Here is a 44,814-nt window from a genome sequence, read left to right as displayed (position 1 = left end):
GGACAATCAACACCTTTCGAGACCGTTTGTTAAAAATCGGGGGACGTGTCACTAAGCACGCCCGCAAGGTGATCTTGACGTTAGATAGCCGCATCCAAGAACAATTCGATGGTCTGTTCTGGCGAGCTTGGGAACGACTAAATGCTTTGTGGCAATAAAACAACGAAGTAGATTTTCAAAAAAATAGCAAAATCTGGCTGGTTTTAGTGTGCCCATTTTTCTCAAAAAACGCTCAATCGAAAAAAACACCCTGAAACCGTGCCAAGGTACTGGCAGTTTCAAGGTGATTTATCGTATTTTACTGATTTAGCTGTGGTTAAAAATTTAGTGCATGAATAATCCGGGTAATAAATTGCGAAAACAGGCACATCAGTTGCCTTTCCTGCTTGGATTGCTCCATCAGGGGTACGAGCATACTCACCTGACTTTCCAGTCAAGTTCGTTTGATCTTCTGGAGAAACAGTAGCTGGCAAAGTCGTACGCACATATGTCCAAGCACCAGCATCGTACGCTCCAGCTGAAGACTACTGATTGAACATTTCTTGTGAAACAAATGCTAGCGCTTGACCAGTAATATAGCCACGTGCAAACAAATCCCAACCAATACTCTTGATATCAATTGTATCGCCAGCAATCTTATTTAAATTGTCGCCTTGCAATGTGTACTTAAAACTCGTCAAACCATTGTAATTAAATGATGTAATATTACCGTTTTGGTCTGGTACCTTCAACAATATCGTTGAACCTTGTGCTGGATCCGCCACAATAGTCGCTACGCCATTCGTAACACTAGAAACTTTTCCATGGATTGTCATCATCGTGCCCCAGGGATCAACACCCCCGGCCAAACTATACGCAACGATGGCACCATTTTGCCCAAAATTACCATAGCTGGTAATCAATGCTGTGTGCGCATTTCCAAAGCCAATTGGATTTACTTCAACACCCGTTTTCGCATTGTACGTATTATCGATTCCATTAGCATTAGCTACATCTTGAACACCGACAAACTTGCCATTGGCGTCAAAAACATTCGTGTAGTCAGTTGGCAACATGATGAATGAGTACGCAACTGTTTGACCAGTCAAGTAAATATTTTCTGTTTGTGTCACCGCATCATCCGCGTCAAAAGTGAATGATAGCGATGGTTGTGTAACACCAGAATCCACCATGTACTTTTTAGCCAAGTTGGCAGGCAAAGTCGCATTTTTCAAGTAATTGCCAATAACACTAGTTAAGTCAATCTTTTCATTAGTCGTTCCAGTAACAATAATGTCTGGTTGCAATGCAGATTCAACGTCGTATGTTCCAAGCAATCGGTGCGTTGTGTCTGTTGTATACAAGTTATTTTTAAACTTAAACACCAGCTTTTGAGCATCTGCCGTGAAATTCATCTGAATGCCATTGGCCGTTCCATCAAAATTTTGCACGGCATTTAACGCATCTGCTTGAGACACATACGTCACGCCGTTAATCACAGCTGATTCGAACGTGTAACCAGCCTTCTTGTAGTTAATTACCTTGGCAAAATCAGTACCATCCTTAATGGCAGTACCGGTCTTACCCGTAACTTCCTTAGGTGCGTCTGAACCAATTTCGCCTGCACCATTCGTGTGGTTCGTCACATTAAATGTAACTGGTGCCTTTTGTGTATCAGCTGTGTAGTAGAACGTCACCGTGTTGTTGCCGGCAATTGCGCTATAGCTACCATCAGCAAGAACGTTAACATTTCCAGTCAAAGCATCCTTAGTTACCAACGTGTAACCAGGGATTGCCGTGTTCTTAATAGCGTTCAAAATCTTAGTTGACAAAGCGCCATCAGTCTTCAATTGGTTATCAGAAACCGTTGCTTGCAATGCCGTCTTCGTGCCATCCAGGTAGTAGTTAACCGTGACCGTTGCAGGATCAGCAACATACGTGATGTGGTGCATTTGGATAGTTGAATCAACAGTTCCCGTTTCAGTTGCAGGAATCTTGTTTCCCAATGCATCAAGAATGAAGTTGCCGTCAGCATCCGTTTGGTAAACCTGGTTACCCTTATCATCCAACAATGGACGGTAAGCATTATCGGTTGTATCAGTTGATTCGGCATCAAGTACTGATTGCTTCACACCGTCAACGTACATCGTGTAACCCTTCTTGGCATACTTAGCCAAGTCGGCTTGCTTGAAGTCAGTTCCGGTACGTGATGTTTGCGTGATGATGACATCAGTTGAATCACCAATCGTGATACCTTGTTGCTGCAAATCTGGCGTGTACTCAACATAAACCGTTTGTGGCTTATCGTCAGTTGCACCGGTCCAAGTATTTGAGTCAAAGTAGGCATCTGTTCCGTCGATGATTTGACCATCAACGTCTACGTCAACGACTGTCCAACCTGGTACCTTGTGGTCGATGTTAATGTGTGAGTTAGATGCACCCGTTTGCGTCGTTGGCTTATCAATGACATTGTCACGGTTGCCCTTCTCAACATAGTTGATCGTTGCCGTTTGGTCGTTCGCCGTGAAGTAGTACATGATGTAGTTCGTACCAGGACGAAGCGTGTAATTACCCGCTGTTCCAGCCAAACCTGACAAGTTCGTGTAGGCACTTGCCAACGTATAACCGGCAAATGAAGGTCCTGACGTCGTCAACGTAACCTTCTCATCCGTCTTACCTGTGATTGAGCTACCAGCCGTAGCATCGTCAATTTCACCTTCGACAGCTTGCGTCTTTGGTGCCATAAATTGTGCCTTACGGTCAGTCAACAAGTATGAGTTATCAGGGTTTTCCGGATCTAATACGTAGTAACGCACAATCAAAGTAGCTGGGTCAGCCGTATAAAGGATGTACAAATCATTTGATGAACCGTTGAAGACACTATCAGGCGTAATCAAGTTAGCGTCGGCACCAAGGCCATCCTTCATCTCGTCCTTTTGCAACGTGTAACCCGGCACCTTCTTACCAGCTGTATCATTCACGTAGTTGTAAACGTTAGACTCGTACATTGCAGCATCAGAGTACTTAGAACCCGTCGCACCGGTCAAAGTCGTGATTGGCAAGCCGTTAATTTCTTGACCATTTTCATCAACATAGTGCACACGAGCCGTTTGTTGAATAGCCTTGAAAATAACCGTAACCGTTTGATTAACTGACTTATCGTTGTCGAAGTTCGTGTCAACAGCCGCATAACCGTCGCCAGTCTTTGCACCACTTACAGATACGAACGTGTATCCAGCTGGGGCCTTCGTCATGTCAGATGTAATCTTTGAAGCCAAGGCCGTATTACTGTAACCAGATACTGTCGTTGCTGTCTTTCCCAAAACGTCATTACCGTTTTGGTCCTTGAAGACAACGTTGGCAGTTTGCGTGTCAGCCGTGTACGTTACCGTAATGATTGAGCTGTTTGACGCACCAAACGTACCTGCATTGTTAACCAAAACAGAATGTGGCACATCGTAACCCAACTTATCATCGTGAACCTTACCAGCCGTTTGAGCCGTATCAGTCACAACTGGGTTGTTATAACCAGCCAAACCAGGCGTAATCTTCGGATACTTAGCATCGCCAGTCAAAGAAGCGTTACCACCGTTCAAAATGGTACCGTCGTCCAACTTACCTAGTCCGTAATCTTGTCCCGTAACACCTGTTACCGTCGTTGGCATCTTGATTGTCTTACCGTTTGCGTCAACAAAATTTGTAATCAAGTTACCGTCTTGGTCAACGTAACGAATCGTTGCCGTTTGTAGCAATGCACGGTAAAGCACGAACACGTTGTTCTTGGTACTATCAGCACTCAACGTTTCCGTTGAAGCCAAGCCCTTTGCCAACAAGTCCGTTCCGTCTGACAACATGACGTCAGTAATAATGTCTTCTTGGTTTGCAACGTGCGTGTAAGCTTCCGTCAACTCGTAGCCAGGCACTTGTGGGTACAATTGAGCGAACTTTGCTGGGTCAGTTGGCATCTTTGTGTTGGCGTAACCCTTATAAATGAAGGTATTAGCTGTTCCAACTCCCAAAGGTGCGAAACGCACTGGCTTACCATCCCCACGGTCAACATAGTAGTAAAGTGTGGCGATAACTTCATTTTCAGTAAAGTTCAACGTAATTGATGATGAACCGTCAGCAGCAAATGTCGTCGCCGTTGGCACCTTGTTATCCCAAGTGAATCCACCTGAAACAGCTTCGTAAGGTGCTGGATCAATCAATGAATCCGTTGCCCCGTTAATTAGAACGTACGTACCCTTACTGTCAGTGTAAACTTGGTGGCCGTTAACACGCTCAAGTCCAACCGCATCCTTATCGATTGGCTTTACCAAACCAGTATCCATATCAAGGTACGTGAAATAAACCTTAGCTGTCGTATCCGTACGGGCCGTATACGTATACGTGTACGTCTTTCCCGTCGTTGGTACGATCAAATCGCTAAAGTTCTTAACAACATTGCCGGCTTCATCCGTTACAACCAAATCGTAACCTGGTACTTATACCTTAGCTGCATCGGTAATGCTGTACTTGCTGTCAGTTTCGTAAGTATTTGATGTCGTCAACGTTGACTTAGTTGTTGCGTACTTTGCCAAATCAGGTAAACCAGTCACTTGTGTCTTAACAGTTTGCTTGTTTGCTTGGAACACAACCGTAATCGTGTTGACACTGGCATCAAAATTCTTTGGCAACGTGTACGTTGAAGTACCGTTAACAATGTAGTACGTCGTGTAACCTGGCACTGACAAAGTGATGTCAGAATAATCGATTGCATCTGCATTAAAACCAGTCTTATCAGTGTTCTTCAATGAAACACCTTGCAATGTCTGACCATTCAAATCAGAGTATGAGCCACTAGCGTACTTTTGGTACTTAATCGTTGTCGTCTCTTGTGCTTGGAAATATAGGTTCAAAACGTTCTTTGATGAATCACCTGACACTGTTAGGCTATCAGCCGAAACAAGCTTGTACGTCTTGCCATCAGTTTCAACATAGATGTTGCCAGTTTGATTGATGTCTGATGCTAAGTGAGTTGGGGCACCCAAAATGTTTGATGCCTTGGCCAAAGCCTTAGCGTCAGTCAAGCCATCGATACCAACCGTGTCACCGACGTTAGCCTTAATACCAGTCGTAGCAGTCAAAACTGGCTTATTTGTCACCTTATCGATGTAGTTAACCGTCATCGTTTGTTGTTGCAAAGAACCGGCAAAGTGTGTGTCACCGGCTAAATTAGCCCCATTGACCTTAACATCGTCTGCCGTTTGTTGTCCGACAACAGTCCCCTTGCTATTCAAAACTGGGTTTTGTTGTGTCACCTTAACAGAGGCTTGCATGATTGTTCCGTTACCACCGGTAACACCCAACAAACCTAGTGAAAAGGCTGAGTTCCACAAGTTAGATGGCAAAACGAATGACCAAGAGTTGTAAGCTGAAGCAGATGATTCTTGACCAGTTGTAGTTCCTGGCTTCATCAAATAAGCCGTCAACGTGTGTGTCTTGGCAGTGTAAATCAAGTAGTATGGCGTACCTGAATCTGAGCTGATTCCGGCAGGTGGCGTTGCTACTGTGGCATACGTCGTACCCTTTGACGTGTTTGTGGCGTATTGCGTTTGTTCACTTGCTACCGCGTTAACCAAATTACCCGATTCGTCAGTTGAACGGAATCCAACAACTGGATAGTCTTGCTTCAAATACGTTGAGTTGGTGTTGTTGCTCATCGCAGCATCACCCTTGTCTGAGTTATAGAAGAAGTCGATACCCCATGAAATAGAGTTCGCCAAACCACCGATACCCATGTCTCCGTTGGTTCCACCAATGGTTCCAGGTTCTTCCGGCGTCAAGAACAAACCAAGGAAGTCTCCGGCTGGTGTAGATGATCCACCCCAGAATGCATCTGGCGCCTTCTTGTTAGAAGGCTTTGACATGTAAAAACGACCAGTGATTGAGAAATCCTGGTTAGCTTGCAATTGGTACTTGTACGTTGCAGCTCCGGCAACGGCATACGTTGGATCAACTTGGCCGTTCACCAAAGAACCCGTCAAATCGAACTTAACTTCGTCATTGTCGGAATCTTTTTTATCAGCCAATTGGGTTGCATCGCCTGCTTGTGCAGGTGGCGTATCAACACGTGCCGTAAAGTCCGTGCTAGTTGTTTGCGTAATAACTGATGACGTACCACCAGTAGCCGTCTTATAAGGCTTACTTGCTGAACCACTCAACGTAAACTCGTTATAAACTTGCTCATCATTGTGCGCCAAAGTTGACCACAAAGCACTCGTGTCAATACTCTTCCCAGCGTATGAGTTAACGGCATCTTTGGGGTCGACAACCGTTCGGAACTCATCGTAAAGACCCGTAGCTTGTAGCGCAGCAACGACCTTGGCATATTGTTGCACTTGCGTTGTGACAATCAAATCACCGTATGCTGAAAGCGCAAAGGTTGCATTGTACAAAGAACCATCCAATGTTGCATAGGCAGTTTGAGCACGGCGTAACGTCTTTTCATCAACACCACGTTGATCGGCTGCCATCATTTGAACGGCTTGTTGCAATTCAAACGTCATGTTGTTCAATGCATTGTATGACAAAAGCATCAATGCGTTCGCAACTTCAACGTCCTTTGCATCATGTGCTTCATTAGCAGCCTTCAAATTGTTAGCCACGCGATTAGCTTCAGCAACAACATTTGTCACAACCGCTTCCATCGCCGTGTTACGCACAACGTTATCCGTCGTTGAGGCAGCAATTGCAGCTGAGTCTGCAGCCGCAACGCTGTGCATTTCAGCAACAATTGACGTCACAACAGTTGCCACTGACTTAGCTGAATCAACTGAATATGAAGCTCCCGCAGTTGAGCTTGCAACAGATGACACTGCTGTTGATGACGCAGTTGAAGAAGCCGCTGAGCTGGCTTGACTTGCAGATGATGTGACTGATGACGCAACTGATGACGTTGCACTGCTATCTGACGCAACTGAACGCGTTTGTGACGTGCGTGCACTGCTTGATTGCGTTGCTTCTGACTGCGCACTCAAAGAAGCTGACGTTTCACCCTTCACGTCAACTGAACTAGTTTGTGCACTAGATGATGCATCTGATGCTGATGAAGCAACGCTGTCTGATGGCGCTTCACTTGTTGCAGGCGCAGCTGAGAGAACAACCACGTTCTCTGAATTTGGTGCGTTACCCTGCTCAGATGTATCAACCGTTTGTGAGTGATCGACGTCTTGATCGTCGGCGTGAGCGGTCCCACCTGCCATAAATGCGCCAATCAAAGAAAGGGTCGCCATGCTAGCGAAGACCCACTTCTTCCCATCCTTATACATCTTGTACCGCAGTCGACGGTCAAACATGTTTTTCTGTAGGTTCATTTTCATAAAACTAATACCCCAATTCTCCGTAGCAAACCTCACTACGTAAACAAAGCCTCTAACTCCTACGAGCCTTCTCTCTTTTTCGAAAACTTAAAAAACTTTATATAATTTCGACAATACTAACAATTATAAAGTGTTTTTCAGCCTTCTGCTTACTTCTAGTCACCTTTTTTGTTCCGTATTCGCAACATTTTTTAAAAATCTAAAATTTTCTAATTGACAGCTTAATAAAAATGCACCGACCATGAATTTTCCTATCCATAGTCGGTGCATGACGCTTATTCATTTTTATGCATATTAATCCAAATTTTTCTCGTATGCCTTTATCCACTTATCCACAAGTGATAAATCGTAGCCTTTGCGGAACAGCGCTGCTTTTAGTCGCTTTTTGAATTCCCAGCCCTCATATTGGCGGTAACGATTGGCAGCTGAAGTCGCATCACGGTCAAGATTATCCCACTCTTGGTCGTCGTCCGCTTCATTATCAACCTCAAAGCGTTTTACTGCTGCATTAACCAACTTGCTGTCATACCCCAGTTGGGCCAACTTTTGCTTTGTTTTTTGAACGGCCATAAAGTGCGATTGCCTTGCGTACTTCGTCATCAATCGTTCAACCTTATCGTCCAACTGATCCACCTGGTCTTCTTCAGAGTATTCAGCCAAGGCATCTTCGATTAAGTACTTATCTACGCCCAACTGTTGCAATTTCGTGCGAACACCGTGCGGACCCAACTTACCTGAATGAATCGCCGAACGGACATACTCTTCAGCAAAACGCGCATCATCAATAACGTTCGCTGCTTCAAGTCGATCAATCACATGCGCAATTACCAGCCCTGGAAACTCATTTTCCTTCAACTTGATAATGACTTGCATCTTAGAACGCATGCGACCAGTCGCATAGACCAACGCCTTCGTATAGGCTTTTTGTTCAAACTCTGCAGCTTCAATTTCTTTCAGTGCGTCATCTTCCAGCTCAGTCCCTTTGAACAAATCATACTTAATCAATATTTTCTCATCAACCGCTAGGGCAAATTCATCATCAAGATAAACGTTATAACGTCCCGGCTTGCGTTGTCGTGTGACTTTCGTAACCTTCTTCATGTCATCCACCCCCATCGTTTCTTTTATTAAGTTTAACCTAAATACAAAAAATCGTACAGTCCATTATCGAACTGTACGATTTCGTTATTCAATCTACTACTTGTCTTCGCTGTAGAACCAGCCGATGGCAAGTCCCGCTGAAATTGATAGCAACAGCAAGACAGCAATCGTCATGACAAAGTCACGCTCTGCTCCCGTTTCGGGCAGCATCACATTTTGTGACTTGATGTCATCGGTCACAACCGACTTGGCCACAACCGTTGCCGACGTCGTTGTTGCAACAGGTTGCACTGTCGCCACCTTGGTCACGCCTGACTCAGGTTGTGGTGCTGGTTCTGGTGTTACGAGTGGTGCCTTAGCCTTTGGCACATAACGAACAATGACATCAGCCATCTCTGGCGTCGTCAAAACATCCCCACGCACAACCAATTGATCGGCTGTGTAATCTGGCACGAACGGTGAAACCACGCCGGCAACACTAACTGGCTGCCAAACAATTTCACCCGTCACCAGATCCCGGTCACCAGTCATTGTGACCGTCTGCGTCACCATTTCAGGCGCTGGTACACCAGTCGCCGTCTCATAATGCACATGACGCGTCACTTCTTGCGTCACCTGTTCATGACGGTGCGCCAGCACAACTTGATACGTTGGCATTTCAGTCGTGAACGCTGCCTTAACCGGTGTTGTATCTTGAACCAAGTCATAACCAGCAGCTAAATAACTATCCGTCATTGACTGAGTACGACTAAAGTCAACATCGCCATCCGTCACACCAGTAATCGCCACATTGCGCAACTCATGTCCTGTCGTTTGATCAACAAACACGACGTGGACTTGCTGTGGTGCAGGCGTGTACGTCACATCGACCACCCAATCTGGTGTCGGCTCAGCCAAATTAGCGTCTGGTACAGACTTGATATCAACTTGATAACCAGCCTTGACCGGCGTTGATACGGCTGGCATCTTTTGCTCAGACCACTTGATGTGACCCGTCACCAAATCCATCAAGCCATGCAACACAACTGTTTGGGTTTGCGCTGCTGGCACTGACGTCTCATCGGTTGCCCAATAATGAATTTGACGCGTCACGTAATTATCAACCGGTGCCATATCGTGTTGCAAGTGAACCGTAATCGTTTGGTCGACCTGAGTGGCCTTATCAAATGTCATAGCACCCGTTTGGTCAACGTGCGTCATGACATAGTTCGGAACATATGACGGTGCGAAAGCGACCGCATCACCCGTCAAACCAGTCAAATCATCACCCGTCATTACAACGCGACCCGCCTGATCATCATCGACGTACACAACGTGAACACGTTGCGTATCGCGTTCATACTTCACAACTGATACACCATCCATCGTTGGCGTTGCATGGCCAACGACTGACAAACGCTTGGCATGATAACCAGCAACCATTGGTGTTTGTACCGTCACAAACGTAACGTCACCCGTCTTCGCATCCACGGTCACACCAGGCGCCGTGGTTGTAAACGTTGCGCTACCAGCTAGTTCGTCGCCAGTTACTGCATCAACCTTAACAACGCGACTCACTGGGACTGATACTTCAACGCGCTTCGGCGTGTCATCCCCAGCGCCGACGTAAATCACGGTTTGTGATTCCGTCAATTGTTGCGTGGCCGACTTCACACCATGGCGCAAATGAACAGTGAAGTGTTGGTCGCTGTTCGTTTGCGCATCAAACGTTGGTTGATCCGGCAAATCTTGCGCAACAAATTCATAACCAGCCGCCTCATATTGACGTAACGTTTCCGCTGAAACTGCCGTATCGATTTCATCACCAGTCTGACCCGTGAGCGTCAAATCCGTCAGCGTCTTACCAGTCGTGTCATCAACAAAGTGGACCACCGCGTGTTGCTCATCAGCCGTGTACGTCACCGTATCTTGTGCTGTTTGACCAACTCGTGCATCAGCCGTCACCACGGTTTGGTCAGCCGTATAACCGGCAACTTCAGGCGTATCAATTGGCTTAAACGTCACAACACCGGTAGCGCTTACCGTTCCTGGTTGCGCATCAGCCACCGCATATTGCGTTTGACCAATTTGCTGACCAGTCACTGTATCCAACGTCTTGGTTGTCACAACCATCACTGTTTGCGTCACCGTCTTTGGCATTTGGTCACCCGCTCCACGGAAGTATACCGTGTGCTTAGTTGGTACAAGTGCCTTCTCAGTCGTTTGGCCGTGGCGCAGCGTCACAACAAAGTGCTGCGTCGCGTTAACATCACGGTCGTACGTTGCGTCGGTCGGCACATCAGTCACCACTTCATAACCGTTAGCAACCAACTTCGCAACCTCATCATGAATCGTCTTGAAGTCAATCGCACTATCCGTCGCACCACGCAACTCATATTGACCAACTGTTCCACCAGTTGTCTCATCGGTAATCGTTACATCAGCTATTTGTACAGCTGGCGTGTAGTGAACGGTTGTTGTCGGCTTTAGCACGTCGACTGTCGTCGTTGCTGTTACAGCTACTTGATCAGGTACATAACCAGCCATCTCCGGTGACATCACCGGCTGATAGCTAACCGCACCCGTTTCAGCATTAACCACCACATCAGCATCTGATGATGTGTAAGTTGGCGCCGTGGTTTCAGCACCCGTCACCTCATCCACCATCACCGTGCGTGAGACATTAACCGTTCGCGTCACATCAGGCACTACCATTGGTGCCCCAACATAGTGAACTGTTGTTTGCATTGGCACATCAGTCACCACTTCATGGGTTTGGTGCGTCAAATGCACGGTATAGCTTGGCGTTGCAACAGCAAAGCGATCCGCGTTAGCTGCCGGCACGTCCGTCTTAACCAACGCATACTCGCGACCGAGCCACTTCGTTTGTGCCGTCATCACTGGCGTCGTATCAATTGCATCATCCACATGACCATCCAATTGCACCGTCGCCAACGTTTCGCCCGTCACATCATCAACAATCGTTGCTGTGGCCGTCGCTGGATTTGGTGAGTACCAAACCGTTCGGTCAGTGTTCGGCACAAGCAACGTTGCACGACCGGTGAACTTCGTCTTATCTGGCGTTTATCCAGCCTTCACCGGCACACCATCAACTGTTGGGAAAATTGCCACTTGTTGCGTTTCATCATAGGTTGCCCCTGATGCCGTCCAAGTTGGCGCCTGATAATCACTGCCATATTTCGCTGCGTCGGCTGAGGCAATTTCACTGTTCGTCACCAAATCAACATCATAGTGACGCGTCACAACCGCCGATTGCACCAATTCCGGTGCAACGACCACGCTATCATCAGTGCGGTAATGCGTTGTCGTTGTTAGCGTAACGTCGCTCGTTGCCATTGACGTCGCGTGCTTAAACGTCAACGTGAAACTTTGGTCAGCTGAACTATCACGATCGTAAGTCGTTGCTTCCAAGTTCGACGTCGTGAGGATAAAGTGCTTGCCTTCATAATTTGTCACCGCTTGTGAAGCAGCGGCAAAATCAATTGGTGCATCTGTTTGACCAACCAAATGCAACGTCGCCATCGTTTGTCCAGTCGTCTCATCAACCAGCGTTACCGTGGCTGTTTGCTTGGCTGGCGCATACGTCACTGTTTCGATAGCCGTTGGTACAGCATAGGTCGCGTGACCGGTTGTTGTTGTCACGTCCGGCGTGTAACCCGCAACCGTTGGCGTCGCAACTGGTGCAAACGTCACCGCACCTGTCGTTTCATTGACCGTTGCCGGCTGCGTCCCCTCTGCTAAGGCGTAGTTAATCTTAACTTGCCCCGTGACAGCATCGGTCGTTGTTAAACGCGTCACCGTGGCTGTTTGCACAGCATCACTTGGCGTTTGGCCACCGGCCCCCACGAAGTGAACCGTATTCGTGACCACTTCACTGTCAGTGACGTGATTCAAATGATGACGCAACGTCACAATGTACGTTTGGTTGACGTCATCAGCATTATCATAAGTTGCTTGGCTTGGTTCACCATCAGTAACCACCTCATAACCGACTGCAAGCAACGACTCCTTCACGTGCGTTGCCGTCGTGAAATCCATCGTCGCATCAGTCACGCCAGCCATGCTTGTCTGCGCAACCACTGCGTTGTCAGCATCGACATCCTTAAAGACAACCGCTGCTTGTTGGACATCCGCCGTGTAGTGCACCGTTGTTGTGAATGTTGGATGCATCACCGTTGCTGTTGGCGTTACCACTGCCTCATCAGCCGTGTAGCCCTTAACAGTCGGTGTCTGAACAGACTTAAACGTCACATTTCCAGTACCGTCGACCGTCACGTTTGCGGTCTTAGCAACATAGGTTGGTGCCACAAAAGCACTACCGTATGACGCTGCATCAGCGGCCGTAATCACTTGTGATGTGACAGCGTCAACCGACTCAGTCATCGTCACAACCGCTGAATCTGTTTGGGTTGCTGGTGTTTTAGCACCAGCGCCCATGTACGTTACGGTCATTGAAACCGGTACATCATGTGATTGTGCAACAACCTTGTGTTCTAGGTGAACAAAGAACAGTTGCGTATCCTTTTCATCCGTCGTGTAATTCTGTGCCGACGCAATCAAATATGAATCTGCTGGCTTTGCAACCAATTGATAACCAGCATCCAGGTATTGTTGCAACACATCTTGCGCATCCGCAAAATCAATTTGTTGACCGGTATAGCCACCCAAATCAGCACGCGTCAACGTACCGCCACCCATCGTGTCGTCCTTAAAGATAACACGGGCCAACTGTTGCACTGCGTGATACATCACGTTCGTTACCGCACCCGGTTGATCGAACGTGGCATGCCCGGTCACTTCAGTTGGAATACGGGTATAACCCGCAAGTGGTGGCGTCGCAACCGTTGCGAACGTAATGTGTCCAGTGTCATCAACCTTCGCCAACGCCTTGCCCGACGTCACCTCATAGGTCGGCACATGGTAATTCGTGTACGCACTACCAACTTCTTCTGACACATCCGAACCAGTCACCATATCGACCATGTGCGTCTGTGCCACCACAACCTGCCCCGTGTAATCTGGTTGCGTTGTATCCGCGCCAAGGTAGTGAATCGTATTCGTCGCCATGACCGATTCTGTCACCATGCTGCCCCGGTGTTTCAACGTAATTACCCAAGATTGACTTGGCACCAAACCATCTTGTTGGTCATCAAAGTATGACGTGCCTTGAATTGGATTATCAACGACTTCATAGCCAAGCGCTGACAAACTCGTCAGCATCGACGTCACGTATTCAAAATCAATAGTTTGGCTCGTCTTACCCTTCAAATAGGTCGTCCCAATCGTTGCATAGCTACCACTATCCGTTAACTTCATGGTGTCTTCGAGTTCAACCAACGCACGTTGATCATATGGTGAGTATTGCACCACTTCTTGGACATTTAAGTTTTCAAACGTAGCCAACGCTGCAATCTCATCTGGCTTCACTGAATAACCTGGCAAAGTTGGACTTGGCACGACATGGAACATGATAGTGCCCTTGTTGGCATCAACCGTTGCAATTGCTGAATCAGCTACGTTCACTAACGCAAATTGATCTGCTTGATACGCAGAACCATAGGCACTTGCATCAGTCGCAGCAATCGATTCACCGGTTACGGCATCGACTGCGTAGCGACGGCTCACTGCAACACTTTGGTGAACTGTGCCAGGATTGTTTTCCGCCCCGACGTACGTCACCGTGTTGGTTACGACCTTACTCTCAGTCGCATACGACACACCGTGCTAGGTGAATCGTGTAATTTTGATCCACCTTTGCATCGCTATCAAAGACGCCTGAACTTGGGACAGTTGTTGAAACTAGCACATATCCCTTAGCCAACATACTTTGCAGCGTTGTTTCTGCAACCGTCGTATTCATCGACTCCTGCGTTGCACCAGTTAGCACGAAATCATGCAGAACATCATGATTTGCATCGGCCATATCATCAATAATCTTGATGTCAGCATGCTGTTCTTCCGGCACGTAAGTCACCACTGTAGTCACAGTTGGTGTTTGCCAAGTCGTGGTTTGGTTCACGACAGCATTTGAATCAGTAATTGTGTAACCAGCCAAAACTGGGCTCGAAACTGATGCAAAGATCGTATCCCCAGTTGTCGCATCAACTGTCGCAGCATCCCCTGACGTAACGGCATACGTTGGCGCCTTGTAATCCGCACCGTAAGCTGATGCATCAGCAGAATCAATCACGTGACCTGTCACCTCATCAACCGACTGCATTTCAGTGACCGTTACTTGGCGAACCACTGAAGCTGGCGTTAGCACGCCTGCCCCAGTAACCACATAACTAATCGTCGCTGTCATTTGAACGCTTGATGAAACTGCTGCCACGTGGTGCTTCAGCGTGACCACATATGACTGACTAATTACTGAACCATCAGCAACTGTGTCGTAAAGCGCACTCGTTGGCACAGTCGTTTGAATTAACTCATAGCCTGATGCTAAATAGTTCTTTTGCATTTGGGCAATGCGACTAAAGTCGATTGCTTGTGACGTCACGCCATTTAGCGCGACATCAGACAACGTTTCACCAGTCGTTTGATCCGTAAACGTTACTTGTGCACGTTGAATATCCGGCGTGTAAGTCACCGTGGCAATCGTGGTTGGTGCAGCCGGTGTTGCTGTTAATTGCACACTGTTTTTATCCGGCGTGTAACCCGCAATCTTTGGCGTTGCCAGTGGCGCAAACGTCACTGCTCCCGTTGTTTCGTCAACCGTCGCATTCTTGGCTGTTGTGGTATAAATTGGCGCGTTGTAATCATCACCATAGCCAGCAGCATCTGCGCTCGCAATCACACTATCTGTCACCATATCAACAGATTCATGATGCGTCACAACCGCTGAAGCCGTGACCGACGCAGGCGTCTGTTGGTCTGCACCGCGGTACAACACTGTTTCAGTAACCGTCTGGTCCGTCGCCTTCATTGACGTTTGGTGCTTCAAAATCACACCAAACGTTTGGTTTTGGTCATCATTGTGGTCAAAAGTTGCACCAGATGTACGACCATCAGTCACGACAACATAATGCTTTGCCAAGTAACTCGTTAACTGATCTTGCGTGATAGCAAAATCAATCTTGCCATCCGTACGACCATTAATATTCATTGACGTTAGCACGGTGTTGCCAGTGGTCTGATCGATAAAGCGGACTACTGCCAATTGTGGATCAGCCGTGTAAGTCACTGTATCCGTCGTCGTTGGGTTCGCAAATGTCGCGTGGCCGGTAACTGCAGTTGGGTTCGCAATGTAACCCGAAACTAGCGGGCTAGTCACCTCATTAAAGGTAATTGCACCCGTCGCAGCATCAACTATCAACGTCTTCGCACTTGTTGCATAACTTGGTGCAAAATAATCGCTACCAAACGCCTTGGCATCAGCTGACGTGATGGTTGACTTTGTCACCGCATCAACGGCAACTGTTTGCGTCACGACACCAGATAGAACAGCTGATGACAACTTGGTCGCACCCGCATCACCGTACAAGACCGTCTCTTGCGCCATGACTGACGTTGTTGCCGCTGTGACACCATGACGCAGAATGACCGTAAACGTTTGATTCACGGCATCGTCATTGTCGTATGCACCACTCGTTGGCAAACCGTTCGATACCACCACGTAACCCTTAGCCGTCAAACTAGCTAAAACTTGTTGTCCGAGGGTCGTGTCAATTGCACCACCTGTTTGCCCAGTGACCGTCACACTCATCACTTGGTGGTTGTCGCGCATTTGGTCAATAAAGACAAAACTAGCTGATTGTGCATCTGGTGTATAAGTCACCTCAGTTTGCACGGTTGGTTGCAACCAAGTTGTCGTGTTTGAAACTGCAGTCACATTCGGTGTGTAACCCGCGACGCTTGGTGTGTCAATCGTCTTAAACGTCACCACACCAGCCTTCACGTCAACTGTACCAGCACCCGATCCCGTAAAGCTTGGCGCTGTCAAACTCGTCGCATAGCTTGCCGTTGTGTCTGCCTTAATTTCTTGATTCGTAACCGCATCCTTTAGATAGTTGCGCGTTACAGCAACAACTTCTGAACTTGGCGTTGGCGTCGCAACCCCAGTCCCGGTATAGGTCACATTATTCGTAAATATCTTTGTTTCTGATGCCGCGAGTGTTTTGTGGACCAAAGTAATCGTATACGTTTGATCACCCTCAGCATCAAACGTATCCGTCGTTTGGCGAGTATCTGACTCCAAGGCATAGCCGTGGTCTAAATAGCTCGTCAACGTTTCGTCAACAACAGTCGCACCATCCCCTTGTGCCACCAGCTGACCCGTGCGACCAGCAATGGTGACTTGGGCAAGTTGTGACCCGATCGTTTCATCAACCAGCGTGACAACTGCGCTTTGTGGGTTTGCGGTGTAGACGACCGTTGTTGTCGCCGTCGGCTTAGCAAATGTGACTGCCTTATCGACTTGGGTTTGCTTGGCTGTATAACCAGCCAAACTTGGACTAGGCACTGACGCGAACGTAATCGTTCCGTCGGTGCTTACACTAGCGACATCTGTCCCATCAACCACTTCATAGGTTGAAGCAATTGGCGTTGTCTTATCACGGTGCAAATCAACCGTGTAGTTGTGCACGATAGTTGCTGTTTGTGAGATTGTTGTCGGCGTCTTGGCACCAGCACCACTATAGATGATGGTATTAGTGGCCTTAACTGATTCGCTGACCTCGCTCGTCACGTGATAGAAGCCGATTGTCAAAATCTGATCTTTGGCATCATCGTTATCGAACATTTGTCCAGCCAAAATAGTTGTCGCCGCACTATCAAGCGTCAACGTCTTATCAGCCAATTGATCAGCGACTTCCGCTTGGACTGTCGCCAAATCCATCGCTTGACCCGTCAAACCAGTCAACGGTACGCGGTCAATTTCAGTACCATCCGTCATATCTTTCAAGATGATAGTTGCTTTTTGTTCAGTTGCTTGATAATTAACCGTCGTCGTTGACAACTTGTTGCCGTCAACGCTGTTGTGACCAGTTACCGATGTTGTGTCAGCTGAATAACCTGATACAACCGGTGTTACGACCGTATCAAATGTCATCTTGCCACTGGCATCAATCTTGCCGGCGCCACTACCAGCATAGGTAGGCGCCACATAATCACTGCCATACGCGCTTGCATCACCAGCAGATAGCAGCTTCCCAGTTACTTGGTCATACGCTGCGGCCGTTGTCACCACAAGTTGTTGCGTGACAGCACTTGGCGTATCGTCACCAGCACCTGTGTAACGCACCGTATTTGTGTACGTTGCACTTGTTGCAGACAAAGCCACCTGATGCTTCAAAACAACCGCAAAACTTTGGGTTGCAACATCGTTATTATCAAAAATGCTTCCAGCTTGCGTGGCGTTTGTAACCACAACATAGTGCGCCTTCACGTAATTTGAAATCACCGCTGCGACGGCATCGAAGTTAATTGCAACATCCGTCTTACCATCGATAGCAATGCCTGACTGCAAGTACGATTGTGTCGTTTGATCAAAAATCGTGACTACCGCACGTTGATCATTCGGCGTGTATGTCACCACAAAACTAGCCGTCGCACCTGCTGTGCCTGAAACCGCTTGTTCTGCATCTTGCAAAGTCGCATATGTCTTCCCGCCGGCCATCACCGTATAGCTGTATCCTGAATTCGCAAGTGTCGCGTCTGTATTGGCAAAACTTGTTGCAACACCTGATTTAACGGCAACCTTTTCAGATTGTTGACTACCTGGACGTGCCACAGTTGTTAACGTTGCATGGCCCCAGGCCGCGTCCGCCTTCGCGACGTTCGCTTCCAAGCCGGCTTGTGTCACTTGATTCGTGACATCTTGCATCGTGTCCATCAAATTTCCAATTGGCTCAGTGTCGATAACCGCATCATCTGACGCCAGTTGTTGACTGATTTTTACCAACGCGGCTGATTGCTTTTGCGCATCCGCATAATCATTTGCCAAACTACTGTTAGCTGGATATTGCGCCGTCAAAGAACGTAATTGACTCAAAGCGACGTTCACAATTGCAACTTGTGACGCCACACTCGTTTGAGCCGTTGCAACTTGATTGTGAGCAGCTCCGTGCAACACATAGATTGCCTCTGAACCAGCTGAACTACCAATCGTTGAGTCGTTGACGGCTTGTGACAAAATGTCACCCGCTACGGCAGACTCACTCGCCGTATTGACCATCAAAGAACCGATCGTTTTAGCCGTAACGCCAGACGCCATAACAGCTGCTGAATCACTAGCAAATGCTGAGGCAACTGATTGCAAATGGGCGTATTGTGATGTCGCATTCGCCAATGCTGATTTAACCGCCGCGTAGTCGGCTGACGCACTTGAAGCAACCGGTGCCAACAAGCTAGCCATGTTTGCTAGGTCGTTAACGACAGCTGACGCACTTGCGAGAGCGCTATCCATCGCCGTTGCTTGTCCATAAAGCGTCACCGCTGCCGATTGTTGCAAGAAACCAGTGTCCATCACCGCTCCCGCCCCACTAGCAGCACTCATCACCTTTTGGAACATACTTGCTGTCGCTGAGGCAACTGATTGCGTAGCAACCGCTGCACTTGATAGCGCTGTTTGATCCTTAGCGTTCGCCACCGCAGCTTGCGCACTACTTAGCATTTGAGCTTCACTGGCCAATGAGGATGCAATCGCACCAACCGAACCAGCAGCCGCCGTCGCACTCCCAAAGGCAACCAAACTATCCCAACTCAAGTGCGTCAAAGCACCCCAAAGATTGTTAATAGCTGCTGATCCCAACGCTGATTGGGTGGTCGAAGCTGCCACTGAGGCATTATTAACGTTCTGCGTAGCCGTCATGTTGTTGTTCAGCAGCGCCAACTTATTCATCACCAAAGCAACTGATGAACTCAACGCCACTTCTGATGCGTACGCTGAAGCATAGGCTGAATGGTTTGCCGCTGACAAAGCTGAATTAGCCAACGCAATTGCGCCAGTCAAAGCTGATTGGGCGGCACTCATTTGCACCATAATCGAACCAGCTTGTGACAGTGTGGCGCTCAAAACTGGTTGGCCAGTTGCTGCGCTAGAAATCTTTTTATAGTATGACGATGCTGTTTGTGCATCAAAATTAACTTGTTGTGCCAAGCTGGCCGTTGATGCATCTGAACTAGCCGGCGTTGTCGCCAAGACTTGTGTCACGGTGACGACTGTCCCAGCTGATTGGGCTGAGCTCGACAAGCTTGCCAATGTTTCATCCGTTAATGATGAACCTGGTGCGACCGAAATCGTCACCGTTTCACTCGTTGCTGAAACACTTGAGGTACTGGCGCTGATGCTTGAACTAGCACTCACCGGTACGCTACTCGTCACACTAGCACTAACCATGCTGTCAGCAACGCTTGTATTCATACTTGATGAGGGCGCGCTAACCAAGCTGCTACTCATACTCGTATTATTTAAACTACTCAAAACAGATGCACCAGCTACACTTGTGCTTGCATCCGTCGCTGCCATTGGCGTAACACCCGCGGCGGACGAAGCCAAGTTAACCGTAGCTTGTTTCATCTGCGTCATCATTTCAATTTGTTGATCAGTCAACACGGTTGTGTCGGCTGAAGCTGTGATGGCATGAACGCCCATCATCGCTAGCCAAACGCTTCCAGCAATCACCCAGCTCTTTCCCGCTTTATACAACTTTTTGCGGTTGAACTTCTTGGTGACTGCCATTTTTGGCATAACCTGTCTCTTCATATCCCTATTTCCCCACTTCTCTTCACTTACATTTTACCAGTGTTTAGAAGCGGTGGCCGTTACGGCTGTCACCTTGGTGTCCCAAATATGACACACCTTTCATGAAAGTCTGTCATTTTTGAAAAAGCCTGTGATAACGCGGGTTTCCGGAGCCCATTCGACGAATTGTCCCGTTTTTGATACACGTTTTCAAAACCCCCGTGCTCGCTTACATTAAAAAAGCTTAAACTGGATATTGCTTACTTTTGTTTATTACATTAGGTAAGCAAAGAGAAGTTAGGGGTTGTTATACATAATGAGTACATCAAAGACGTCACGTCGTTTGTTGCTAAGCGCCGTCGTACTAAGTGCGATGACCTTAACATCACCAATCGTTGTTTCGGCTGCCGACGGATTTTCCGTTTCTACGCCAGTTTCAACGGTTGATGTTGCAAACGGCTTTTTAACATTTGATAAGCAGACATCTGCCGACCAAAAGTGGTTGGTACCAAGTGGAAACTGGTATTTTTCAGTTAACACGGCCGACATCAATGCCGGCTTGAAAAATCCAGAAGTCCATGCGACATACGTGAGTGCGTACGGAACAAAGACGCAATTGACCTTCAACGGTGATGGGACGCAAACTTTGCGTGGCGACCGCGGCGTCAACTATCAAGTCCAAGTGAAGAATGGTGAAGTGGTTCTTTACAATGGCGGTTCAAACGCCTCAATGGACATTCCGGTTCGCACGACGCAAACAACATATTTCAAGGACACGAACGGTCATGACATTTTGGCCAGCGTTGTGCAAAACAACGCCATCATCGGCCAACACTACACGACAACGGCCAAGAAGATTCCTGGTTACACGTTGGTTGACATGCCAATCAATGCATCAGGTACGGTTTCAAATCAAAAGACGACCTACGTTGTTGGCACGACTACCAAAGAGCCACTTTACGATGACTACGGTAACCAATGGGCAATTTCAACTAAGACCATCACCGACGAAGCTGGTTCTGTAACTGAGACGCTACAAATCACTGATGAAGATGGTGATCCCGTTAGCCCTGTTTTGCGTCCTAGCGAAAACGGTCCAATTGCACCTGGTGCGTATGGTACGTTTGCCAACATCAGTCGTTATGGTGCGCCATATGCGACGTTGTATCTAACGAACCACAACATCGAGCCAGACACGGTGACGTACACGTATAAGAAGAACCAAGAGAGTGCGAAGATTGTCTTCCGCACGCCAGATGGTTCACCAATTGGTAGTGATCAAACGATTACTGGAAATTACGGTGACACACCTTCTTACACGCCACCTACTATCCCTGGTTACAAGGTGACGAAGGTGCCAACATTTAAGCCATTCGACGATAACGATACACCAACGTACACATTCGTCTACACACCACTTACTGAAAAGGTAACGGTTAAGGCGCAAGTCATTGACGAAAAAGGCAACCCAATTGCAGATCAGTATTTGAAGATTGATAAGTCTGAGTTCACTGGTGACTACAACACGGCGTTTAAAATTGGTGTCCCAACGTTGACCGATACCAATGAAGCTGCAAAGTATGAATACGCTGGTGCAGCCACAAACACTGATCCAGATAAGGCATACTATGACGCGACAAACAAGGTCGTTAACGGTACGTACAAGGCTGAAGACAGCGTTGTGACATTCTACTTCCGTGAGAAGCCACAGCCGGTTGTTCCAGCTGAACCGGCAACACCAACGGAGCCTGAGAAGCCAACAACGCCTTCAGAGCCTACGACACCAGCTCAACCTGAAACGCCGGCAGCGCCTACGCCTACGCCTGCTGAGCCTGAGCAACCAACGAAGAACCCTGATTTGACGCCGGCTACTAAGCAGTCAACGGTCACGGTCGACTACGTAACTAACGGTCACACGTTGGAAAACCCACCTGCACGCTCAGAAACTGGCGAGCCTGGTGGCGACTTTACGTTCGAGGTGCCTAACAAGCCTGGTTACACACCACGCATCAACGGCAAGACGACCACAACAGGAACGCACACAGTGACATTCCCTGATGGTGGCGATGTCACAAACATTGTGGTTGATTACGTGCCTACTGAGCAAACCATCACCGTGCACCACGTTGATGAAAAGGGTAACCCAATTGCGCCTGATGTTAAGATGACTGGTTTGACCGGGGATGCCATGACGGCTGAAGCCTACACACAAATCAAGGGTTACACTGTTAAGGGTAACGATACGCAAACCGGTACTTTTGGTACTGATACGGATTTGACTTTCGTTTACGCCAAGAAGACCATGACGGTCACGATTCACCCATACACGCGTGATAAGAACGGTAACCGCGTTGAAATTCCTGGTCAATCACACGACGTTGAAGTTCCTTGGACGGATGGTCAAACTGATGTGCCAGTCAGCGATTTGCCAAACATTCCTTACTACACGCGCAATAAGGATGGTGTTGATGGTGGTTATGTCACAACAGATGGTAACAATATTCGCGTCGACATGACGGTTAACCCACTAGCAATTTGGGTTGAATACACGCCTGATACAGACATGCCAATTGTCGGTGAAGATGTCAGCAAGAAGACTGACACTACAGGGACAATCGTACCGGTTGATCCTGATGGTAATCCTTTGAAGACAACTACAGACAACACTTACACCGATAAGCCTGGTACAGAACTACCAACACCAACTATCCCTGGTTACACAACCAAGGTAACAAAGGTAACTGTTCCTGATGGTGGCGGTGATATCACGGTCGTTTACACGAAGGTACCAGATACACCAGTTGTGCCAGCACCCGCTGAGCCAACAACACCACTTGCGCCAAAGCAAGATGCACCAGTTATCACAACGAACAAGTCAGACAACACGCCTGCTGCTACGCCAGTTCTTACCCCAGCAAATGATGGTAAATTAATGCTACCTAAGACAGGTGTTTCTGCTCGTTCAAGTTTGTCAGTTATCGGTTTGTTGGTAGCTGGATTGATGGCCATGCTCGCCATGTTCTTCCGACCAACGCGCCGTCACAAGACCAACAAGTAAATATTAGATGCAAAAAGCACACCGCAGAATTACTTCCGCGGTGTGCTTTTATTGTCTATTCAAATTAGATAAATGATGACATACCTGGGTTCAATTCAACAATCTTACCCGTACGCTTGTAGATAATCCACTCAGCGATGTCCGTCACGTAATCTGACGTACGCTTCAAGTAACCAGCAACAACCAAGTAATCAGTTGAAGCAGTGACCAATTCTGGATCTGACTTCATGGCATCGATGGCCATCTCACGGATTTCACCCGTAACATCTGATACTGACATAGCAACTTGTGCAATGGCTTCAGCTGAAACAGCATCGTCATTCACGTAGTAATCCAACACATCAGAAACCATCTTTGCAACTGTTGAACCGGTCATACCGACCTTTTCTTCAATTGCAGCCACACGCTTGTTACCCTTCACGTGAATCGTTGAAAGCGCAATATTACGTGCGTTGTCACCGATTCGCTCCAAAACTGAAACGGCCTTCAAAACCGTCACAATTTCACGCAAATCAGTCGTCACTGGTTGGTACAAAGCAATCATTTCGAAAGTCTTCTTTTCCAAAGCGATTTCGCGTTGGTTGATTGCCTTGTCGCCATCAATAATCTCTTGTGCAGCTTGGCGGTTGTGATCCAAGAATGCTTGTACAGCGTTTTCTAGCGTCTCAGAAACGAGCAAGCCCATCTCCTTAAATGACGTGTCCAAGTCTGCAAGTTCTTCATCAAAATATTGACGCATGCCCTATCTCCCCGTTTTTCTGTTAATTCGTTAATTCAGTATATCACAAGACTATCCGAAGCGACCTGAGATGTAGTCTTGCGTTTCCTTCTTAGCTGGATCCAAGAACATCTTCTTTGTATCGTCAGCTTCAATCAAGTCACCATTCATAAAGAACGCCGTGCGGTCTGAGATACGTGATGCTTGTGCCATTGAGTGCGTCACGATAATCATCGTCAACTTATCACGCAATTGCATCAATGTGTTCTCAACCGCGTGGGCTGAAACTGGGTCCAAAGCGGCCGTTGGTTCATCCAACAACAAGATTTCTGGTGACGTTGCCAAAGCACGGGCAATTGACACACGTTGTTGTTGTCCACCTGATAGTGACAACGCTGACTTGTGCAAGTCATCCTTCACTTCATTCCAGATAGCGGCTTGCTTCAATGATGTTTCCACCATCTCATCCAAAACAGCCTTGTTCTTTTCACCTGAAATACGCAACCCAAAGGCGACATTATCATAAATTGAGAATTGGAATGGGTTTGGTTGTTGGAACACCATGCCGATGTCCTTACGCAATTCAACTGTGTCAGTTGTTGGGGCGTAAATATCTTGGCCCTTAAACAAGAACGTGCCGTTAACCGTCACGTTGTCCGTCAAATCGTGCATACGATTCAAGGCACGCAAGTACGTTGACTTTCCTGAACCAGAAGGTCCAATCAATGCCGTAATCCCGTACTTATCGTAATCCAAGTTAATGCCGTGCAAGGCTTCCTTTTCACCGTAATAGAGACGCACGTTTTCAGTTGTCAAAATTTTTTCTGCCATTTGAGTTATGCCTCTCTTAACCAAAGTTTCCGTTCACGTAGTCAATTGTCAATTGGACCTTTGGACGCGTGAAAATCTTACGAGTCAAATCGTATTCAACAACCTTTCCCATGTTGAAGAAGGCTGTGTAATCTGAAATACGAGCTGCTTGTTGCATGTTGTGCGTCACGATAATAATCGTGTACTTTTCCTTCAACTGCATCAACGTATCTTCAATCTTCGCTGATGAAATTGGATCCAACGCTGATGATGGTTCGTCCATCAACAAGATATCTGGGTTCATCGCAATCGCACGTGCAATAACCAAACGTTGTTGTTGTCCACCTGATAGTGACAAAGCTGACTTATTCAAATCATCCTTCACTTCATCCCACAAAGCAGCTTGCTTCAATGACGTCTCAACAATTTCATCAAGTTGCGTCTTGTCGCGCATGCCGTGTTGCTTCAAAGCAAACGTGATGTTGTCATAAATTGACTTAGCAAATGGGTTAGGACGTTGGAACACCATGCCGATGTGCTTACGCATTTCATAAACGTCGACATCCTTTGAGTTGATATCAACATCGCGGTACATGATGTTTCCCTTAACCGTCGCCACGTCATCGTTCATACGATTTAGTGAACGCAAGAACGTTGACTTACCTGAACCAGATGCACCAATCAATGATGTAATCTTGTAGCGTTCAAACTTCAAATCGGCATCTTGCAAGGCCAACTTATCACCGTAGAAGACTTGCAAGTCCTTCGTTGAGAGGGCGACCTCGTGCTTGTCTTCGTCCATGTCGTAGACGTAGCGCTCTGGTTGCTCCTCATCAAAAATCAAATGTTGCTCTTCAGCCATGACAATGTCCTCTTTCTTACTTCGTAGCCGTCAAACGCTTGTACAACACACCACTCAAGTAACGAGCAAAGAAGTTGAATAACAAGACAGCAATGATCAAAACAGCTGATGCACCAGCAGAAACGGCAGCCGCATCTGGCATGATACCTTCTGAATTAACCTTCCAAATGTGAACAGCCAACGTTTCGGCTGGACGCATAATGTTCAATGGACTTGAAACATTGAATGGGTTCCAGTCCGTAAAGTCCAACGCTGGAGCTGATTGTCCGGCCGTGTAAATCAAAGCGGCAGCTTCACCGAACACACGTCCAGCTGACAAAACAACACCGGTCACGATTGATGGCAACGCAGCTGGCAAAATAACGTGACCAACTGTCTCCCAACGTGACAATCCCAACGCAGCACCCGCCTCACGTTGCAAATCGGGAATCGTACGCAATGACTCTTCAACCGAACGTGTTAGCAATGGCAAGTTGAAGAACGTCAATGAAATCGCACCTGACAAAATTGAGAAGCCAAGCTTGAATTGCACAACGAACAACAAGAAACCAAACAAACCAACCACAACTGATGGCAATGATGACAAAATTTCAATGGCCGTGCGAATCAAAGACGTCACACGACTCTTCTTGTTAGCATACTCGTTCAAGTAAATTCCCGCTCCCAAAGCAATTGGGAATGAGATAATCATCGTAATAATCAACAAGTACAATGAGTTAAATAGTTGAATACCGATTCCACCACCGGCGGTAAAGGCCGTCGCTGGCGACGTCAAAAAGTGCCATGACAAGTGTGGGACACCTTGATACAAGATGTAACCCAACAAGGCAGCCAAAATCAAAATAACGAAGCCGGCAATTGCATAAAGCACAGCACTGGCAATCTTATTCGCTTGCTTAGCGTTCATATTACATGGCTCCCTTCTTAGCAATAGCACGGATAACTGAGTTGAAGACCAATGACATCAACAATAGAATCAATGCCAAACTCCACAAAGCGTTGTTTTCAAGTGATCCCATAACCGTGTTTCCGATACCTTGCGTCAAAACAGACGTCAACGTTGCGGCTGGCGATGTCAAGTTTTGTGGCATCAAAGCGGCGTTACCAACAACCATTTGTACGGCCAAGGCTTCACCGAAGGCACGTGCCATTCCGAAGACAACGGCTGTCAAAATACCTGGCGTCGCCGCACGCAAGATGACCTTATAAATCATTTGCCAGCGCGTCGCACCCAAAGCCAATGATGACTCGCGGTAGTAACGTGGCACTGACTTCAATGTATCAACCGTCATTGACGTTACCGTTGGCAAAATCATGACAAACAGCACCATCGCACCGGCTAGAATTCCAAATCCTGAACCACCAAATAGGTGACGCATCACTGGCACGATTACTGACAATCCAATAAATCCATAAACAACAGATGGGATACCTACCAACAATTCGGTAACTGGTCCCAAAATCTTAGCCCCACGCTTTGGTGAGATTTCAGTCATAAAGACGGCCGTTCCAATGGCAAATGGCGTTGCAATCAAAGCTGAAATCAACGTTACCAAGAATGACCCAACGATCATTGGGGCAGCCCCAACGTATGGGTGACCATTCGCATCGGTTTGACCTGGCGCCCACTTGGTACCGGTCAAGAAGTCCCAAATATTTACTTTGTTAGCGAAGAACGTTGCCAAACCCTTTGAGGCAACGAACCAGAAAATTGATAGCACAACAACGACAATCAGCAACAAAGCGCCGAGTGACAAGTAACGACCAAAACGGTCCTTACGAGTTGCTGCTGATTGCTTTAATAGTGATTCACGGATGTCATCCATGTTCCCACACTCCTTAACTTACAGCTGTAATCTTTCCGTCCATCGAACGAGAGATCTTCATATCGTGAATTGAAATGTATCCCAATTGGGGAACCAACGTCTTTTGGATGTGCTCAGAATTAATGTAATTCAAGAATGATTGCACTTCCTTATTTGGCTTACCCTTCGTGTAGATGTGTTCGTATGACCAAATTGGCCACTTACCAGTCTTCACTGTCGTGTCATTGGCAGCAACACCATCCAACGTTGGCACTGAAACAGTGTCGTCCAAGTAGGCAAAGGCTGCATATGAAACTGCACCCGGTGTTGTTGAAACAATTGAACGCACCATACCTGAAGAATCTTGTTCTTGGGCATCTGCTGATTCAGCACCCTTCAAGCCCCACTTTTCAAACGTGGCACGCGTTCCAGATCCCGCAACACGGTTAACCAGAACAATCGGCAAGTCAGCACCGCCAACTTGCTTCCAATTCGTGACCTTCTTTGTGAAGATGTCGATCAATTGATTTTGTGTCAAATTCGTAATGTTTGCTTCTTTATTAATCATTGGGGCAATACCAACAACGGCAACCTTGTGGTCAACCAGCTTGTCAGCATCGATACCATTCTTCTCTTCCGCGAACATGTCAGAGTTTCCAAGGTCAACGGCGCCTTGTTGAACTTGCGCCAATCCGGTACCAGTTCCACCACCTTGCACGTTAACGAAAACTCCCATGTTCTTGCCGGCGTAATCTTCTCCGGCGGCTTCAACAAGTGGTTGCAATGCGGTTGATCCAACAGCCGTGATATTCACGCCACTGTTTGTTTCGCGCGATGCGTATCCCCAAGTCAATAGGCCTCCCGCAACCAATACGATTGCGGCACTTATCAACCAACTGCGTTTCATAACGAACGCCTCCTAATATCTTCTGCTACTAGAATTATTATCCCTAATCTATGTAAATGTCGCACCACATTTTTGTAAAGGTTTCCTTTACATAAATATATATATACTCAATTCTACGCTTCGAATACTTATTCTACTACTTATAAGCTTTTCCAAATAGTCGTGTATTTTTGGCGCCGGCATACAATTTCATATGTGTTTGTCTTAACAGTCATTGTACGCGTCGGCCTTACTCGCATTTTACCAGCTGCCACTTCAAAATCTAAACGATGACCCTCCGCGTCGACTAACGAAAAACACCATTGTTCCAGAATGGGTTTAGCGGGTACACCTTGCAAAACAAACTGGCCGTTGCTTAGGTAACCACCAGACAACCATTTCAGTAATCCACTAATGCGATGTGGGCCATCCCCATCCGGAACCGACTGATAAAAATCGCCCGTCATATCTGTCGGTGCCCCGTGTAACAGTCGTGAGAAAGCCTCCTCAGATAACGTTTGGCGACAACGATATAATGTCCAGCGGGCATTTCTTAACCACCCAAATTCCTTCGTCGCATTAAGCTGAAATTGTTCCCAAAATTCACGCCAACGTATCTGATTTTGACTCGCCAACACATCAAAACGACACCGCGGGCCCTCCAAAAAAATTGGACGACCGATAATGGACGTCCATTGATAGGTTTATGCGTAATCACCCCATGGTCATGAGTTGTATGCACTAACCCATTTGTCTCGATGTAATCAATATCGGTTACTGGCACCTGTAATTGCATCGTAGCAGTGCCAGCGATGGTTAAACGACGAGCGATCGGCCGGCCAGTCTCAAACTCACGCAAGACACACATGCTGACCGATAACCAATCACCGTTGGTCAATTGATGTTCATAACTCGTCAAATGACAGCCTCACCTCATATCCTCGACTGCCAACCAGATTTCACCTGGCGCTGGCTTAATCAAGAGGCGTTCTTGACCAACCGACAATTCCCAGCCACACGCCAGGTCAGGACCATCTGCAATGGAAATGGCATTGCCTGTTCGGCGCGTCCAAACCGCGTCTTCTAGCAAATCCTTTTGCAACTGGCCAGCGATTGCCACCGATAAGTTCAGTCGCACCATCCAGGCATGTGGCCACACTTCAGTGACCAGTCGCCAAATAACCCGGTTCTGTTCCTTCAAACCTTCATTGACGATAATGACTTGTTCAATCTCCGCTTCATGGCACAACCATTCAGTCACCGCTAGATAAGTTGCTTGTAGCGATTGGGTTTGCCACGAAAATACTTTTTGGCGGCCAGCTTTAATTTCAGTTGGCGTCATTTTAAAACGGATGGTTTTCATGACTTGCCCACCTCAACAAAGCGACAGACATCGCCCACATAAATGTTTTTCTGAACTTGAATAATCTCCGAACAACGATCAAACAAAACCGCTTGCTGAATAAACACCGCCGAACCAGGCGCGATTTTCAATACCTTGGCCTGCGCATCCGTCGCAACTCCTAAGACAATATGTCGCACTGCATGACTAGTTTGAATCCCAAAGCGAAGATAAAAGCGTTCAATAGCTGTCGCAGTCACTAAATCATTCAACTTCGGCGCATATTTCGGCATCACAAAATGTTCTTCTAACGCCACTGGTTGACCGTTAAGCAACTTTAAAACACCGACGTGAATCGTCGGTAGGCTCACGCGTTCTAACTTTAACAAGGTGATGATATCAAGCGGCATCTCGCACTCATCAATTAAACAAAGCTCGGCTGTCAGCGACGCATTATGCGTGATTTGCCATTCCGATAATTGCTTCAATTCGCTAACTGGCACCGCGAAAACCGGCTGCTCAGCAACCTGCGCAACTCGCCCCTTTCGCCGAATAATCAAGCCGTCCATTTCCAACAATCGCATCGCCCGCCGAATCGTCTCACGCCCACATTCATAGTGCATCCCCAAATCCGATTCACTCGGCAATGGCATGCCACTTTGATACGTCCCATTTCGTATCTGCATTTGTAGCTCTTTATAAATCTCTTCGAACACATACTTTCCCATAGTAAAAAGTCCCCCACACCGCAGATTATACGGTAATGGGGGACTATGTTCTAGACAAGGTGCTAACTGTTAACACCCGCTCTATGATTGATTAATACTTAGCCAAAGAGTCCAAAATCAACGCTACAAACTTATCGTTATCAAGGGTTGTCATCAACTCAGCATTGGCTGGCTTACCTGTCATGTTGTGTTGGTCAACTACCAAACGACCACGCGTCAATTGACCTTGTGTTTCCACATCAACATAGTATGCCTTACCAGCAAACATTGATGGATCAATCAAGTACGCAATCACTTCGGGGTCATTCAAAACAACCGGTACATCTGGATTGCTGAAGTCACCGTAGTTTTCCATCAAATCAGCCGCAGCTTGGGCCACTGGGTTTTCAATCGCACGCATCTTTGCAACTGTCTCAGATGAAATCACACCTTGCTCAGTCAAATCACGCGTAATCATTACCACCGGCACACCGCTGTTCACGATAATCTTAGCCGCGTCTGGATCGATTGAGAAGTTGTATTCAACGCCTGGGTAACGGTTGCCCGTGTTAATTGCCCCACCCATCAACACAATCTTTTCAATCTTGCTGTGCAATTCTGGGTGTGCCGCCAACAACAAGGCCACGTTCGTCACAGGACCACTGATACCAATAACCATTGGCTCGTCGGCCTCACGCAACGTCTTGGCCATCAAGTCGATACCGGCTAGTTCTGAAGGCACGAAGCCAGGCTCTGGGAATTCAGTTCCGTCCAAGCCAGTAAACTCACGCCAGTTGTCAGCAAGACCGAATGGCTCAATCAAGGGCTTAGCTGCACCGTGGGCTACTGGAATATCCGTGCGTCCCAAAAGCGTCAACGCCTTCATGGCATTCCTTTGTACGTTTTCAACTGTTTGGTAAGCAACCGTTGTTGAAACCGCCTTGATTTCCACCTTGTCCGTGTTCGCCAATGCCAACATCAACCCGAAGAAATCCTCGTGACCTGGGTCACAATCCAAAATCATCTTAATCATTCTGTCGTCCTCGTTTTAGGCAAAGTGTTGGATGTGTGGACCTTGCTCCTTGAAGCCAGCGTCCAAAATTTCCAATTGCGTCAAGATTTGTTCGTCGGTAACTTCCTTCTCAGCACCGTGCAAAATCACATCCACACAGTTTTGGTACATCAAACCGTAGTTACCACGTGGCGTTTCCATCTTGTGCTCAACCGGATCACCGTAAGCGTTGATGTACTTAATCACGCCGTAGTTATCTGGGTTGTCAGCACCGAAGTTAGGCTCTGATGGTGAGATACCAGCCAAAATATCGTTTTCTTGTGCATCCATACCGTACTTAATGAATGAACCATTTGTACCGTGCAAGATGTACTTAGGGTATTGGTCAGCAACCAAGAAGCTCGTCTTCAACTTAGCACGCAACTTGCCGTAGTACATGTTAACTTCAAAGTTATCGTCAACACCTTCAGGGTTCGTCACTGACTTAATGTCGTACGCAACCGCTTCTGGCTTACCCCACAACTTGATGATTTGGTCCAATGGGTGGACACCGTAGCCGTAGAAGGCACCATCAATTTGCGTACCTGGGTTTGAAGCAGCCCCTGGACGGAAGTAATCGAAGTGTGACTCGAATTCAATTGGCTTACCAATGAAACCGTGGTCCAAGATGTATTGCAACTCCATGAACTCACCATCGAAACGACGATTTTGGAATGGCGTAATCAACAATCCCTTTTCGTTAGCCAATGCAATCAGTTCCTTACCCTCGGCAACTGATGTCACGAATGGCTTTTCAACCATCACGTTCTTACCGGCTTCCAACAAACGCTTTGCCAATTCAAAGTGTGATGGTGCTGGCGTAATAACAGAAACAAATTGGATTTCTGAATCATTAACCACTTGATCCAAATCATCCGTGAAGACAATCCCACGTGCTTCCAAAGCAGCTTGATCTTCAGGTCGCTTGTTCAAAGACGGCGTGTAAATCGTCTTAATTTGAACGTTTTCATTTTCCAACAAATAAGGCAAGTGGTAACGGTTTGCACTGTTACCGAATCCAACCAAGGCCATAACCAACTTTTCTGACATATCAATACTCCTAAAAGATACTTTATTGCTCATTAATTAACAAAGTTTATTGTAAGCGGTTGCAGTTTTGCGTGCAAGCGATTTCACAATTTGTTCAAAAAGAATTTTGGTGGTGTGCATTCGGCACCAAATAACAAAAGGGCAATAGCCTCACTGTGCCATCGCCCTTTAATGTTTTGTTACTATTTACTTCTTGTAGGCCCACTTCCAGTCGAATGGTGCACCAGTTGGGTTTGATACAACACCCTTAACTGATTGACGGTACAACGTTGCATATGATTGGTAGTAAAGTGGTGCGACACCGACTTCCTTCTCAATGATTTGCTCAGCCGTCTTGTAATCATCGAAGCGCTTTGCTTCATCGTTTACATCAGTTGTCTTGGCAGCCTTTTCAGCATTGTCGTAGTCGGCATCTGACCAGCTACCGTTGTTGAATGATGAATCAGACGTGTACAAGTCCAAGAACGTTGATGGATCACCGTAGTCAGCACCCCAGGCTGAGATAACCAAATCGAAGTTCTTATCCTCTGACAAAGCCAAACGTTGCTTGAATGGCACCGTCTTGATTGAGACCTTCAAACCTGACAAGTTTTGCAATTGTGATTGCAAGAATTGTGCCGTGTTCTTAGCCTTATCCGTGTCGTCAGTCAACAATTGCAAGCTTAGCTTCTTCTTGCCTTCTTCCTTCAAACCTTCGGCGAACAACTTCTTTGCCTTCGTCTTATCGTAAGCAATTGCACCCTTAGCTGCAGCTGACTCAGCAAAGTCCTTACCAGTGTTTGGATCCTTAGCCAAGTTCTTAGCCGTCAATGTGTTTGCTGGCGTTGCGTTACCCTTCAAAATCTTGTTTGACAACGTCTTACGATCGATTGCGTATGACAACGCTTGTCGAATCTTGACGTTCTTCAAAGCGGCAACCTTCTTCTCGTTGAACTCCAAGTAGAGCGTTGAAGCCATTGGGATAACCTTGTAATCCTTACGCTTTGCTGATGCGCGCACTTGGTCAGATGACAAGTTCGTGTAGTCGACCTTACCAGCCTTGTACAAGTTGTAACCCGTGTTTTGGTCCTTAACTGTTTGGATGACAACTTCTGGCGTCTTCACAGCCTTAGCATCCCAGTAGTTCTTGTTCTTAACCAATGAATACTTGTTGTTTGAACCAGTCCAGCCCTTCAAAACGTATGGTCCTGAAGACAACGTGTACTTAGCAGCCGTACCATACTTGCTACCAACCTTCTCCACAAACTTTTGGTTTTGTGGGTAGAATGGCGCCATCGTCAAGACTGACTCAAGTTGAGGCATTGGCTTTTCAAGTGTCACTTCAAGCGTCGTGTCATCAACGGCCTTTACACCCAAGTCGCTCAAATTCTTGTCCTTACCTGATTGGATGTCATCGGCACCCTTGATACCTGAGAACAAGTAAGCATATTGTGAAGCTGTCTTTGGATCATTCGTACGTTGCCAACCGTACACAAAATCTTGTGCCGTGATTGGCTCACCGTTGGCCCACTTCAAGTTCGGACGCAACTTAAATGTATACGTCAAACCATCATCTGACTTTTGGACTGATTCTGCCAATGCCAACTCTGGCTTGTTGTCCTTACCGTTACGGTATAGTCCGTCACCCATCGCCTGCAATGCATCGAAGTCAACTGCTGCGGTTGCCTTTGATGGGTCTGCGGTTCCCAAGTCAGCCGTTTCTGTCCAGTTGATCGTCTTATACGTTGCTGCGTTTGCTGCCAATGGTGCAACTGCTGATCCCAAAATTACTGCGGTTGAGAGTAGCACTGATGTCTTTACCAATTTATTCATATCCCACATTCCCCTGTTTCTTGCACTTTTAGTATGTGGATTAATATAAACTAAGAAAAAAGAAGTGTCAATGCCATTTTTCTCTAATGTTAATAAACCTAACATCAAGAACGCCGTAAACGCCCGCGTTTGGGAATTTCTAAAATTAGAAAGTTTTAATTTTATTTTCTGAAAAGCTAAATATGTACAAAAAAAGCGAGCAAAAATGCTCGCTTTTTAATCAGATTAAATTGTCCAATCATCCAATGAATCGACTTCGTGAGTTGGTTGTTGTGCTTCTTGAGCAACTTGCTCCTTCGTAGAAACACCGGTGTAAACCAACAACGTATCAATCCCAGCATTCAAACCGGCACGAATATCCGTGTTGTAGTTGTCACCAACCATCACAACTTGATCTGCCGTTAGTCCAGTTAGTTCCAAAGCACCATTCATAATAATGGTTTCTGGCTTTCCAACGACTACTGGATCCTTTTGAACAGCCGTACGCAACGCGGCAACCAACGTACCAGCGCCTGGCAACATCCCACGTTCATTAGGCAAGTTCGTATCCACGTTCGTCGCAACAAAAGCGGCCCCATTTTGAATAGCCAACGTTGCTTGGACCAACTTTTCATAGTTGATTTCACGGTCCAACCCAATCGCAACGGCATCAGCTGGCGCTTCGTTAACCAGCTCAAAGCCCTTAGCTTCCAAGGCCGTACGCAACCCGATTTCACCAATCATCAAGACGCGCTTCACATTTGGCAACGTTGCCAAGTAGTCGGCGGTTGCCATTGCACTTGTGTAGACTTGGTCGGCCGTCGTTGGAATGTCGTGATTATTCGTTAGATTTTCAGCAACTTCGGCTGGTGTCTTCGTTGAATTATTCGTGACAAACAAATATTGCGAATCAGACGCAGCAAGGCGCTCGATGAAACGCTTACCAGCTGGAAACTGCTTGGTTCCTTGGTAAATAGTGCCATCTAAGTCAATAAAATATCCTACGTAAGTCATCAATTAATTTCCTTATCCCTTTTCAGTCGTTGTTTGGCGTTCACGGATTTGGAAACGACGACGCTTCTTACGCCCCTTCGTTTCAACCGTGTTCGCGCGTTCCTTTACATGCTTAGCCTTGCCGTTACCCGGCGCTGGCTTAGTTGTCTCAGCAATCGCTGCCGTCTTTGGCTTTGGCTTGTGGTGACCACCATTTGGGTTAGTACCGCCATTGCCAGTTGAACGACGTTGACGACGACGCTTGCGGTGCGCCGTATTCGGCTCTTCTTCAGCTTCAGGTACATCATGTGGCTCAAGGTTTTCAAGCACAAAGTATGGTGCACCAAAGTTCACTTCTTCATATAAGTAATCTTGTAGTGCAGAAATTTGATTGCTACGGGCAATACCGGCCGTGCCATCCTTGTAAAAGCCACGCAAACGTAGCTGATCAGCCGCGATGTCACCAACCAGAAAATCATACTTTTCTAGGAAGTCGCTAAATCGTGCCGCCATTTTTTGCTGATTGTATGCTTCACGATAATCTTCGACCAAACGGTAACTACGTTCATTAATGAAAATAATATTATCTTCACCGGCCGTAATTGTCGTGGCTTCTTGTCGCTTCATAAATTGCTCTTCAGCAAGTTCTTTCATGCGTTCGCGATCCATGTTTTGCCTCCTTCCTAATTAATTTTCTTCTTTATTTGGTAAAAACGTTTCGGCAAGATATGCCGCAAAGTCCTCTCGAATTACTGTATCATATGACATCACGTTCTGTCCCGCTATTTCCAAAGTTGGGAAGTACGGAATAAACATGTAATGATCCAGTGCCCCAATGGTATACGTTGCGTCTAAATCAATCGGCTGGTCGTAAATAAACACATCCCCATCCGAATCAATTCGCAAGCCAGACCAAACCACTTCGCCCCACGTATCGCCACGGAAGCCCATGCCTCGTAGCCGGTTAGGTCGAAGGAAGTTGCGGTTCTTCTCAACTTCATGCGCCAAGCGCCACAAATCGCGCCCCTTTAACGTTGAACGCATTGGGTGCACTGCGTGTGGTAGCAACGCATGCAAATCATTGGCCGTTACGATACCGGCTGGCAAGTCCGCCAAAAACAAACCCGTTGAAAGCATCGCAATATCTGTGTGCGTGCGTTCCTTCAATGCTGCTAGGCCGAGGTCAATCAAGCGATGTTCACCCTGAATACCATTCGTGTAAGTGGTTGGTAATTCAGCAACCACACGCTTAGCGAGCTGTTGTTCACCACTCGTTTGATAACCTGCGATTTCGACGCGATCTTCTGGCAACGTTGGCAAATCATCCGTCACGACTGTCGTGGCCTGCATGGCTGAAATATGGCCATCTTCAATCGTTAAATCGATGCGACCAATATGGTCACCATAACGCCCCGCAGCAGCTAGCATAGTGTCACCATGTTGCTCACCGTTCGCCAACAAGTGGTGCGTGTGTGCGCCAATGATGACGTTCAAATCAGGATAATGCGTTGCCAAATAACGATCAGTTGGCAAACCTAGGTGTGAGAGCAACACAATAAAATCAACTTGGTCAGTTAGTTCTGGCACAAGTCGATCAAGTGCATCCGTCACCTTTTCAGGCATCCACCCCAACAACGGGAACGTCAAAATGAATGGCGCCGTCAAACCAAGCACCCCAACACGTGTCCCCTTAGATGTCGTAATGATTTTATGCGTCACTGCCCAGTCTGGCACTTCACCAGTCTGGCGGTCCGTAATATTACCGAGCACAACTGGGAAATTGGCGTGGTCATAAAGATGATTCATATCATCATGTGCCAAGCCCAGTCCTTCATTATTACCAATCGTGACTGCGTCATAACCAATTTCATTTAACAAAGCGACATTGGCTTGCCCCATCGTCGCTTCCGTTAGCGGGTGTTGACGATCCAGTGCATCCCCAATATCGAAGGTCAACACACTGCGACCTTCACGAATCAAATGACGCTTCTGCGTTTGCAAATAACGTCGGATTTGTGGCCAGTGCTCCAAATGCGAGTGGATGTCGTCCGTATGCAAAATTGAAATATTATCCTGCATACGTTTTACCTCCGCTTTGCAAAATCATCGTGCTTACGTTGAATAATCGTCTCAATCTCATTGAAATTGAGTGGCGTACTCCAGACCGGACGTTCATCTGCCATCAGGTAATCCAAATCAGTACTGTCCACACCAACATTGATGTTTTCAGGAATTGGTACCATTGTGTGGTGAATATGACCGTGCAAGTTAATGCTACTTGGCGTTTGACCAAACATCATTGGGTAGTGCGTCAAGAAAAATTGGTGGTGGTTCGCCTTGATAATACGACCAACATCCTCAAATTCATACTTTGGCTTGCCATCAGACAACACTGGGTTGTGGGCAGCCAAGTACTTGAACAATGCACGCGAATCGTGGTTTCCCTTGATAATCACAATATGCCCGTTCAATTGTTCCAAAATTTCAGCAATCATTTCGTGACCCTTACGTGCAGGTCGTACATGATTGACCATCGCAATATCACCCAAGTGGTACACGGTGTCTGTTTCCCCAACACGATCATTCCATGCCTTAATCATTGCAGGGTGTTCATCGGCCAAAAAGTCGAATGGACGTGGTGCAAAATTGTTGCTTTGCAATAGTTCCTCATGGAAGAAATGCGTATCTGAAGTAAAAAATTCCATTTCTCTCGCCTCTCAATTAGCGGAGTCGACCGCCTTCATAACTCTTAATCCACTTCTCAAATAACTCAAAATCTGTCGGAAAATCATTGTACCCAACAAAACGTAATTCATCTGGTTGCTCGGCAAACTTGACGCGAACACCCCATTCATCAGTTTTATCAGTCACAACCCCACGATATTCCGGTTGCCAAGTTGGCAAAATTTCCATTAGTCGACGTTCAATATTTGGCCATTGGAACGAGACATCTTGCCACATTGACGCAAACGGACGACGCTTATCATCAGCCATGATCTCATCTGCATTCGTGCGTGAAAAATCAAACGTGGCATCCGTAATCTCAGCAAACGTCTTCATTTCAGCCGGCACACGCAAATAAAAGGCGTGCTGGTCAGTCTGCTTGGCATAGATGTAATCGAACCCAGCTGCTAAATTACCGCGATAATAAACAACGTATTCTAATGCCATCTTACTTATCAATCACAATCAAGTCAGTTGGAATGCCCGCCGTCAAATTCTCAAACCCGTCAGCCGTGACAATCACATCATCTTCGATACGTACGCCACCCTTACCAGCGACGTAAATACCAGGCTCAATCGTCAACAACATGCCTTCGCGAACGATGTCTTCGGCAGGTGAACTTGCTGACAAAACAGGGCCTTCGTGAATGTCCAAACCAATACCGTGCCCCGTTGAGTGGTTGTATTCCTTACCGTAACCAGCTTCTGTGATAATGTCGCGGGCAACTTTATCCAAATCTGAATCTGCAACACCTGGCTTTACGGCATCGATTGTGGCACGTTGCGCCTTTAGGACAACATCATAAATAGTCTTTGACTCGTCATCCAACTCACCAAATGCCAACGTACGCGTGATGTCTGACGTGTAACCATCAACAAAGTAGCCAAAGTCAATTGTCACCAATTCACCAGCTTCGATAGCCTTATCTGAGTATGTTCCGTGAGGCAAAGCACCACGGTAACCAGATGCGACAATCGTGTCGAATGACGGCTTATCAGCACCCTTCTCCTTGATGATACGATCAAGCAAGTTGGCCACTTGACGTTCCGTCATACCAATGTGCAATTGTGGAATCATCTCGTTGAACGCTTCAACGGCAACCTCAGCTGAACGACGCAACTTAGCCAATTCATCAGTATCCTTCACTTCGCGAATTGCTTCAAGCAAAGCTGGTACGGGCGCGATATCAACGCCGACAAAGTTTTCATCCAAGTAATCGAAGTCACGGAATGGCAACGTATCTTCGAAGCCCAAGTTTTCAATCTTAAAACGCTTGGCTGCTGCCATCGCAACACCCCAGTAGTCACGGGTAACCAACAATTGAACACCCTCATCTAGGCGTTCGCGGTATTCTTCTTCGTAACGGGCATCGGTAATCAAAGCGGCGTTTTCACGACCAATCAAAACCAAGCCATCCCCAGTTCCGCCTTCGAAGCCAGTCAAGTAACGCATGTTTGTACCGTTCGCGATGATCAAGCCATCAATCCCCAATGGTTCGAACAAGCGACGGACATTTTCAATTCGTGTGTTCATGATTATTTTCCTCGTTTTCTTAATGCTTCCATTATAGCAAATCCCACCTGTCACGGCTGATAAGTGTTGTCTTTTCGCGCAATCAAAAAAACAGTCACTCAATTGAGTAACTGCTTAATCTTATGCTCTAAATATTTTCGTTGGTTGAGCTTGCAAACTGTTAATTGCGTCCCAATCGAGTGTCACACCAATTCCTGGTGCAGTCGGCACTGGCAACTGACCTGCATCTAACATCGGTGCATGCAAAATAATATCCTGCTCAAAGTAACGGTCCGCCTGCGAATTATCGCTAGGAATCACATTAGCTCCAGGCAAGCTGGCTAATGCCGCATCAACCGCGCGTCCTAAACCAGAACTTAGCATGCCGCCAAGCCAAGGCAATCTATTATCCGATAGTGACAGCTCAATGGCCGTTTTTGCAGCTGTAATCCCACCGATTTTTGCTTGCTTGATTGTAAACGCATCCGCCGTTTGCTCGACTATTGCGCGCCTCACATCCTCTAAATCATTCAAGGATTCATCCAAACTGATGTGCATTTGCAACTTAGCTTGTGCTTCCTGATGCGCCTGCCATGCGTCAGTTGCAAACGGTTGCTCAATCATGAAAATGCCCGCCCCTTCCAATTGCTGGAGTCGGGCAAAATCAGTTGGTTGCCATGACGCATTAGCATCAACTGAAAATTGCTGATTTGGAAATTGACTAATGACCGTTTTTAACATTTCCAAATCCGTTTGCGAATCAATCTTCAACTTAATCCGTCGGTAGCCTTGGTTCACAGCATTCTCGACTGACGTCATCAATGCCATCTCAGTATCCGCAATGCCTATCGCAATGCCCACCGCAATTTCAGATGCCGTACCACCAATCATTTGTTGCAACGATTGGTGCGTTGCTTTGCCGTAAGCATCATAAAAGGCCATTTCAAGACCAGCTTTCGCAAATGATAGGTTTGAATGCGTAGCTAACCAGTTGGCCATATCTACCGGCGTTGCAAAATCTTCGCCTAACAGCATAGACACAAGGCGTTCGATTTCAGCAAGCGACTCAGCTTGTGACTCCGGGGCGTAGCCATGATCGATAAACGATTGCACATCCCCATACCCAGTCACACCATCCGCCGTTACGGCAATCAACGTTAGAGGGCGATTATATGTTACGTCATGGGCGGTTTTAAATGGTTGGGTCAAGCGCAACGTCAGTGGGCGTAGTTCGATTTGTTCAATCCGCATCGTTAGCATACTCCATTAGTATGTTCGTTACCGTAGTGGGTTGTTCAAAATGAACATTATGCCCAGCATTGGCAACTGCTATGCGTGCGACACTCGGTAATGCTTCGGCCATTTGGTCGTTAATCACCGTAAACTTAGCATCATCACTACCAGTAATTAGCACCACGGGCACCTGCAAATTAGCCAACTCTGGCCAATAGTTAGGCATAGCGCCAGTACCAAAACCGCGCAACGAATTGGCCACGTTGGTCGCCGTTTGGTTAACACGTTGCTCGTGCATAAACGCTTGTTGTTCAGCGGACGCATTTTGCTGACTCGCGAAGAGTGGCAGCTTTTCCCAGTCAGCGACAAAGGCGTCCATACCCTCGCGCTCAATTCGATCAGCCTTTTGCTCATCACTTGCCACACGTGCTTCACGGTCAGTTTGGTCTGCAATCCCCGCCGTCCCGCTTTCTAAGAACAATTGCTGGAGTCGTTCAGGAAATTGGTGTGCAAAGGCCAACGCTAAACGTGCGCCCATTGAATAGCCCACCAAGTTCACCTTTTCAACACCCAATGTATCTAAGATGGCCACGATATCAAGGGCTTGGTTAGTTGCATTAAAGCGCTCTGCTGACACAATCGGTGTTTGTCCACCAAACCCTAATAGGTCCAAGTAAACGCGCGTACTACCTGGTTGCACTTGTTCGTAATCCGCAAAGCTCCCCATGAATCCGTGGAAAAATAACCACGTTGGTGCACCATCACCTTCAATACGCACGTGATAGGGATAATCGTTTACCAGTACCAGCTTATCCATTGAACGCCTCACGAATCTTCGCCAACACCGCATTGTGTTCGGCAACGTTTTGCGCACGCGTACTTTGCACTTCAATAAAACGAAGTGTTGTTGCAGGGTGCGCAAGCAACTCACGCAAATCATCTTGTGACGTTGCCAAGTGATAGTCCGCATCGTAAAGGGCAGCAATCTTCTCAACCGACAAAGCCAGCGGTGTACCGAACATCGGCTCGAAGTAATCCTTTGCCGCTGCTTGGGGCAAGAACGAGAAGATCCCACCACCATTGTTATTAACAACCACAATCGTCATCGCCAAGTTGGCTTGATGAGCCATCATCAACCCATTCATATCATGGAAGAGCGTCAAATCACCCGTCAAGAATGTCGTTGGCTTGCCGGTCATCGCCATACCAAAGGCCGATGAGACTGTCCCATCAATGCCGTTAGCCCCACGGTTTGCCATCACATGCACATTCGCAGCTGGCATAAAGTAGTTATCCATGTCACGAATTGGCATTGAGTTCGCAATGAACACTTGGCTATCAGCTGGAACAGCCGCCATCACGCCAGGCAAGGCAACTTCAGACATTTCAGTCGTTGCAATTGCTGTCGCCAGCGTTTGCTTAACCGATTGCCATTGTGTGAGGTAGTCGTTCTCAGTACGTCCATCGGTCGCCAACAAATCATCAACCAAGGCCATTTCATCAATGGCCAACGTTGTCGTTGTTTGGCGCGAGTGGTCGTGACCAGCATGGTTAACCCCGACTTGAATCACCTGTACTTGCTTGTCACGTAGCCAAGCAACAACACGGGCTGAAACCGGTGTCCCACCAAAGCGAACAGCGACATCAGGTACGAGTGCGTCATCAAGCGCACCAGCTTCAAGCAAAGCATCAATACCATTAATGGCTGCGTCACTTGGACGCACGTTACTCAAGACATCTGCCAACATCGGCGTTTGGAAGTGCACAGCCAAGGTTGCAAACTTTTCAGCTTGCCAACCTGTCTCATCAGGTCCCACTAATATCAGTGCCTTTTCATCGCGCAACTTGTTCGCAAGCATTGCAACAGTCGCCTCATCAGCACGCATCGTGCCAACCGTAATGACTTGTTCAGTCACCGTTGGCCACGTTTCGCCTAAATCAGGCATCAACGGCTTACGTAATGGCAAGTTAATTTGAACTGGTCCAGCTGGTGCAGTTGTCGCCGTAGCAACCAGTTGTTGGACATGGTAATCGATGTACGCTGTCACATCAGTGTGGTCATCTTGCATTTGCAACGCACTAAATGCCTTTGTGTTGTCGCCATACATGTTAGCTTGGTTGACCGTTTGTGGCGCGCCAATTTCTTGTAACTCTTCTGGTCGATCAGTCGTCAACGCAATCAAGGGCACGTGTGAAATATGCGCTTCCATGATTGCTGGCAAGTAATTGGCCGTTGCCGTTCCTGATGTCGCTAACAAAGCCACTGGCTTGTGCATTGCCTTGGCCATTCCGAGCGCAAAGAAAGCTGCTGAGCGCTCATCCACATCCACCGTCACACGGACGTCATCACGAACAACTTGCATTTCAGCAAGCAACAAAGCGAATGGCGTCGTACGTGAACCTGGTGATACCACGAAGTCATGTACACCTTGGATAACCAAGCTGGTCAATAAGTGCTTAATGTTTCGGGTCAAAATTTCATTCATTTCGCTTGTCCTTCTAGTAAGTTCATCATTGGTTGCATCTTCAACCCAGTTTCTGCATATTCTGAATCCGCATTTGAATCGGCCAAAATACCCGCACCGGCAAAGAGATTGGCTTGCGTGCCAGTCACCCACATTGAGCGAATGCCGACAATCATTTCACCGTCCCCATTTGGCTTCACAACACCAACTGGGCCAGCAAATAAGCCACGCGGTTGACGTTCAATTTGCGCAATTGTTGCCATAGCCCAGTCAACCGGCTTACCACCAAGGGCTGGGGTTGGATGCAAACGTTCTGCCAACGCCAACACCGTGTTAGTATCACGTAACTTTCCGGCAATTGGTGTGTACAAATGTTGTACTTGCGGGTTCTTCATAATTTGTGGGCCATCTGGCAAAGTTAAATCAGCCACGTCAGCGAGGCGGTCAACAATTGTGTCAACGACATACGCGTGCTCTTGCAAATTCTTCGCATCATGCAACAGTTCATCCGCTAGCTGCTCATCTTCAGCATCCGTCGTGCCACGACGAATTGTGCCAGCCACACCGGCCGTCTCGAATTGACCACGGTTCACTTTGGCCAACCGTTCAGGCGTCGCTGAAATAAACACCTCATCCCCACGCTTGATTACCATGTGATAACTATTCGGTTGCTGATCAGCCAAATCCGCCAACAACTGAGCCAAATTCAAGTGACCAGATAACGTTACTTGGCGTTGACGACCAAGCACAACCTTTTGGTGCGCCTTATTATTAGTCATATCCTGAATGGCATCGTTCACGCGTTCAGGCCAATCCGTTTCATCCGTCGTTGCTGTAATCGCAACTGGGTCTTGGTGATACTGTGCGCCAAATGGATTCGTCTCACGTCCCCACAAGTATTGATCCGTGATGTCGTACAATACCGTTGGCAACACAAAATAGCCATTCATCAGTTGGCTCTCTGTTACGTTTTGGTCATCGAATGCAAATCCACCAAAGACCGGATAGCGTTGTTGCTTCGCCCAGTCTGCGACTTCTTCGAATGATGCCCCAATTAATTCTTCTGCAATTCCGAAACCATAATAGCGTGTACGCTTATCCGCTGTTGCAAAATAAACCGCATTTTCAGCTTGCGCAAATCGATCACGGAGTTGTTTTTCAGATGGAAAACTCATGCTTATACCTCACTTCTGTTCTATTAGTATAGCACTCGTTTGTCCCATATATGAGCCACATTTCAATGGCGTGTTAATTTAACTTGTTACACTTTTAACAAAGTCCATAGTATACTATTAGTATGCAGATTTATCGCATCGATTTCTCACAATTAATCTCACAACTTTTGCTGGTAATCCAGCATTTACCTTTCAAATCGAACGCTGCATATTAGCTCGCCTTTGTCATCTCTCGGCATGGGCGGGATTTTTTAACGCTTGAATTTACAATTCAAGTGCAACACTAAGCTAAATAAAAACTGACTCATAATGAACCAGCGTAAAATGTAGTTTGTCTAGAACATACAGAACGCGAGGAAACATTATGAGTCATTATCATCAGCTTACCGCATTTGATCGCGGACGTATAGAAGTTTTACTCAGAGAAGGGTTGTCAATGCGTAGCATTGCAAAAGAAATTGGTAGAAGCGCTTCGACAATCTCTCGTGAGATTGCCCGCTGTGTTGG

The 44,814-nt window shown here is 47.1% G+C and carries 30 protein-coding genes; 2 read left to right on the top strand and 28 right to left on the bottom strand.

The features are described 5' to 3' along the window. Positions 1-524 precede the first annotated feature (524 nt). The 6 genes from C6P11_RS02890 to C6P11_RS02865 all read right to left on the bottom strand — a co-directional run bounded on the left by C6P11_RS02890 (position 525) and on the right by C6P11_RS02865 (position 20,145). A complete protein-coding gene (locus tag C6P11_RS02890) occupies positions 525-4,448 on the bottom strand; it encodes a mucin-binding protein (protein ID WP_135518442.1) in 3,924 nt (1,307 codons plus the stop codon). A gap of 15 nt (positions 4,449-4,463) precedes the next feature. Then, the gene (locus C6P11_RS02885; protein WP_135518440.1) at positions 4,464-7,340 is read right to left on the bottom strand and encodes a lectin-like domain-containing protein; all 2,877 of its coding nucleotides are present in this window, start codon (positions 7,338-7,340) and stop codon (positions 4,464-4,466) included. A 294-nt stretch (positions 7,341-7,634) separates the two neighbouring features. Then, on the bottom strand, positions 7,635-8,441 hold the full coding sequence (locus tag C6P11_RS02880) for a RecX family transcriptional regulator (RefSeq protein ID WP_135518438.1): 807 nt from the start codon (positions 8,439-8,441) through the stop codon (positions 7,635-7,637). 96 nt (positions 8,442-8,537) lie between these two features. Beyond that, positions 8,538-11,462, bottom strand: coding sequence for a mucin-binding protein (locus C6P11_RS02875; protein ID WP_245299745.1), 2,925 nt, complete (start codon positions 11,460-11,462; stop codon positions 8,538-8,540). Between the two features lie 42 nt (positions 11,463-11,504). Further along, positions 11,505-14,120: a mucin-binding protein gene (locus C6P11_RS02870; protein WP_135518434.1), complete on the bottom strand. Its 2,616-nt coding sequence runs from the start codon at positions 14,118-14,120 to the stop codon at positions 11,505-11,507. 22 nt (positions 14,121-14,142) lie between these two features. After that, positions 14,143-20,145, bottom strand: coding sequence for a mucin-binding protein (locus C6P11_RS02865; protein WP_135518432.1), 6,003 nt, complete (start codon positions 20,143-20,145; stop codon positions 14,143-14,145). A 295-nt stretch (positions 20,146-20,440) separates the two neighbouring features. On the opposite strand from C6P11_RS02865, the gene C6P11_RS02860 reads away from it, so the two are divergent. Continuing rightward, positions 20,441-23,182 (top strand): MucBP domain-containing protein, encoded by a 2,742-nt coding sequence (locus tag C6P11_RS02860; protein WP_135518430.1) that lies wholly within the window; start codon positions 20,441-20,443, stop codon positions 23,180-23,182. Between the two features lie 64 nt (positions 23,183-23,246). Here the strand turns inward: C6P11_RS02860 and phoU are convergent, their stop codons facing one another. The 22 genes from phoU to C6P11_RS02750 form a co-directional block, all read right to left on the bottom strand. Continuing rightward, on the bottom strand, positions 23,247-23,921 hold the full coding sequence (gene phoU / locus C6P11_RS02855) for a phosphate signaling complex protein PhoU (RefSeq protein ID WP_003608874.1): 675 nt from the start codon (positions 23,919-23,921) through the stop codon (positions 23,247-23,249). A gap of 51 nt (positions 23,922-23,972) precedes the next feature. Continuing rightward, positions 23,973-24,731, bottom strand: coding sequence for a phosphate ABC transporter ATP-binding protein PstB (gene pstB, locus C6P11_RS02850; protein WP_135518428.1), 759 nt, complete (start codon positions 24,729-24,731; stop codon positions 23,973-23,975). Between the two features lie 16 nt (positions 24,732-24,747). Continuing rightward, complete coding sequence (gene pstB, locus C6P11_RS02845) at positions 24,748-25,572, bottom strand: phosphate ABC transporter ATP-binding protein PstB (RefSeq protein WP_135518426.1); 825 nt, start codon at positions 25,570-25,572, stop codon at positions 24,748-24,750. Positions 25,573-25,588: 16 nt separating this feature from the next. Continuing rightward, positions 25,589-26,479 (bottom strand): phosphate ABC transporter permease PstA, encoded by an 891-nt coding sequence (gene pstA / locus C6P11_RS02840; RefSeq protein ID WP_056973049.1) that lies wholly within the window; start codon positions 26,477-26,479, stop codon positions 25,589-25,591. A gap of 1 nt (position 26,480) precedes the next feature. Beyond that, positions 26,481-27,398 (bottom strand): phosphate ABC transporter permease subunit PstC, encoded by a 918-nt coding sequence (gene pstC / locus C6P11_RS02835; protein ID WP_135518424.1) that lies wholly within the window; start codon positions 27,396-27,398, stop codon positions 26,481-26,483. Between the two features lie 13 nt (positions 27,399-27,411). Then, complete coding sequence (locus C6P11_RS02830; RefSeq protein ID WP_135518422.1) at positions 27,412-28,284, bottom strand: phosphate ABC transporter substrate-binding protein PstS family protein; 873 nt, start codon at positions 28,282-28,284, stop codon at positions 27,412-27,414. A gap of 140 nt (positions 28,285-28,424) precedes the next feature. Then, a complete protein-coding gene (locus C6P11_RS02825) occupies positions 28,425-28,730 on the bottom strand; it encodes a hypothetical protein (RefSeq protein WP_135518420.1) in 306 nt (101 codons plus the stop codon). Positions 28,731-29,191: 461 nt separating this feature from the next. Further along, positions 29,192-29,626 carry a hypothetical protein gene (locus tag C6P11_RS02820; protein WP_135518418.1) on the bottom strand — a complete coding sequence of 145 codons (435 nt, stop codon included), beginning with the start codon at positions 29,624-29,626 and terminating at the stop codon, positions 29,192-29,194. Next, positions 29,623-30,333, bottom strand: coding sequence for a GntR family transcriptional regulator (locus C6P11_RS02815; RefSeq protein WP_135518416.1), 711 nt, complete (start codon positions 30,331-30,333; stop codon positions 29,623-29,625). Before C6P11_RS02815 ends, C6P11_RS02820 begins: the two co-directional genes overlap by 4 nt. A 91-nt stretch (positions 30,334-30,424) precedes the next feature. Beyond that, complete coding sequence (locus tag C6P11_RS02810; RefSeq protein WP_135518414.1) at positions 30,425-31,345, bottom strand: nucleoside hydrolase; 921 nt, start codon at positions 31,343-31,345, stop codon at positions 30,425-30,427. Between the two features lie 15 nt (positions 31,346-31,360). Next, entirely contained in the window at positions 31,361-32,413 is a 1,053-nt protein-coding gene (locus C6P11_RS02805) for an oxidoreductase (protein ID WP_135518412.1), read from the bottom strand. A 186-nt stretch (positions 32,414-32,599) separates the two neighbouring features. Then, positions 32,600-34,225 (bottom strand): peptide ABC transporter substrate-binding protein, encoded by a 1,626-nt coding sequence (locus tag C6P11_RS02800; protein WP_135518410.1) that lies wholly within the window; start codon positions 34,223-34,225, stop codon positions 32,600-32,602. Between the two features lie 225 nt (positions 34,226-34,450). Continuing rightward, on the bottom strand, positions 34,451-35,218 hold the full coding sequence (locus tag C6P11_RS02795; RefSeq protein WP_135518408.1) for a TIGR01457 family HAD-type hydrolase: 768 nt from the start codon (positions 35,216-35,218) through the stop codon (positions 34,451-34,453). A 12-nt stretch (positions 35,219-35,230) separates the two neighbouring features. Further along, positions 35,231-35,866, bottom strand: a complete 636-nt coding sequence (locus C6P11_RS02790; RefSeq protein WP_135518406.1) for a YutD family protein — start codon at positions 35,864-35,866, stop codon at positions 35,231-35,233. 18 nt (positions 35,867-35,884) lie between these two features. Beyond that, entirely contained in the window at positions 35,885-37,276 is a 1,392-nt protein-coding gene (locus tag C6P11_RS02785; RefSeq protein WP_135518404.1) for a bifunctional metallophosphatase/5'-nucleotidase, read from the bottom strand. A 5-nt stretch (positions 37,277-37,281) separates the two neighbouring features. Further along, positions 37,282-37,902 (bottom strand): metallophosphoesterase family protein, encoded by a 621-nt coding sequence (locus C6P11_RS02780; protein WP_135518402.1) that lies wholly within the window; start codon positions 37,900-37,902, stop codon positions 37,282-37,284. A gap of 16 nt (positions 37,903-37,918) precedes the next feature. Continuing rightward, positions 37,919-38,368, bottom strand: coding sequence for a phosphoesterase (locus C6P11_RS02775; protein ID WP_135518400.1), 450 nt, complete (start codon positions 38,366-38,368; stop codon positions 37,919-37,921). A 1-nt stretch (position 38,369) separates the two neighbouring features. Continuing rightward, positions 38,370-39,455 (bottom strand): M24 family metallopeptidase, encoded by a 1,086-nt coding sequence (locus C6P11_RS02770; RefSeq protein ID WP_135518398.1) that lies wholly within the window; start codon positions 39,453-39,455, stop codon positions 38,370-38,372. A 120-nt stretch (positions 39,456-39,575) separates the two neighbouring features. Then, positions 39,576-40,685, bottom strand: a complete 1,110-nt coding sequence (gene menC / locus C6P11_RS02765) for an o-succinylbenzoate synthase (RefSeq protein WP_245299743.1) — start codon at positions 40,683-40,685, stop codon at positions 39,576-39,578. Beyond that, on the bottom strand, positions 40,675-41,484 hold the full coding sequence (gene menH / locus C6P11_RS02760; protein ID WP_135518394.1) for a 2-succinyl-6-hydroxy-2,4-cyclohexadiene-1-carboxylate synthase: 810 nt from the start codon (positions 41,482-41,484) through the stop codon (positions 40,675-40,677). Before menH ends, menC begins: the two co-directional genes overlap by 11 nt. Beyond that, on the bottom strand, positions 41,477-43,153 hold the full coding sequence (menD, locus tag C6P11_RS02755) for a 2-succinyl-5-enolpyruvyl-6-hydroxy-3-cyclohexene-1-carboxylic-acid synthase (RefSeq protein WP_135518392.1): 1,677 nt from the start codon (positions 43,151-43,153) through the stop codon (positions 41,477-41,479). The genes menH and menD overlap by 8 nt, the downstream gene beginning before the upstream one ends. After that, positions 43,150-44,307 carry an isochorismate synthase gene (locus tag C6P11_RS02750; RefSeq protein WP_135518390.1) on the bottom strand — a complete coding sequence of 386 codons (1,158 nt, stop codon included), beginning with the start codon at positions 44,305-44,307 and terminating at the stop codon, positions 43,150-43,152. Before C6P11_RS02750 ends, menD begins: the two co-directional genes overlap by 4 nt. Before the next feature lie 364 nt (positions 44,308-44,671). Here C6P11_RS02750 and C6P11_RS02745 point away from each other — a divergent pair. Beyond that, positions 44,672-44,814 (top strand): helix-turn-helix domain-containing protein (locus C6P11_RS02745; protein WP_135518151.1); only part of this gene is annotated, 143 nt, incomplete at its 3' end.

This window comes from Weissella confusa, from assembly GCF_004766315.1.
GTDB classification, from domain to species: domain Bacteria; phylum Bacillota; class Bacilli; order Lactobacillales; family Lactobacillaceae; genus Weissella; species Weissella confusa_A.
The sequence above is the reverse complement of the archived record's forward strand: the minus strand, read 5'-3'. Positions and strand labels throughout refer to the sequence as shown.

Bases quoted from the DNA above. Each gene is read 5' to 3' on its own strand.
- C6P11_RS02830 (WP_135518422.1), bottom strand. From the start codon at position 28,284: ATGAAACGCAGTTGGTTGATAAGTGCCGCAATCGTATTGGTTGCGGGA.
- pstB (WP_135518428.1), bottom strand. From the start codon at position 24,731: ATGGCAGAAAAAATTTTGACAACTGAAAACGTGCGTCTCTATTACGGT.
- C6P11_RS02770 (WP_135518398.1), bottom strand. From the start codon at position 39,455: ATGAACACACGAATTGAAAATGTCCGTCGCTTGTTCGAACCATTGGGG.
- C6P11_RS02780 (WP_135518402.1), bottom strand. From the start codon at position 37,902: ATGGAATTTTTTACTTCAGATACGCATTTCTTCCATGAGGAACTATTG.
- C6P11_RS02750 (WP_135518390.1), bottom strand. From the start codon at position 44,307: ATGAGTTTTCCATCTGAAAAACAACTCCGTGATCGATTTGCGCAAGCT.
- phoU (WP_003608874.1), bottom strand. From the start codon at position 23,921: ATGCGTCAATATTTTGATGAAGAACTTGCAGACTTGGACACGTCATTT.
- C6P11_RS02790 (WP_135518406.1), bottom strand. From the start codon at position 35,866: ATGGATCGCGAACGCATGAAAGAACTTGCTGAAGAGCAATTTATGAAG.
- C6P11_RS02865 (WP_135518432.1), bottom strand. From the start codon at position 20,145: ATGAAGAGACAGGTTATGCCAAAAATGGCAGTCACCAAGAAGTTCAAC.
- menD (WP_135518392.1), bottom strand. From the start codon at position 43,153: ATGAATGAAATTTTGACCCGAAACATTAAGCACTTATTGACCAGCTTG.
- C6P11_RS02815 (WP_135518416.1), bottom strand. From the start codon at position 30,333: ATGGGAAAGTATGTGTTCGAAGAGATTTATAAAGAGCTACAAATGCAG.
- C6P11_RS02860 (WP_135518430.1), top strand. From the start codon at position 20,441: ATGAGTACATCAAAGACGTCACGTCGTTTGTTGCTAAGCGCCGTCGTA.
- C6P11_RS02800 (WP_135518410.1), bottom strand. From the start codon at position 34,225: ATGAATAAATTGGTAAAGACATCAGTGCTACTCTCAACCGCAGTAATT.
- pstC (WP_135518424.1), bottom strand. From the start codon at position 27,398: ATGGATGACATCCGTGAATCACTATTAAAGCAATCAGCAGCAACTCGT.
- menH (WP_135518394.1), bottom strand. From the start codon at position 41,484: ATGGATAAGCTGGTACTGGTAAACGATTATCCCTATCACGTGCGTATT.
- pstB (WP_135518426.1), bottom strand. From the start codon at position 25,572: ATGGCTGAAGAGCAACATTTGATTTTTGATGAGGAGCAACCAGAGCGC.
- C6P11_RS02820 (WP_135518418.1), bottom strand. From the start codon at position 29,626: ATGAAAACCATCCGTTTTAAAATGACGCCAACTGAAATTAAAGCTGGC.
- pstA (WP_056973049.1), bottom strand. From the start codon at position 26,479: ATGAACGCTAAGCAAGCGAATAAGATTGCCAGTGCTGTGCTTTATGCA.
- C6P11_RS02805 (WP_135518412.1), bottom strand. From the start codon at position 32,413: ATGTCAGAAAAGTTGGTTATGGCCTTGGTTGGATTCGGTAACAGTGCA.
- C6P11_RS02880 (WP_135518438.1), bottom strand. From the start codon at position 8,441: ATGAAGAAGGTTACGAAAGTCACACGACAACGCAAGCCGGGACGTTAT.
- C6P11_RS02795 (WP_135518408.1), bottom strand. From the start codon at position 35,218: ATGACTTACGTAGGATATTTTATTGACTTAGATGGCACTATTTACCAA.
- C6P11_RS02775 (WP_135518400.1), bottom strand. From the start codon at position 38,368: ATGGCATTAGAATACGTTGTTTATTATCGCGGTAATTTAGCAGCTGGG.
- C6P11_RS02885 (WP_135518440.1), bottom strand. From the start codon at position 7,340: ATGAAAATGAACCTACAGAAAAACATGTTTGACCGTCGACTGCGGTAC.
- C6P11_RS02825 (WP_135518420.1), bottom strand. From the start codon at position 28,730: ATGACGGGCGATTTTTATCAGTCGGTTCCGGATGGGGATGGCCCACAT.
- menC (WP_245299743.1), bottom strand. From the start codon at position 40,685: ATGCGGATTGAACAAATCGAACTACGCCCACTGACGTTGCGCTTGACC.
- C6P11_RS02810 (WP_135518414.1), bottom strand. From the start codon at position 31,345: ATGATTAAGATGATTTTGGATTGTGACCCAGGTCACGAGGATTTCTTC.
- C6P11_RS02785 (WP_135518404.1), bottom strand. From the start codon at position 37,276: ATGCAGGATAATATTTCAATTTTGCATACGGACGACATCCACTCGCAT.